The sequence below is a fragment of the Moraxella sp. CTOTU48717 genome (assembly GCF_032057165.1).
Taxonomy (GTDB): Bacteria; Pseudomonadota; Gammaproteobacteria; order Pseudomonadales; family Moraxellaceae; genus Faucicola; species Faucicola tetraodonis.
This window is the reverse complement of record NZ_DAMBBC010000005.1, coordinates 57,672-113,272: the sequence shown is the minus strand read 5'-3', so window position 1 is coordinate 113,272 and position 55,601 is coordinate 57,672. Positions and strand designations below refer to the sequence as shown.

Here is a 55,601-nt window from a genome sequence, read left to right as displayed (position 1 = left end):
AAAACTCGCGCAGTTCATCGGCTAATTGCTGCAATTGCGCGGTACTGAATTTTTTTAGGTCGTGAGGACTGTCCACCCCATCGAGCAGCGGCGTATGCGGCTTTAGCATAGGGATGGTATCAAAGGTTTTTAATGGGTATTTTTGGTTAGCTATTTTAGTTTTTGACATATCTTGGCTGACACTTTTCATTGCTTACAGGCACTCGATGAGCCCTGTTGACACAGGTGAAAAAAATAAATAGTTAAAACGCACAATGACTATCGACACCTTATTGTTGGCACAAAATTGGCACAAAATACGGGCACAAAATTGACAGACTGCCAAAGCGTTGGGCGCTTGAAAATCTAGGTGGCTAAGCTAGTATTACCAGCTTTGAATTGCCAATGTGGCGCATGAATGTGGCATAATAGCATTTTTTTGTTGATTAAACATCAAACCTCGCTATTTTAGATTGTATCTTATAGCTGCTATAAAGTTTAGCTTAGCGCCTTGAATTTTTGATAAATTTTGACAAAAAAGTTGCCTCAGATAGCATGCCAAACTAGCTTGCGGCTTATTGATAAGATGCGTAATGACGCTATCCTTCTTGATATTTTAATCAATGCCTTCATGTAAAGGGCACTTTTATTTTTGGGTTTACCGACTTGGTTCAGTTGTTTGGATCAGCGGTCATTTTTTTGGAGTAGTGGGTGTCGTATCAATTTATCACGCAAGCAACCTTACCAACAGCGCATGGGCTATTTGATATTCATGTGTTTGAAGATACGGACGACACGGCACGCGATGCGCTTGGCAATCGTAAACATGAACACGTCATGCTGACGGTTGGTTTGCCCACGGCTGATAAATCCAAAATCCCATTGGTACGCATTCATAGCGAATGTTTGACAGGGGATGCGTTTAGTTCGCTTAAATGCGACTGCGGTCCCCAGCTCAACGCTACCATGCAGATGATTCAAGCTTATGCTAAAGATGGCGGCTGTGGGGCGATTTTATATTTGCGCCAAGAAGGGCGCGGGATTGGGCTGACCAACAAAATCCGTGCTTACGCATTGCAAGACCAAGGTCATGATACGCTTGATGCCAATTTGCTGCTCGGTTTGCCTGCCGATGCTCGCACCTATGAGATGTGCAAGCCGATGCTTGAGCATGTCGGTGTGGATAAGGTAAAGCTGATAACCAACAACCCCAACAAAATTGACTATCTCAATGAGATTGGTATTGAGGTGGTAGCGCGCGTACCGCTGTTGGTGGGTGTCAACCCCCACAATGAAGCCTACCTCAACACCAAAAAAGAGCGTATGGGGCATTTAATTGGCTAAAATGATTTTTAGCCAACTTAATTCATCAAAAAATATTATGTTAATTTCTGATTGCCGAATGTACAAGTTTTAGCCCAATGAATCCTAAAAATACGCCTGCAAATTTATCAAAATAAAAAGCAACTTTACTAAAAACCTTTCTGATTTTTTGTTGAGATAAAAACAATATAATTAAACTATCCCATGCAAAGACAATAAAAGTCATCCATACCCCGAGCAGGGCTGTAGTTTTGGTATTGACATTGGGTGTTAGGATTACTGAGAATAAACTTAAATAAAAGATAATATTTTTAGGATTTGATAAGCCTGATACCACACCTAAAATAAACTCTTGCCAAAACGTGGGCGTTTTTTTGTTATCCATCCCTGATTGTTTTTGGGCAATAAATTGATAGTCACTTGGTTTTGCTTGTAATGCATGATAGGCAACATAAATTAAAAACAAGCCTCCAAAGAGTTTTAGTCCTATCATCAAAAACACAGAATGGGCAATTAAGGTGCCAACACCCAACATACATAGTCCTATATAAAAACCATTTGCGAAAGCAATGCCTAAGGCAACTCCCAAAGCTTTACGACGGGTATTGCGTATCGCACTTCTCACAACTAGCAGAAAATCAGGTCCTGGACTAATTAATGCCAAAAGATGGGCAACTATCACAGTCATAATCATCGAAAAACTTAACATATCTATCATTCCTAATTTATTCTTTCATTTACTCATTGTTATGAGCGGTTTTTATATTTCTATGTAGTTAAAATAAATTAACCCCAAGCGCGCCTAGCATCATTTTTGCACCCACAATCAGCAGCAGACCACCAAACATGCGCTTTAAGGTGTTGGCAGGCAATTGGTGCGCCAATTTTGCCCCCACTTTGGCAAATACATAACTCATCACTGAAATACACAAAAACGCAGTGATATGCACAAAGCCAATCGCCTCAGCGGGTAAACCCTGTACATCTTTGCCAAAAAACATAAACCCGAGCGCACCTGCAATGGCAATCGGTAAGCCACAGGCTGCTGACGTACCCACCGCTTGTTGCATGGTCAAACCAAAACGGCTCAAAAACGGCACGGTAAAACTGCCACCGCCAATACCAAAAATCGCCGATGCTGCGCCAATCAAGCCCCCAACCCCTGTTTGCACAGCAGCGGATGGCAAGTGAGTAGTTGCGATAACTTCCGATTTTTTAGCCAAAAGCATTTTTAGCCCCATAAACAGCGCCATGCCAGCAATCAAAAACGCCAAGACCTTACCATGCAATAAATCTGCGATATAAGCACCAACAAAACTACCAACCACCAAGCCAATTGACATATTGCGCCATACATCCCAGCGCACGCCACCGCGCTTATTGTGCGATTGTATGGAGCTTATGGATGTCACCACAATCGTGGCAAGCGATGTCCCTACCGCCAAATGGGTAATAACATCGCTTGGATAGCCATACGCTTTAAAAATCGCCATCAGCACAGGTACGATAATCAATCCGCCACCGACACCAAACAGACCCGCACAAGTGCCAGCAAACGCCCCCGCCAGCAAAAACCACAGATACATCATTTTTTGCATTTCCTTTGATTAAAAATAGCGTTAGTATAGCAAAATTTATTTTATCGGCATTTATTATTATTTTTGTGATTGTGAAGTTTGAACTTATGGATAAAGATAAACTGATTGGCGTGGTAAAATTATTATCAAATCCATTTATAGTGTAGTCTTCGAGTTATTATATTTAGCTATTAGATTTTAATATAGGATGATACAAGAAAATGAAAACCGCTAATCTATTTCAAGGCGAAAAAAAATTACGAAACTTAAATGCTTGTGTAGGGGAAAATGGTTGGACTGGTATGACAACTTATATGGATGGGTATCAATCAGCCACGCTTATAATGTTGGAATCAATTTTGTCAAGTTATGATGACTCATCAGCAAACGATCTGCCAACAAATGCTTCATATTGGGATTTAGATACAAGTATTTACCCAATAGTCTTTTCAGCTCGACACTTTATAGAACTGTTTCTTAAACATAAAATTCATTTAATAAACCACCTAAAAGTTAAGAAAGATATTGATGACAAACTTACCAAAACACATGATATAGGTAAGTTATGGATCATTTTTAAAGAAATAGTTATTGAAACAAATGAGCTAAGAATTACTGAGTTTATATCATTATTAGATCCATTTATTCAAGATTTTAGCAAAATTGATTCTACAGGTGAAACTTTTAGGTATCCTTACAGCACAAGAAATGATAAACATTTGAAAGATATCTCTGTTATTGGAATAAATAATTTTTATGAGAAATTTAATGAACTTTCTGAAATAACAAATTCATTTAATTCTTTGATAGTGTCTTTAAAGCATGAGTATAGAGTTAAGACTTTTACCAAAAATATGAGTAGAGTGCAAATCCAAAATTTAGCTCAAAAGCTTCCTATTTTTGAAAAGTGGACTGATGAGTCTTTCACTCAAATCAAGTCAGATTTAAAAGAGGAATTTAATATAGGGTCAAAAGAGTTAACTAAAGTAATAGAAATTATAAAATCTCATATAGAGTTTAAAAGATATATTTACCCAAACACTTATGACTTGCAAATTTCAGAAACTAAATTAATTCAATTATTGAAAAACTATTACTCTAGACATGCCTTGTACGGCTTTACTGATGAAGAAATAGCTTCCGTAAGGGCAATAATTGAAATTTCCATACCTATGATGAATGGAAATTATTATTCAGAAGATTACTCTTTTCTCTATGAGGACTTTTTAAAAGGTTATCAATTAAATTCATTTGAAAAAGAAACAGATGTAGATTTTATATTTGTTAATTTACATAGATTAAAACAAGGTCTAATAAAAATTAACTATCAAGGATTGTTATACCAAACCCAAAAAATATAATAAGGTGCGTTTTACGCACCATTTTTGGCGAGATATAGCCAGCGGTGCATCGTATGCGTCCTACACAAGCAAGACTTTAACTATTGGGTTTGGTATTAGATAGCAATGGAATTTTTTAATCTGGAAAAAAAATGAACAATCCTATTCAAAACCAACAATCTAATGTCGATATAGACAATACCTACGACTCCATCAAAAACCACTTCACACAAATTGGTAACACTCATCTATCTACAACCCACTCAACCAACAGCCAGCTGATTGAGTGGATGATGCTAAGCTATCAAGCGCAGTCGCCCACCGACCACAACCGCCCGCATTTTAGCCGGGCGCATTTATTGACCGCAGATAGTCAATCAAGCGGACGTGGTCAACATGGCAGAACATGGCAATCACCGCTAGGCAATGTTTATTTATCGCTATATGTGCCGACACAAGCCTATGCATTACCACAAAATCTTTGCTTATCTTATCGACTAGATGGTCGCTTGTCACTGTGCGTGGGTTATCAGCTCTGTCAAATCCCTATCATAGAACACATCAATCAAACAAGACTGGCAAAGCATTTGCCAACCATTGGTGTCAAATGGGTGAACGATGTGGGTTTTTATCAACCACAAGCCAACCTACCTGACCAATTTCAAAAACTCTCGGGTATTTTGATAGAGCCAGTCAATGTCGCAGGTCACATGCTAGGCATCGTTATCGGTGTGGGCATCAATATTGCCCATGCCCCTGTGCTGACCGAGCAAACCCAAGAAGGCTTAAACTACCAAGCGGTAAGCCTGCAAGATTTGACAGCGCAGCGCTTACAACCCAGTGAGTTTTATCAGCCCGTTCGCGATGCCATAACTAATGCGATTGGGCAATTTAATCAGCTGCAAGCGGCTGAAGCGAGCGAGCAATTTATCCATGATTTTGCCCAAAGAGACGTATTAAAAAACAAGCATTTGCAAATTCATAACGCCTTATCTGAGCAATCAATAACAGGCATTGCAGCAGGTATTGATGCGCAAGGTTGTCTAACCATTGAGCAAGCAGATGGCAGCATACAAACGATTTGGACAGGCACCATTCAAGTTTTGGATTCAGCCGTTTCATCATTGCAGGCAAATAAACACACATAAAGCATCCCACTCAAAGGCTATTATTTATGACAAAACTTTGGCTAGATTTGGGTAATACCCGCTTAAAATATTGGCTAACAGACGATAGCGGTCAAGTGCTCGATCATGCCGCTGAGCAGCATTTGCAAGCGCCTGCCGAATTACTCAAAGGGTTGACCTTTCGGCTTGAACGACTCAATCCTGATTTTATCGGGGTGTCATCTGTACTTGGACAAGCCGTCAATAATCACGTTGCTGAAAGCCTAGAGCGATTGCAAAAACCGTTTGAATTTGCCCAAGTCGATGCCAAGCACGCGCTGATGTCGAGCGATTATAACCCTGCCCAACTTGGCGTTGACCGCTGGCTACAAATGCTCGGTATCATCGAGCCTAGCAAAAAACAATGCGTGATTGGCTGCGGCACTGCCGTTACCATTGATTTGGTCGATCAGGGTCATCACTTGGGGGGCTATATTTTCCCCAGTATCTATTTGCAGCGCGAGTCGCTATTCTCAGGAACGCGCCAGATTAGCATTATTGATGGCACTTTTGATAGTATAGATTCAGGCACCAATACCCAAGGCGCGGTGCATCACGGTATTATGTTATCCATTGTTGGGGCAATCAATGAAACCATTCATCGCTACCCACAATTTGAAATCACCATGACAGGCGGTGATGCCCATACTTTTAAGCCGCACCTATCAGCCAGTGTAGAAATTCGGCAAGACTTGGTATTGGCGGGACTACAGCGTTTTTTTGCCGCTAAAAAATAACATTAAAAATCAAAACTAAAAACCAGAAATAAAATTAACCGTTAAGAAAAAAAAGGAAATTACCGATGAAAAAAATCATTCAAACCACAAGTATCGCCTTACTCACTACGAGCCTATTGACCGCCTGTATGACTGCGCCTACGTTGCCCGCCAAACCAACGCCTTCAACAGTCAACCAGCCAGCTAATGCCACTCGCACGGTCACGCTTGCACTGGGTCAAAACATCTTTGTTAAAGAACACCAGCTAAATCTGACTTTTGATAAAGTGCTCAATGATAGCCGCTGTGCCACAGGCGTACAGTGTATTTGGGCAGGCAATGCTACGGTAGCGGTCACGGCTATGACTACCACCGCTCGCCCACAAACCCTCAACCTATCGATTGGGGATTTGCGCGGTGACTTGCGCCAAACACAGCGTTTTGCCAATATGGATATTACTCTGACTGCGCTATCATCCAAGCCTGTGTCCAGTCAATCTGCTGCCACGTCAATGAGCAATGTGCCTACTATCACCTTGACGATTCAGCAAATTCCTTGATTGTTATATCCCTAAAAAAGTAATAAAAAAAAGGGGTTAATTACCCCTTCTTTTATACCCAATCAGTGATTTAAACCGTTGCCACCATCGGGGCTTCACGTTCAACTTTTAATTTCAAAATGCGCGATGTTGAAGTTTCTAGAATGGTAAACTTATAGGCACCGATATCAATGGTTTGATTGACTTTTGGGGCATCGGTCAGCTGCGAAATCAAATACCCGCCAATGGTGAACTGATCGGCATCGAGTAGAAAATCTGGATCGTCAAGCTCCAAACGTAGTTGGTGCAAACTTGCTGTGCCATTCACAATCCAATAATCGTCATAGGGGATAATTTCTAAGGTTTCATCCTCATCAGGGAATTCACCTGCAATCGCCTCTAGCACATCAAGCGGTGTCACTAATCCTGCGACTTGACCGTATTCATCAATCACCATTGCCAAATTACCTTTGGCTTTTTTGAGCATATTGAGCAGTTTTAGATTGTCAATGCTCTCTGACACAAACACAGGCTGCTGCTTGTTAAGCAATGGTTTAATGGCGGTTTCAATATCTGCGACATTGTTATCGAGCAAATCCAAAAAGTCTTTGGCGCGTACTACCCCAAGCACTTTATCAATGGTATCTCGGCACACAGGGAACAAACTATGCGGCGTATCAAGCAATTGCGCGCGCATTTCTTCGCGGCTACCGTTGATATTGACCCAAGAGATATCATTGCGCGGCGTCATGATGGTATGTACATCGCGCTCATTGAGCGCTAATACGCCACTAATCATATAACGCTCTTCTTGCGCAAAAGGCATACTATCAAAATCAAAATGCTCTGAATTATTCTCTGGGGTAACCACTTCTTCGGTTTTACCACCCATTAAGCGTAAAATCGCATCCGCGGTACGGTCACGAATCGGAATTTGATTTTCATATTTGGTTTTATTGCGTTTGGCTACTTGGTTAAACGCTTCAATCAAAATTGAGAACGCAATCGCTGCGTACAAGTAACCTTTTGGCATATGAAAGCCTAGTCCTTCGACAATCAAGCTAAAGCCAATCATCAGTAGGAAACTTAAGCATAAAATCACCACGGTTGGGTGACGACCAACAAACTCCGTGAGCGCTTTAGATGCAGCCACCATCAATGCCATGGCAATAATCACTGCCGCCATCATGATTTCAAGGTGTTTTGCCATGCCTACAGCAGTAATCACCGCATCAAACGAGAACACCGCATCTAAAATCACAATCTGTGCGACAACCGCGATAAACCCTGCTTGCACTTTGCTTTGGTTGGTATGCTCAGGTTTTCCTTCTAGCCGCTCATGCAACTCCGTCGTTGCTTTAAACAGCAAGAACACCCCGCCCACCAATAAAATAATGTCGCGAACCGATAAATCAAAACTTCCCAATGTGAGCACGGGATCGGTTAAGGTAATGAGCCATGACATAATCGACAATAAGAACAGCCGCATGACCAATGCCAAGCCAAGCCCTAGATTTCGGGCTTTAGCGCGCTGATGCGGTGGAAGTTTATTGGCTAAGATGGCAATAAAGACAAGATTATCAATACCTAAAACAATCTCAAGAATGACAAGCGTCGCAAGGCTTAGCCATGCTGACGGGTCAGATAGTAGTTCTAACATAGTGGGTCAGTTATTCTCTTGTAATGAGGGGCAAAAAATCAACAAACAGCAAAAACGAAAAATCAGCCGTTACCTTAGCAAATCATAGCAAAAAATCAATGATAATTTGTGTCTGCTTTTGTAGATGGCACGCCAATTGTGCCAATACACCACTGGACCTTTAACCTTACCTACATTCTGCAGCAACTGACCTTACCAAAAAATATACTGATCAGTCATTTCATTTGATTCACAAATTCTTGATTTAGGTTAAATTAATCCATAGGACAGCGAAACTTCATTATGACTTTACAAGGATAAGTATATGTCACATTATCGCTTTATGCGCCGCGCCGCCAAAGGATTGCTTTTTTCTTCCATCGCATTTTCTGCGTCTTCTTATGCCTCAAGCTATTACAACTGTGCCAATGCCACTGGGTGCGTCGCAGTCACCACCCTCAACGCCACCTCAGATTTTGCAAAAACCAAATACCCTATCGTACTTGCTCACGGGCTTGGTGGCTGGAGCAAAATGTTTGGTTTGGTCGATTATTTTAATGGCATCCCTCAAGATCTCACCAAAAATGGCGCAAGTGTGTATGTGACCAAGACATCAAGTGTCAATGACACCGAAGTACGCGGTGAACAGCTACTCCAACAAGTCAAAACCATCATTGCCATCACCGGCAGCCCGAAGGTTAACTTAATCGGCCATAGCCACGGTGGGATTGATATTCGCTATGTGGCGGGGGTTGCGCCATCGCTAGTCTCCTCTGTGACAGCGATTTCTAGTCCTGAGCAAGGCTCAAAAATGGCGGACTGGACAGTCAAAATGGTGACTGAAGGCAGTGCGGCTGATGGCTTACCGGCGGGCGAATTTAATACCGCTTCTCTCATGGCAATCAAGTTTTTTGAATTGGTGGGCGGTGTGATGGACATCGGATCTGGCGTACCACTCAATCAATTGCAGCAGCAAGATGGCTGGGCAGCCGTTAATTCACTCACCACCAATTATGCGGCCAGATTTAACCAAAAATTCCCTGCAGCCATGCCGACCAGTTATTGTGGATACCCAAAAAACACGGTGGTCAATAATGTACGTTACTACTCACTTAGTGGCGCCCAAACTATGACCATGCTTGTCGATCCGTCTGATACGGTGTTGGGGTTGACGGGTTTATCATTCAATGGCGAAGCCAATGATGGTCTTGTCTCACCCTGTTCAAGTCGTCTCGGTGAAGTGATTCGTGATAACTATAAAATGAATCATATGGATTCAGTGAATCAGGTATTTGGCATTGTCAGTTTGCTAGACACCAATCCATTGACTGTCTATCGCAACCAAGTCAATCGCTTAAAAGGTCAATCGTTGTAAGCTTATGCCTATGGTTCCTTCAAACAACCCTGACACAAACCAACGATCGATAACCTGGCTAATAATCGTATTAGCCAGTGGTATCATCGCATTATTGATAGCCTGCATACTGTGGTTAAAACCTAAGGACGCTGTCAAAACAGCCAATACTTTGCCGCATGATGCTGCCAGTACGATGCCATCTGGTGTATTGCCATCCAATCAAACCGTAACACTCGCCAATGCATCCTCCGTCAGCGCGAACGCTAACCCCTTGCCCATATCACTGGCCACATCGCTGCCCAAATCACTACAAGGCACCCAAGTCGATGGCGAAATTATCATCGATGAAAACAAGCAATTGGTGGTGACCGCCGGTTTGCGCCGACTGTTTGATTATTTTTTGTCCGCACAAGGGGAAGAGCCGTTAAGCCAGATTGAACAACGGGTGATTGCCTATATTCGTGAACATACGCCTGAGCCTGCCGCAAGCCAGGCGGTTCAGATTTTTCAAAATTATCTGAGCTATTTGACTGCTGTCAGCCAGCTAGATAAGCCTAAAGCACAGCAAAACCCCAACGTTAGCGCATTAGATTTATCTGCGATTAAAAACCAATTACGCGCAGTACAACAGCTGCAAGCCCGTTATTTTGACGCCAAAACCCGTGAAGCTTTTTTTGGGGATGAACAAGCCCTCAATGACTACAACATGACGGTCGTCGAAGCCAACCAAAACGCACAACTGAGCAATGATCAGCGCCAAGCCATCATTGATAAGGCGCAAACTGCCTATATCGCCAGTGTTAAAGACCCAAATCTACAGACAAAGCTAACCGAGCAGCGCAATATTGACAAGTTATTAGCGAAAACACAGCAAATGCAGCAACAAGGGGCAACGCAAAGCCAAATCAATGCCATGCGTAGTCAATACGTCTCCCCTGAAGCGGTCAAACGGCTTGAGCAGCTTGACCAATCTGAAGCGCAATTTGCGCAGCGTGTGGCAACTTATCAGACACAGTCTAACCAAATATTGAGCAAATTGGGTAATGTGCCGCAAGCACAGCAACAAATTGTGGCGTTACAGCAGACGATGTTTACGCCTGAAGAACGGCTACGCCTAGATGTGTTGACAAAGCAGCGTTAACTTCCCGGTTAAAATGAGTTAAATGCCCCATTGAATTGCCATAAGCTGTTGAATTGCCACAGGCTCATAGCCTATTTCACACGGTAACGGGCTGAACGCGCGTGAGCATCCAAATTTTCTTCCACCGCCAATATATCGGCAGTTTTTGCCAACGTTTGGCTACCTTGCTCGCTACAATAAATAATCGAAGATTTCTTTTGAAAATCATACACGCCGAGCGGTGAACTAAAGCGTGCGGTACCTGACGTTGGCAAAACGTGATTAGGGCCAGCGCAATAATCGCCAATCGCTTCAGGGGTATAGCGACCCATAAAGATAGCGCCCGCATGGCGGACATCTTTGACCATTGCCTCTGGGTCATCTACCGATAACTCCAAATGCTCGGGCGCAATGCGGTTAATCACCTCAATACCCTCTGCTCGGTCTTTCACCAAAATCAGCGCGCCACGGTTGGCAATCGCTGCTTTAGCGATGTCAGCTTTTGGCAAATCTGCTAAGGCTTTTTCGATTTCCTGCGCAACTTTTTTGAGTAATGGCTCAGATGGGGTGACAAAAATCGCTTGCGCAACGGTGTCATGCTCAGCTTGCGATAATAAATCCATGGCTAACCAGTCGGCTTTATCATTTGCAACACCTTCGGCATATACCAGTACTTCCGAGGGACCTGCAATCATATCAATGCCCACTTGCCCAAACACGGCGCGTTTGGCGGCTGCCACGTATTTGTTGCCAGGTCCTGTGATTTTATCGACTTGCGGGATGGTGTTAGTACCATAAGCCAACGCTGCCACCGCTTGCGCGCCCCCAATGGTAAAGACTTTATCCACACCCGCCAAATAAGCGGCCGCCAATACCAAAGGATTTAGTTCACCATGAGGAGCAGGCACCACCATGATAATTTGCCCGACCCCTGCGACTTTGGCGGGTAACGCATTCATCAAGACGCTGGATGGATAACTTGCCAGCCCACCTGGCACATAGATACCCACTTTATCGAGTGGCGTAACTTGTTGTCCAAGCGTATTACCTAGCGAATCTTGATACGTCCAGCTTTCTTGCCGTTGGCGTTCGTGAAAGGATGTGACGCGCTGTGCCGCCAGTTCAAGCGCTTGCTTGATTGTAGGGTTTAATCCATCAAATGCTTGTTTGAGCTTTTCTTGTGAAATCTCTAGCTGGGCAAAAGTTTTGGCAGGATGGTTGTCAAATTGTTGGGTCAACTTTAACACCACCTCATCCCCACCCTGACGCACTTGCGCGATAATATCATCGACCGTAGCCAGTAGCGCTGGATCATTTACCGTTTCAAAAGCAAGCAGCTCTGTCAATTCCTGCTCAAAACTGGCTTGTTGGCTATTTAACAATCGCATGGTATTCCCCTAAGAATAAAAAATGACTAACCCATAGCATAACAAATTTCTTCATGGATGAAAGCGGCTTTTTAGCCTGCACAGCTTCGTCAACCCATCAAAATCGGCACATCAAAGCCAGCGCATGAAAATTGGCCAAACTGAGCCAATCCGTCACCACTTTCAGTTTTCGCCCATTTAAAAAAAGACGTCTTAATAACGTCTTTTTTATTCTTCAATGTTTTAATTTTCCATGTTTGCATCTTTAATGACAACTTTAATAATGCTGTAGATTGTCGAGTGCATACACAAAGGTTTGGATTTTTGCACCGTTGTCAAGCGTGGCGGTTACTTCAATGCGCTGATAGGCTTCACCTTCAAACTCATCTAGCCGCGCCCAATGATTGACCAAATCATCTGACGAAAACACCCATCCCGCTACCATGTCGCCTTGTTCATCGGGGATGACTGCAGGAAATCCGAGCGCTGAGCCCCAGCCGCCATTTGGCATCAAATGCCCACGAATAGTCGCAGGTTGCCAAATGCCGTTGTTGATGGGTGTCATAATACTGTGGTTATCGCGATTGGGCGCTAGCGTGCCATAGACAAAAAGATGCTGCATCATGGTGATTTTTGAACCGTTACTGGGTGTTATCAGCGACGCTTTGCTTAAAGCTTTCGATAATGGGCTCAAGCAGGGCAAATTTGCGTTTATAACTGACCTGATTGACAATCAAACGCGAAGAGACTTGGCAAATCTCTTGTCGCGGCTCTAGACCATTGGCTTTTAAGGTATTACCGGTATCGACCACATCCACAATCAAATCACCCAAGCCCACCAAGGGCGCAAGTTCCATGGAACCATATAGTTTAATCACATCGACTTGTTCACCGCGACTGGCAAAAAACGCGCGCGTCACATTGACATATTTGGTGGCAATTCGAAGACGACGACTGGGTAATTGTAGCCCCACTTTACCTGCCGTCATCAAACGGCATTTGGCAATTTGTAGGTCGAGCAATTCATATAAATTGCTTGAGCCATGCTCCATCAGTACATCTTTACCCGCCACACCAAAATCTGCCGCCCCATGCTCCACATAGGTGGGCACGTCACTGGCGCGTAAAATCAAAATCCGCACATCAGCATGCGTGGTCGGGAAAATCAGTTTACGTGATTCTTCTGGGTCTTCAAGTAGTTCGATACTTGCCTTTTTTAGCAGGGGCAAGGTATCTTTTAAGATTCGCCCTTTGGATAACGCTAAGGTAAGACCGTTATAATTGGCATCATTTGCTTGTGTCATTGTCTTATACCTGTTATTCGCCTTTTACCCGCTCAATGGTAACGCCCAAGCCGCGCAGTTTATCTTCCACATACTCATAACCACGGTCAATGTGGTAAATGCGCTCGATACAGGTCTCGCCTTGGGCTGCCACCGCTGCCATTACCAGTGACATAGAGGCGCGTAAATCGGTTGCAATGACAGGCGCGGCATTGAGCTTATCGACGCCTTGAACAACGGCAGTATGGCCATCGACTTTGATATTTGCCCCCATACGTTGCAGCTCAGGCACATGCATGTAACGATTTTCAAAAATATTTTCAATAATGGTACTGGTGCCTTCTGCAATACAGCAAACTGTCATGAGCTGCGCTTGCATATCGGTTGGAAACGCCGGGTGTGGTAATGTGCGGATATCAACCGCTTTTGGACGACCTGCCATTTTGACATTAATCCAGTCGCTGCCAACAGTGACTTGGGCGCCCATTTCTTCAAATTTTTTAAGCACCGATTGCATCAAGCTTGCTTCGGTTTTTTTGGCAGTCACTTCGCCGCCTGTCATCATGGCAAGCGCAAGATATGAGCCGGTTTCGATACGGTCTGGTACGACTGAGTACTCACAGCCATTTAATTTGTCAACGCCTTCAATGGTCATATAAGCGGTGCCAATGCCTTCAATTTTTGCGCCCATTTTGACAAGCATATTAGCCAGATCAACCACTTCTGGTTCACGCGCACAGTTTTCTAAGTGCGTGGTTCCTTCTGCCAATGCCGCTGCCATGATGGTGTTTTCAGTACCGCCAACCGTGACCACATCAAAGGTAAAATGACAACCTTTTAGCCGACCGCTAGCGGGTGCTTTGGCTTTGACATAGCCATTTTCAACGGTAATGGTCGCTCCCATCGCTTCCAAGGCTTTTAGATGTTGGTCGACAGGGCGTGAGCCAATTGCGCAGCCACCGGGCAGCGACACTTCAGCCTGCCCAAAGCGCGCAAGCAGCGGTCCCAATACCAAAATCGATGCACGCATGGTTTTGACTAGCTCATACGGGGCATAGTAGCTATTGATGGTACTGGTATCGCAGGTCACCGTATCGCCGTTCTTTTCAATGGTAATACCCGTGCCCGCAATCAATTTGACCAAGGTATTGACGTCTTTGAGTGTCGGTACATTGTGCAGGGTGACTGGGGTTTCTGCCAAAATCATTGCCGCAAGCAAGGGTAATGCCGCATTTTTTGCACCAGAGATGACCACTTCCCCTTTAACTTGAGTGCCACCCGTGATTAAAAATTTATCCATGTGTTTCTCCTAAAAATGGCTTATTGCGCAGCTTGTTTGGCTTGCATATCATGCCACTGGGCATAGGTCAACGCTTGGATATTGAGTGCATGAATTTCACCTGACGCAAATTTATCAGACACCAACCCCAATACGGCTTGTTGACGCGCGACAGCACGTTTACCCTCAAAGCTGTCATCCACCACGCGCACATCAAATTTGTTGCCTTGATTGGCGGCTTCGATTTTGCCACTCGGAAAATGGGGTTGTAGTAAAGTAATTAAATCCTGTGCGTTCATGGGAAATACCTAATAAAAGAGGGGTAAAATTATACTATTTTGCTGCGTAGCATAGCATAATTTTTGCTAAGTTTATACGTTATACAAAATGCTTAATTTACGCTAAAAGCGTCCTTAATCCACGTAGGCGTTGGCATGACAGCCTGTCCTGCACCTTGAGCGCCTTCATAACTTACCACATCAAAGCGAATGTCAAAGCTATCAAATTGCGGATGCGCTTGTAAAAAAGCTGCGGTGGTTTTAATGATTTTACGTTGTTTGGCGGGGGTGATACTGTCTAAACTTGTGCCAAATTGGCTGACTTTTCGTTGACGCACTTCGACAATGACTAGGCAAGGAGTTTTTTGTGTCGGCTCGAGCATCACCAAATCAAGCTCGCCCAAGTTTTTGTAGTGCCAGTTTTTGGCAAAAAACGTTAAACCTTGCGCTTCAAGATAGTGCTTAGCGAGGATTTCATAATAGTCGCCTTGGCGTTGTTTTGGGGCAGTGAGTTTCATTTTGAAGGATGATTGACTATGTTAAAATGAAATTTATTATACTTTGAGAATTAAACAATGCAAAATCCAAAATGCCAAGTTTATCCTAACCTTCCCTTTGAAAATCTCATTCCCGCCATTGATGCGATTCATTATGACGGCCGTACATTGCGAGTAACATTGCTATTTAAACCACAAGATTATGAGTTAGTATATTTAGACTTTGAATATGTCATGGGTTTTAGAATGCTTAGAGAAGGAGATTTACTAGACTTTCCAAATGATGAATACCCTAAAAATTGGTTATTATCTGTTTCAGAAAATGGCTGGTATGAACAGGAAAAATTACGAAAAGGCTTTACTTCACAATATGTCTTTGACATGAAGGGTAACCGCCCAAATGAATTCTTTATTCTGGGTGAAAGTGATTGTATTAGTGTTTTAACGAGTCTCACAGATGTTCCAAAAATAACTTTCATTGAACGATAATTTTATAAAGAAAACGAGAAAAATATGACTTCAAATCAAGGCACACTCTATATCGTCGCCACCCCGATTGGTAATTTATCCGATATCACCGCCCACGCCATCGACTGCCTAAAAACCGTGGCTATCATCGCCTGCGAGGACACCCGCACCTCTGGAAAACTACTCAATCACTTTAACATACCCACCAAAACTTGGGCTTATCACGACCACAATGCCGAAGTACAGACCCCTAAATTGATTGAAGTTTTACAGTCAGGTCAAAGTATCGCGCTTATCAGTGATGCCGGCACCCCACTCATTAGCGACCCTGGTTTTCGACTGGTGCGCGCCTGTCACCAAGCAGGTATCAAAGTCTCACCGGTTGTCGGCGCCAGTGCTGCCATAGCTGCCCTATCGGTCGCAGGATTACCTTCAGACAAGTTTTATTTTTATGGCTTTTTGCCTGCCAAAACTGCAGGACGACAAAGCGAATTGACTAAAATCAAGGATTTAACCGCCACGCTGATTTTTTATGAAGCGCCCCATCGTATTGTTGAATGTATCGATGACATGATTACGGTGCTTGGCGACAATCGACAAGTGACGTTTTGCCGTGAGATAACTAAAACGTTTGAAACCATTTATCCATCAACGCTCGGCGAACTAAAGCAGTTTGTTGCAAGCGATGCCAATCAGCAAAAAGGGGAAATGGTACTGGTGGTCGCTGGGGCAAGTGAATTACAGAATCATGATAATCAACACGATGAATTGCTAAAACGACTGTTGCAAGATTTGTCGGTGAAAAAAGCCGCACAGCTTGCCAGCGATATCACAGGGGCTAAGAAAAATGCCTTGTATGAACGAGCGTTGATGTTAAAAGACGATAATGATTAACTACTAAAAGCTTTGAATAAGGCGTTAACACCTAACAGTAATAAAATCACCAACGTCATATTTTTGAACATTTTTTGTGAGATTTTATGACGAAAATAAAACCCGATATACAAACACAGCAACGACAACAGCGTCGCCACGCCAATCACGCCCAATTCTGTCGTTGGTAGGCTCACAAACCCTTGCCACAGCACGATGAGCTGAGCGATTTTGCCGACCACATAGCACAGATTACTGGCTTTAATCAGCTCGGTTTTGGGGTCTAGGCTGTCTTCGGTAGCCGATAGCAAGTACATCACCAGTAGCGGCGACATGGCATTGGTCGCACCGCCGAGCACGCCTGCCACCAGCCCACTGAAGATTAAACTTGGTTGATTATTGGGCAGTCGAATATTTTTGCCCGTTTGACTTGCCAAAAACTGGGTCAGCACATATCCGACAATCAATAGCCCAAGCGCGATCAGCAAATAATGCCGTGCGATGAGAAACACCAACTTTGTGCCGATCAGACTGCCCACAAAACTAGTAAACACCAATAGCCAATATTTTTTGAGGTAGTAGCCAATATTGCCACCCTCCAAAAACACCACCAAGTTAATCACCAAACACGGCACGACCGTCAGCAGCAGCACATGCGACATCGGATAAAAACTTGCCAATGCTGTGGTCGCAATCAGCGTCACGCCAATCCCTGTCAGCCCATGAAACATACTGACGATGGCAAATATCGCGGGGATCATGAGCATCGAAAGCATAACGCTTTGCTGAACGGAAAAAATCGCCATCAGCGACTATCTTACCAAGGTAAACTTACCCGCTAATTGCTTACCGATTAAGCTGACCAGCTGATTGGCAATGATATCCTTGCTGGCTTTTTCGAGACTGACTGCGGCATCTTTGCCCTTAAAAAACACCGTCATGGCATTGTCATCACTGCCAAAACCGATATCGGTGCGGGATACATCATTACAGGCAATCATATCTAAGTTTTTGGCGTCAAGCTTGCCACGGGCGTATTTTTCGATATCTTGGGTTTCTGCCGCAAATCCTACCACAAAAACCTCAGGGAATTCTTTGGCAATGGTCGCCAAAATATCAGGGTTTTTCACCAAATCCAGTGCCATCTGATCTTGCGTTTTTTTAATCTTTTGCGGCACGACATCACGCGTGCGATAATCGGCAACCGCAGCCGTGGCAATAAAAATATCGGTCGCTTTGCTGACAGGTTCGACCTCAATATCATTGCCAAATTCATCATGGTCATGATGGTAGTGATGATCATGGTCATGATGATGGTGGTCATGGTCGTGATCGTCATGGCATTCACATATATCGTCACTAGCGCATTGGCGAGCGGTCATTAGCATTTCTTCAGCCGATAACACATCGATACGATTGACCAGTAGTGGCGTTGGTATGGGCACTTTACCCCCAACGATCAAGGTTACCCTCGCGCCTGCATTACGGCACGCTTTTGCCAGCGCAAATCCCATTTTGCCCGTGGAATGATTGGATAGATAGCGCACAGGGTCTATGGCTTCAATCGTTGGACCTGCGGTGATTGTCACATTTTTACCCGCCAATACTTGTGGTGTGATTTGTCTAGCGATGAAATATTGCACGTATTCAAGCAACTGCTCTGGCTCTGGCAATCTTCCCTCACCGATATCACCACAGGCTTGTTCACCGCTGGCTGGTTGGATGATTTCATAATCATAATCGGTTAACGTCTGCAAATTAAGTTTGACCGATGGATGTTGCCACATTTGCTGATTCATAGCAGGTGCCACCAAAATCGGTGCCGTGGTGGCAAGGCAAACGGTAGTGAGTAAATCATCCGCTATTCCCATGGCCAGTTTAGCAATCGTATTTGCGGTAGCAGGTGCGATAATCAGTAAATCCGCCCATTTTGCCAGTTCAATATGCCCCATTCCTAGCTCAGCACTCTCATCCAACAAGTCGATATGCACTTGGTTGCCCGTCAAGGCCTGCAGCGTTAACGGTGTAATAAAGGCTTGCGCGCTTGCCGTCATAATAACACGGACATCATAGCCATTTTTAATCAATAGTCGGGCAAACGAGGCAGATTTGTAGGCAGCAATACCGCCTGTGATACCAAGAAGGATGTTTTTCATAAGATAATAGCACTAAAAAATTTCGCCTATAGTAACAATTTTCTGCCATTTTAGGTATGATTAATCATCATTTATTAGGAAATGCCTATGGCAATCAAAGACTGGCACCAAGACGAGCGCCCCAGAGAAAAGCTACTGCAAAAGGGCGCTGAGAGTCTATCAGATAGTGAGATTTTGGCAATATTCTTACGCACAGGCACCAAAGACCAATCCGCTATCGAACTGGCTCGTGGCTTGATTGAAAAATTTGGCAGTCTGGCTCAGTTACTATCTGCGCCTAGTGAAGCAGTTATGGCGTGTCACGGTATCGGCATGGCAAAATACGCGCAGATTTTGGCAAGCCTTGAGATGGGCAAACGCTATCTTGCCAGTCAAGTCAAACAAGCCCCTACCCTTAACGCCAGCCAATTGGTCAAAGACTATCTGACTACGCAGCTGCGACCGCTCAATCGCGAGGTGTTTGCGGTGCTGTTTTTGACCAATCAACTCACCTTAATCCAGTATGAGGTGTTGTTCACAGGCGGTATTTCATCGTGCTCGGTATGTGTGCGGGAAGTGTTGCGCTGTGCGTTAAAATACGGGGCAAGTCAGCTTATTATCGCCCATAATCACCCAAGCACCTCTGCCACAGCGTCACAAGCAGATCTAGAAATTACCCGCAGTTTGGCAAAAGCGTGTCAGCTTGTCGATATGACTTTGATTGACCATATTATCGTGGGTCAAGATGGCACGCTTTCTTTACAAGAAACAGGCAAGATGCCTTAGCGTTTGACGCGGTTTTTAACCATTATTACCACCCAAATCATCATCAATAAACCAATGATTAACGCCATCATCGCAAAAATCGGTGAAAAAATCGACAATGCCGATAGCCCTATCGCTGTCCCGGTCTCTGCCACTGAAACAGCGGGATTTGCCAAACCGCCCGTCGTCGCAGTCGAAGCCACACGCGTTGTGGCAGCTGTACCTTTTATCGTAGCCGCAGCGCCGCCGCCAGCAATAATCGCTAGCGCCCAAGTCATCGCAGGACTCATATCGGTCAATGTCGAAGCCATAACCAATGTCCCTGCAATCCCTGCGAGCGGTACAGCAGCCGTATCTAACATATGATCAACCAACGGGATTAAATAACTGATCGACTCTGCAATACTGGCTACGCCTAAAATAATCAAAGCAGGGGTGGATGCCACCCATTGCCAGCTATCATTAAGGGGAATGATATGAAAATATGCCGCACAACTGAGGGCAAACAGCGGTACAAACACACGAAACCCACTACTTGCCGCCAAGCCAATCCCAAGAAAAATACTTAAAATCATTTCAGTTGTCATATGTTCTATAGTCTAAGTATGAATAATGTTACCACTATCATAAATAAAAATTATTAAGAAAAAAACACATATTTAATTAGCATCGCGAAACACATCACCACAATCACAGGTCGAATAAACTTAGTGCCCCCTTTAACGGCCATCCTTGCACCCAATGAAGCACCAATAAATTGCCCCACCATCATAGCAACTCCCACTGACCAAAGCACTTTTCCACCCAACACAAAGAACATCAATGATGCGGCATTGCTGGTAAAGTTGAGTAATTTGGCATTGGCAGTCGCGGTAATCATATCCAAGCCCCGCATGGTGATACCGCCTAGCGCAAAAAACATCCCTGTACCAGGGCCCAAATAGCCATCATAAAAACCAATTAAGGGTGACATCCCATATTGCCATTTATTTTTGCTGATTCGTGGTGCAGATTTGACCTCACCAATATTGGGTGCAAACAGATAATAAATACCAATAAGCGCGATTAAAAAAGGAATGCCTTTGGCTAATAGCACTGGCGGAGAAAGTTGCACAGCCATAGCGCCTAGCACGGCTCCGACAAAACAGGCGATAATCGAACGCCAAATTTGCTTGGGGTGAATCTTGCCTTTGCGTATCATGGTAATAGAAGCAGAAAGCGAACCTGCAGTCGCTTGCAGCTTATTAGTGCCCAAGGTATAAAGCGTAGGAACATTTGCCATTAACAGGGCAGGAATAGTTAGTAAACCGCCACCCCCTGCCATGGCATCTAAAAATCCTGCAATCCCCGCGACCAACGTTAACATCACTAGTACATCAAAACTCAGCTGCATCATATTTCCAAAGGTTAATTGAGGAGTTATCACTATAAACAAAAAAACCCCATAAGCGCGAACCTATGGGGTTTTTTTAATCAGGATGATTAGTCACGGTCTACTAATTCAACGTATGCCATCGGTGCAGCATCGCCATCGCGATAACCACATTTGATGATACGTAAATAACCACCTGGACGCGCTTTGTAGCGTGGGCCTAGTGTCGTGAATAATTTACCTACAGTCGCTTTATTACGTAAGCGGTTAAACGCTAGACGACGGTTAGCAACTGAATCTTCTTTTGCCAAAGTAATTAGCGGCTCTGCCACACGGCGAAGCTCTTTAGCTTTAGGAAGAGTAGTTTTGATGAGTTCATGTTCAAATAGTGAGTTGGTCATATTTTGGAACATGGCCTTACGATGGCTGCTGGTACGACCCAACTTAACTCCACTGTTACGATGTCGCATGGTCAAACTTCCTTTAAATTTTAACGGCTACGGTAAGAGAAGCGGTCATCAACACGTAAATCAGCAGGTGGCCAATTTTCAAGGCGCATACCGAGTTCTAAGTCTTTAGAAGCAAGGACGTCTTTGATTTCAGTTAATGATTTCTTACCGAGATTTGGGGTTTTTAACAACTCAGTTTCGGTGCGTTGTACCAAATCGCCAATGTAATAGATATTTTCCGCCTTCAAGCAATTTGCTGAGCGAACCGTTAATTCTAAGTCATCCACTGGGCGCAGTAGCACAGGGTCAACTTCTTCTTTTTCCTTAACAGGTTCTGGGGTAGCTTCCGCTTCAAGGTCAACAAATACGGCAATTTGCTGCTGCAAAATCGTTGCTGCTTTGCGAATCGCTTCTTCTGGATCGATGGTACCATTGGTTTCAAGTTCAATAACCAAACGGTCTAAGTCAGTGCGCTGTTCAACACGGGCATTTTCAACTTGGTATGCCACGCGTAAGATTGGGCTATAGCTAGCGTCCAATTTTAAACGACCAATAACTTTATTATCACCAGAATCTTTACGTACATTGGCAGGCTCATAACCACGACCTACTGCTACACGCAAACGCATTTTTAAATGACCACGATCACTTAATGTACCTAAAACTAAATCAGGATTGATAATCTCTACATTGTGAGGTAACTCAATATCTGATGCTAGTACAGTGCCAGGACCTTGTTTGTCAAGGGTCAAGAATACTTCATTTTGATCATGCAATTGGATCGCTAAACCTTTTAAATTTAATAATAGATCTAGCACATCTTCTTGCAACCCTTCAAGGGTTGAATACTCATGATCAACGCCTTCGATTTCAGCTTCGATTACAGCTGCACCAGGCAATGAAGATAATAGAATACGACGTAGGGCATTACCTAATGTATGCCCAAAACCTCGTTCCAACGGTTCGAGCGTGACTTTGGCGTGTGTTTCATTGACCGTGTCCACATGAATGGCATTCGGTGTAAGAAACTCAGTAGCATTTAGCATCATTTGTCACCTCGACTTTATAGTAAAATTAATTATTTAGAGTACAACTCAACGATTAAGCTTTCGTTGATTTCGCTTGGTAAATCAGCACGCTCTGGCGCTTGTTTAAAAGTACCTTGCAATTTGCTGTGATCAACTTCCAACCATACAGGTGTGCCACGTTGACCCGCCAATTCAATTGCGTTTTTGATACGTAATTGTTCTTTGGCTTTTTCGTGTACGGCAATCACATCACCATCTTGTAATTGGATTGAAGGAATGTTCACACGAACAAACTCATCACGACCCGCTTTTTTTACTAGAATAGCACGATGGCTAACTAATTGGCGAGCTTCTGCGCGAGTTGCACCAAAACCCATACGATAAACAACGTTATCGAGGCGACGTTCTAACATTTGAAGCAAGTTTTCGCCAGTTGCGCCTTTCATACGCGCAGCTTCTTTATAGTAGTTTGAGAATTGACGCTCTAACACACCATAAATGCGTTTTACTTTTTGTTTTTCACGAAGCTGTGCAGAATACTCTGACGTTTTGCTACGTGGATTACCATGTTGACCAGGGGCACGGTCAGCTTTTTTGGTTTTTTCTTCGTACGCTTTTACGCCTGATTTTAATTGTAAATCAGTACCTTCACGACGAGAAAGTTTTAATTTTGGACCTAGATAACGGGCCATGAAAGTCTCCTTATACGCGACGTTTTTTCGGTGGACGAGTTCCGTTATGAGGAATCGGGGTTATATCGCTAATGCTGTTTATTTTATAACCCAATGCACCTAAGGCTCTTACCGCAGACTCACGACCAGGTCCTGGACCTTTAACCAAGACATCAACATTCTTGACACCATATTCTTGTGCTGCTTTACCAGCAACTTCAGCCGCAACCTGTGCAGCAAATGGTGTAGATTTACGTGAACCACGGAAGCCTTGTCCACCAGCGGTGGCCCAAGCCAAAGCATTACCTTGACGATCGGTAATCGTTACAATGGTGTTATTAAAAGACGCATGGATGTGCGCTACGCCCTCAGCTACCGAGCGGCGAGTCACTTTTTTGCGACTACGAGTGTCTTTTGCCATCTTTTAGCTTCCTAAGTTAATTATTTTCTGATTGCTTTACGTGGACCCTTACGAGTACGCGCATTTGTTTTTGTGCGTTGACCATTTACTGGTAAACCGCGACGATGACGCAAGCCACGATAGCAACCTAAGTCTACTAAACGTTTAATATTCATCGAGATTTCACGACGCAAGTCACCTTCAGTCGCATATTCTGCAACTTGGGTACGGACAGCATCAAGCTGAGTATCATTTAGTTCACTGATTTTAGTAGTTGGTGCAATGTTTACCGCTTCTAAAATTTTAGCAGCAGTGGTACGACCAATACCAAAAATATAAGTGAGTGAAATGATAGCGTGCTTGTTGTCCGGAATGTTTACACCGGCAATACGAGCCATTGACATTTCTCCAATTATAAGGAAAAGATGAGTTAATCATCTACTGATGTAGCATTTTGAAACACTTGGTTATCTACAAATGTGTCAAAATAACGACAAGTAGCGGATAATACAGTATCCGCTACCTGATTTCAAGTCCAATCTAACAATTTAGATTAACCTTGACGTTGTTTATGACGCGGTTCTGCACTACAAATAACGCGAACAACGCCTTTGCGGCGTACAATTTTGCAGCTACCGCAGATTCTTTTTACAGATGCTTGAACTTTCATTTTCAGCTCCTAGTAGTAGTTATGAATGCTTGACTTCCATGGTTTGCATCAGCGAATAATCATGGTATTGGTGAGTCATTAAGTGCGCTTTAACTTGGGCAATAAAGTCCATAATCACGACCACACTAATCAGTACTGAGGTACCGCCTAAATGAAACGGAATACCAAACGCAGATTGCAATATCATCGGCATCAAACAAATAATTGTCATATAAATCGCACCAATAAAGGTTAAGCGATTTAATACATGATCTAAATAACGTTGAGTTTGTAAACCTGGACGAATACCTGGAATATACGCCCCACTTCGTTTCAAATTCTCTGATACTTCTTTTGGACTAAATACCAACGCGGTATAAAAATAACAAAAGAAAATAATCAAGGCTGCAAAAATTACCAAATACAGCGGCTGACCCGGTGATAACACTAATGCCATATTCTGCAAGAAACTTTGAAAAATATTGGGATTGGGGGATTGACCCACCCACTGTCCCAAACTCGCTGGGAATAACAACAGTGAACTGGCAAAAATCGCTGGAATGACCCCTGCCATATTAATTTTTAATGGCAAATGCGATTGCTGCTGTGCATATATTTTTCGTTCTTGCGATTGCTTTTGGGCATAGTTGACTGGTATACGGCGCTGGGCACGCTCAATAAAAACAATCCCTGCCACCACCGCTAACGCCAATAAACTAAATATCAACAAGGCAATCATATTCATTTGACCTTGCTGGACAGAGTTAATCGACTGCGTGACCACTTGTGGAAAAGTCGCTACGATACCCGCTAAAATTAGCATTGAAATACCGTTACCAATACCACGTTCAGTAATCTGTTCACCTAACCACATCAAAAACATCGACCCTGCAACCAACGAGGTTACTGCAGGAATATAAAAACCAAGGCCACTGGTTAATGTGAGATTCTGACTAATCAAGCCTGTACACATACCAATTGATTGAACCAAAGCTAAGGCAAGGGTTAATTGGCGTGTATACTTATTAATTTGGCGTTGACCGGCTTGGCCTTCTTTTTTTAATGCATCCAGTGATGGTATAACCGCCGTCATCATCTGGACAATGATTGAAGCAGAAATATAAGGCATAATCCCGAGTGCCATGACTGACATCCGCTCTAATGCCCCACCAGAAAACATATTAAACAAACCTAAAATAGTATTTTCATTGGTTTGAAAAAATTTCGATAAGCTTTCTGGATCCATACCAGGAATAGGTACGTGTGAACCGAAACGATAGACGACTAAAGCACCCAACAAAAATAGTAAACGATTAAATAATTCATCGTACTTACGAATAAATGCTAGAGGATTCATCGATGTTGAATGCTTAGTCATGTAGGATTACTCCTCAACAGTACCACCAGCTGCTTCAATAGCCGCTTTAGCACCTTTAGTCACTTTAACACCTTTAAAAGTATATGCTTTGGTTACGTCACCTGAAAGGATGATACGAACACGTTGCATATCGTGGCGAATAATATTCGCTGCTTTTAAAGACTCAACGCTTACCACGTCACCATCAACTTGATTTAATTCTGATAAACGCACTTCTGCCGTTACCATTGCAAGTTTACTGGTGAAACCAAATTTTGGCAAACGACGGTATAAAGGCATCTGACCGCCTTCAAAACCTGAGCGAATACCAGAACCTGTACGTGAGGTTTGACCTTTGACACCACGACCACCGGTTTTACCGATACCAGAACCGATACCACGACCACGGCGAAGTTTATTTTTTCTTGAACCTTCAGCTGGGCTCAATTCATTTAAACGTAGACCCATTATACTTCCTCCACTTTAACTAAGTAGTTAACGCGGTTTACCATACCACGGGTCGAAGGGGTATCTTCAACTTCGACAGTATGTCCAATACGACGTAACCCTAAACCTTTCAAACAAGCTTTATGGCTTGCTAGGCGATGGGCACTCGATTTTACTTGAGTAACTTTCATTTTTTTCATGTTAGCTCACCTTAGCTTAGCCCAAGATTTCTTCAACTGATTTGCCGCGTTTTGCCGCAACTTTTTCAGGAGAAGACATTTCTTTTAACCCGTTGAAAGTTGCACGTACAACGTTAGCGGCATTGGTTGAACCATAGCATTTTGCTAATACGTTTTCTACGCCTGCAACTTCTAATACTGCACGCATTGCACCACCCGCGATAACACCGGTACCTTCAGAGGCTGGTTGCATATACACGCGGCTTGCACCGTGGCTAGCAGTAATAGGATGTTGAAGGGTTGTACCTGCTAAATCAACGGTAATCATATTACGTTTGGCAGCTTCTAGTGCTTTTTGAATCGCTGCAGGCACTTCACGCGCTTTACCACGACCAAAACCAACACGACCATTACCATCACCTACCACTGTGAGTGCGGTGAAAGAAAAGATACGACCACCTTTTACAACTTTAGATACACGGCCAACTGTGACTAAGCGCTCTACTAAACCGTCTGTTTGTTCAACTTTTGCCATGATTAGAACTCCAATCCATTTTCACGAGCGGCTTCAGCTAATGCTTTAACACGACCATGATATTTAAAACCGCTACGATCAAACGCAACTTTAGTAATACCGGCAGCTTTAGCGCGTTCTGCAATTAATTTACCAACGGCAGTTGCAGCTTCGATGTTGCTAGTTTGACCAGCACGTAAAGTAGTATCTAACGTTGAAGCTTGGGCTAATACTTCACCACCCGTTGGTGAGATAACTTGTGCATAGATGTGGGTGTTAGTACGATTAACAGATAGACGATTTACGCCTAAACCACGGATATGTGCACGGGTTTTTTTCGCTCTGCGAAGGCGAGCAGCTTTTTTATCAAACATGTCATTTCACCTTATTTTTTCTTAGCTTCTTTACGAGCGACATACTCATCGCTATAACGAACGCCTTTACCTTTGTAAGGCTCAGGTGGGCGATAGCCACGAATGTTTGCTGCTGCTTGACCTAGCTTTTGTTTGTCGCTAGATTTTAACACGATTTCAGTCGCAGTTGGAGTTTCAGCAGTAACACCTTCAGGTAGTACATATTCGATTGGGTGTGAGTAACCTAAGTTTAGGTTAACTTTATTGCCAGCAACAGCGGCTTTATAACCAACACCAATCAATTGTAGACGACGTTCGAAGCCTTCAGTAACACCTTTAACCATGTTGCTTAATAATGCACGAACTGTACCAGTGTGCATCCAACCGTCTTTGGTGTCAGATTTTGGTGAAAGAATAATTTGATTATCTTCCTGTTTTAGCTCGACCAAATCATGCAGGCGTAAAGTTAGCGTACCTTTGCTACCTTTAACTTCAACCTGCTGACCGTTCAAAGTAACACTTGTACCATTTGGTAGTGCTACAGGGGCTTTAGCCACACGAGACATACGGGTAATTCCTATAAAAGTGATAAAAAAACGAACAGGCACAACAAACTATGCCTGTCCCTCTTAATGTTGATTAAGCTACGAACGCAATAACTTCGCCGCCTAATCCAGCTGCACGAGCTTCACGGTCGCTCATGATGCCTTTACTGGTAGAGATGATTGCTACACCTAGACCTTTTTGGACACTTGGTAGTGCATCTTTACCACGGTATTGACGTAAACCTGGACGACTATAACGTTTAATCGTTTCAATAACTGGTTTACCTTCAAAATATTTTAACTCGATAGTTAATTCAGTTTTACCTGTACCAACTTCTTGAGTTTCTGCGGTTGCAACATAACCTTCTTTCACTAGCAAATCAGCAATTGATTTACGTAGTTTTGAGTTTGGCATAGTCACAGACGCTTTTTGAGCCATTTGTGCATTACGGATACGAGTCAACATATCAGCAACGGTATCTTGCATACTCATATTGTTTCCCCTTACCAGCTTGCTTTATGAACGCCAGGTACATCACCTTGCATTACTTTTTCACGAATCATGTTACGTGAAAGACCAAATTTACGGAAATACCCATGTGGACGACCTGTCAATGCACAACGGTTACGTAAACGTACTGGTGAAGCGTCACGTGGCAGTGCTTGTAATGCCAGCATGGCGTCCATACGTTCTTCATCAGTTGCGTTAATGTCGCTGATAATTGCCTTAAGCTTTGCACGCTTCTCAGCATATTTAGCAACAGTCGCTTCGCGTTTAAATTCGCGATTAATCATACTTTTCTTTGCCATATTGCCTTATCCTTGCTGTTAGCCCTTGAATGGGAAGCCGAATGCTTTAAGCAATGCACGACCTTGATCATCAGTTTTTGCGGTAGTCGTAATGGTAATATCTAAACCACGAATACGGTCGATTTTGTCAAAGTCAACTTCAGGGAAAACGATTTGCTCTTTGATACCTAGTGAATAGTTACCACGGCCATCAAATGCTTTATCTGTAAAACCGCGGAAGTCACGGATACGTGGAATAGCGATTGAGATTAAACGATCTAAAAATTCGTACATCTGTTCGCCACGTAACGTTACTTTACAGCCGATTGGCCATTCTTCACGGATTTTAAAGCCTGCAACTGATTTGCGAGCTTTGGTTACTACAGGTTTTTGACCGGCAATTGCCGTCATATCCGCTAATGCGCCTTCAAGAACTTTTTTGTCTTGCGCCGCATCACCCACACCCATGTTTAGGGTGATTTTGGTGATTTTAGGGATTTCCATAACGTTGGCTAAACCAAGCTCTTGCTGAATTTTTTGCTTAAGCTGTTCGTTATATTGTGTTTTAAGTCTTGCCATTACTGATACCCTTAGATAGTTATGCAGTCGCCACAACTTCACCAGATGAACGATAAACGCGTTGTTTTTTGCCTTCGTCATTCAATTGGTAAGAAATACGATCTGCCTTTTGGGTTGCTGCATTATAAATTGCAACATTTGAAATGTGTAAAAATGCTTCTTTCTCGATAATACCACCTTCAACGCCAGTCTGTTGGTTTGGCTTTTGGTGTTTTTTAACGATGTTGATGCCTTCAACTTTTACACGGTCTTCTTTTACTGCTAGTACTGTACCTTGCTTGCCTTTATCTTTGCCAGCAATTACAATCACTTGGTCGCCTTTACGTAATTTTGCCATGTTTTCCTCACAATACTTCTGGGGCTAATGAAACAATTTTCATAAATTGTTCGCCACGTAGTTCGCGGGTTACTGGTCCAAAAATACGTGTTGCAATTGGTGCTTTATTGTTGTTCAACAACACAGCTGCATTATCATCAAAACGTAGTACTGAACCGTCAGGACGGCGTACACCAAACTTCGTGCGTACGACTACCGCGTTCATTACATCACCTTTCTTGACACGACCGCGTGGAATTGCTTCTTTCACAGTCACTTTAATGATGTCGCCTACTGATGCATAACGACGATGTGAGCCACCTAGCACTTTAATGCACATAACTCGTTTTGCACCACTGTTGTCTGCAACTTCCAGCATTGTTTCAGTCTGAATCATCGCGTTACTCCATAAATTGGCAAAACAAGTCTTTGCCACAATAAGCCATTTTTAAGGTGGCGTATTGTAGCAGTTACTGACTTGCTTTGCAATTATAACTATCTATTTAAGTTAAATTAAATATTAACTGCTTTTTCTACAACGTCTACCAACACCCAAGATTTGGTTTTTGATAGTGGACGTGTTGATTTGATACGAACAGTATCACCAACGCCACACTCATTGTTTTCATCATGAGCATGTAGTTTGGTAGAACGGCGAATCATTTTGCCATATTTGGCATGACGAATACGACGCTCAACAAGTACAGTAATGGTTTTATCCATTTTGTCACTGACAACTTTACCAGTGACTGTACTTTGTTCAGTAGCGTTAGCTTGGTTGGTATTTTGCTCACTCATGATTAAGCCCCTTGGTTTTCGGTGTTCTGTTTTTCAGAGATAAGAGTCTTGATTTGAGCAATCGTACGACGATTTGCTTTAATCTCATGGGTGTTGCCTAACTGACCAGTGGCTTTTGCCATACGAAGACGAAATGTTTCTAATTGCTTTTCGTCTAGTAATTGGGTCAGCTCTTCGACTGATTTGTCTTTAAGTTCACTGATCTTCATTACATTATCGTCCGTTTAACAATGGTGGTTTTGAAAGGCAACTTGGCAGCTGCAAGCGTGAACGCTTCAGTTGCTAGCTCGTCAGAAACCCCTTCGATTTCATAAAGCATTTTGCCTGGTTTGATTTCGCATACCCAGTATTCTACTGGACCTTTACCTTTACCCATACGAACTTCTAGTGGTTTTTCGGTAATTGGTTTGTCTGGGAATACACGAATCCAAATTTTACCACCGCGCTTGATACGACGTGAAATTGTACGACGAGCAGCTTCGATTTGACGTGCAGTCATGCGACCACGTTCTACTGATTTAAGTCCGATTGTACCAAAAGATACGCTACTACCACGGTGAGCTAACCCCGTATTACGTCCTTTTTGTACTTTACGAAACTTGGTACGTTTTGGTTGTAACATATCGATTAACCTCTGTCTTTAGCTGGGCGCTCACTACGTGGGCGGTCGCTACGATCATTACGAGCACGACGTTTTTGAGGTGCACGTGCTTGTTTTTCTTCTTTGACTGGATTATATACACGGTTCATGCCATCAAGCACTTCTCCACGGAAAATCCAAACTTTTACACCGATAGTACCGTAAGTGGTTTCTGCGCGTACATTTGAGTAGTCAATGTCAGCACGTAATGTATGCAATGGTACACGACCTTCACGATACCACTCTGAGCGAGCAATCTCAGCGCCGCCAAGACGACCTGATAGCTCAACTTTGATACCTTGTGCGCCAGCTTTCATACTGTTTTGAACAGCACGTTTCATAGCACGGCGGAACATGACACGACGTTCAAGTTGTGAAGCAATACCATCAGCTACTAGACGTGCGTCTAAGTCTGGTTGGGTGATTTCTTCAATGCTAACTTGTGCTGGCACACCCATTAATTTGGTAAGTTCTTTTTGTAGGCTTTCAATATCTTCGCCTTTTTTACCAATGATGATACCAGGACGTGCAGTGGCGATAGTGATTTTAGCTGCGCCCGTAGGACGTTCGATGCTAATACCGCTGATCATCGCTGCTTTAAGCTTTTTCTCTAAATATTTACGAACTTGTAAGTCGTTGATTAAGTATTCAGAGTATTTTTTTGGATCTGCATACCAGTTAGCGTTTGATTTACGGATTACGCCAAGACGGATGCCGATTGGATGAACTTTCTGTCCCATATTATGCTCCTACCTTAACTGTGATGTGGCAAGTACGTTTGCTAATACGGTCAGCACGACCTTTGGCACGTGGTAAAACACGTTTTAACGTAATACCTTCATCCACATAAATGGTAGAAACACGCAATGTATCGATGTCTAAACCATTGTTATGCTCAGCGTTAGCAATCGCAGATTCTAAGCATTTTTTAACCAATTTAGCGGCTTTTTTGTTGCTAAAGGTTAAGATATCTAATGCACGCTCGATTGATTTGCCGCGAACTTCGTCAGCAACTAAGCGTACTTTTTGTGCCGAAATGGCGGCACCGCGTAATTTTGCAGTTACTTCCATGATGAGCACCTTATTTCTTAGATTTCTTGTCAACGCCGTGACCACGATATGTACGGGTTGGGGCGAATTCACCAAGTTTATGACCAACCATTTGCTCGTTTACGATAACAGGTACGTGTGTACGACCGTTATGAACAGAAATAGTTAAGCCGACCATTTGTGGCAAAATCATTGAGCGACGTGACCAAGTTTTGATTGGTTTGCGTGAGTTAGTTTCTAACGCATTCTCAACTTTGGCAAACAAGTGCGCATCGATGAATGGACCTTTTTTCAATGAACGAGGCATGAAATTATTCCTTATTTCTTATTGACGCGACGACGGCGGATAATCATGTGGTCAGTACGTTTGTTAGAACGTGTTTTAAGGCCTTTAGCCTTTTGACCCCATGGGCTGGTTGGGTGTTTACCGAAGTTACGACCTTCACCACCACCGTGTGGATGGTCAACTGGGTTCATTGCAGTACCACGAACGGTAGGACGAACGCCACGCCAGCGGTTGGCACCTGCTTTACCCAATGATTTAAGGTTATTTTCAGTGTTTGATACTTCACCGATAACCGCACGACAATTTACGTGGATACGACGAGTTTCGCCTGAACGTAAACGAACGATTGCATAGATACCATCACGACCCAATAATTGAACCGCAGCACCTGCTGAACGAGCGATCTGTGCACCTTTACCGATTTTAAGTTCGATATTGTGAATCACTGTACCCACTGGAATGCTACGTAGTGGCAAGCAGTTACCTGGGCGAATTGGTGCAGTTTCACCAGAAATAACGGTATCGCCTTGTTGCAATTTTTTTGGTGCGATGATGTAACGACGCTCACCGTCTGCATATTTAAGTAATGCAATGTGTGCAGTACGGTTTGGATCGTACTCAATACGCTCTACAACAGCAGGGATGTTGTCTTTGTTACGTTTGAAGTCAACAACACGGTAATGCTGTTTATGACCACCACCGATATGACGGGTAGTGATGCGACCGTTGTTGTTACGACCACCAGTTTTGCCTTTTGACTCTACTAATGCTGCATAAGGACGACCTTTATGAAGGTGTGGATGCACCACTTTCTCGACAAATCGGCGACCTGGTGATGTCGGTTTGGCTTTTACGATAGGCATTGTGTAATCCTTATTCGTTGTCAGCAGCAGGTTGTTCTGCTACGTCGGCTACTTGAACATCTTGACCAGCTTTTAAGGTCACATAGGCTTTTTTGAAGTCTTGACGACGACCTACCGTGCGACCAAATCGCTTTGTCTTACCTTTAACATTCAAAGTGTTAACTTTAACTACTTCAACACCTTCAAACATTAATTCTACGGCTTTTTTAATCTCTTTTTTTGTCGCGTTGGTGTCAACTTTGAACACTTGCACACCTAAAGTATCGCCCAAGATTTGAGATTTTTCTGAAAATACAGGTGCTTTTAGTACCTGATATAGTCTTGCGTTATTCATGCTAACACTCCCTCAATTTCTTTGGCGGCTGCGACAGACATGATGACTTTGTCAAACGCAATTAGGCTAACTGGATCAACTTCAGTGCTACCTAGTACGCTGACGTATGGAATATTGCGAGCAGCTAAGTAAAGATTTTCGTCAACTTCATTGGTAACGATTAATGCTTTAGGGGCATTTAAGTCTTTAAGTTTAGCGATAAGCTCTTTAGTTTTTGGTGCTGAGATGCTGATGTCATCAACCAATACTAAACGGTCTTGACGAATCAATTCAGCAAGAATGCATTGCATGGCACCACGGTACATTTTACGGTTCACTTTTTGTGACCAATCTTGTGGTTTGGCTGCAAATGCGCGACCACCACCGACCCAAATTGGGCTACGGATGGAACCTGCACGTGCACGGCCAGTACCTTTTTGACGCCATGGTTTTTTACCACCGCCAGATACTTCACCACGCGTTTTTTGAGCACGGCTACCTTGACGACCACCCGCTAAATAAGCGGTAACTACTTGGTGTACAAGTGCTTCGTTGAATTCACGACCAAATGCTACGTCTGATAGCTCAACCGCCGAACCTGTTACTGTATTTAGATTCACGTTAATCCCCTTGATTAAGCTTTAACTGATGGACGTACGATAACGTCGCCACCGTTGGCACCAGGAATTGCACCCTTGATAACTAGGATACCTTTTTCAGCATCAACTGAAATCACTTCTAAGCCTTGTACGGTCACACGTTTGTTACCCATTTGACCTGGCATTTTTTTGCCTTTAAATACACGACCCGGTGTTTGGTTTTGACCTGTAGAACCCACAACGCGGTGAGATACTGAGTTACCATGTGTCCAATCTTGTGAACGGAAGTTGTGGCGTTTGATACCACCTTGGAAACCTTTACCTTTGCTGGTACCAATTACGTCAACGATTTGACCTACTTGGAACAAGTCAGCAGCGATTTCACTACCTGCTTCGCGGCCTTCAAGTTCGCTGTCTTCGACGCGAAATTCCCAAGTGCCACGACCTGCAGCAACGCCAGCTTTTGCAAAGTGACCTTTTTGAGCTGCATTAACACGAGAATCACGACGTTCGCCAGTTGTTACTTGGATAGCTTGATAGCCGTCTGTGTCTTGTGTTTTGATTTGAGAGATACGGTTGGCAGTAACTTCAACAACAGTTACAGGAATTGAAACACCTGCTTCTGTGAAGATACGAGTCATGCCGCATTTTTTTCCGACTAAACCGATCGCCATGTTGTTAACCTCTTAATTTTTACTGTTATTCAATATAGGTGTTACCCTAAGGGGTTAGCCTAATGCGATTTGTACATCAACACCCGCCGCCAAATCTAACTTCATCAGTGCATCGACTGTTTTGTCAGTAGGCTGAACGATATCTACCATACGTTTGAATGTGCGGATTTCGTATTGGTCACGGGCATCTTTGTTCACGTGTGGTGAGGTTAAGATGTTAAAGCGTTCAATGCGAGTTGGTAGCGGTACTGGACCACGAACTTGTGCACCTGTGCGTTTTGCGGTATCAACAATCTCTTGAGCTGATTGGTCAATCAGACGATGGTCAAAAGATTTAAGTCTGATACGGATTTTCTGGTTAGCCATGCCAGTAAGCTCCTAATATAAAGTTTGATATGGGTTAATTTGCGTTGGGTGTTAAGCTGTTATTGAGTAAACACCTAACTTGTATTTTTTACCTGTTTTTGACAGGCACTTTTTGAAAATAAAAAAATTTCAGTCCCACTCAAACTATTAACTTGCAATACATAGATAGCATGATTAATAGTCGGTGAAACTGTATTCTTTAATTTCGTGTCGCAATCAATGGAGCGACTGTATTAAAGGGCTTATTCTTTTATGAATTGACGAATCATCTTCGTCGCCCTGCAATAAGTTAAGTGGGCTGTATTATACCGATTTTTTGGGTAAAAGCAATAGGCTAATCTAGCAAAATATCATATTGTTCTTGATTAAAACGGTTATCACTCTCCAAGTTAATCGGACGACCCAGCAAATATTCCATCTCTGCCACCGTATCCGCTTCAATGGTTTCAAGCAAATCAATCACCCCGCTATTTGCGACCACAGTAAATTTCTTGGGGGCATTATAGGTTCTGGCGCAGCGCATCAATTCGCGAAAAATCTCCAGACACACGGTTTCGGCGCTTTTGACAAAGCCTTTACCGCCACAGGTTGGACACGGCTCACAAAGCTGTTGTTGTAGGCTCTCACGCGTGCGTTTGCGAGTCATCTCTATCAGCCCAAGCGCTGAGACTTCGCTGATGTTGGTTTTGGCATAGTCACGTTTGAGCTGTTCTTGCAGGCTTGCTAGCACTTCATCGCGGTGTTGTTGCTCTTGCATATCGATAAAGTCAAGAATGATAATCCCACCCAAATTACGCAGTCGCAGCTGACGGGCGATGGCATGGGTGGCCTCTAAATTGGTTTTATACACCGTATCTTCAAGAGAACGCCCTCCGACAAATGAGCCTGTATTGACATCAATGGTGGTCATGGCTTCGGTTTGGTCGATGATAAGATAACCGCCTGATTTGAGATTAACACGGCGATTGAGCGCGTCTTTTAAATCATCTTCAACGCGGTGAACATCAAATAACGCCTGCTCGCCTTCATACAATTGAATACGTGGATAAATCAGTGGGACAAATTCTTTGGCAAAATGACGAATAGCATCAAACACTCGGGCGTTATCGACCGTCACCCTTTCAGTCTGCTCACCAATCAAATCTCGAATCGCGCGCAAAGGTAGCGATAAATCTTGATAAATCAGCTCAAAACGGCGATGGGTCGGCGTTTGTTCACGGCGGGCTTGTACCATCCGCCAAAGCTGCAGTAGATAATAAATATCTTCTTCAAGTTTGGATTGTGGGATATTTTCGGCAGCGGTACGGGCAATCAATCCGCCTTGTAGTTTGACTTGGTGCATCAGCTCGCCAAGCTGTGTTTTTAACCGCTCTCGCTCATCGCCATCAATCCGCTGTGAGATGCCGATATGTTCACCATACGGCAAGTACACCAAATAACGCGAAGGCAATGACACATCCGTCGTCAGTCGTGCGCCTTTACTGCCTAATTGGTCTTTAATCACTTGCACCAAGATACGCTGTCCTTCATACAAGCGGTTCTCTATCAACTCGCTAGGCGGTGGCTGATAGGTGGTTGTGGTCATCGCAAGCGTAGTGGTGTCAGGGTCTAAGGTGTTGTCAATTGCGGGGTTTTGCGGTTTGGGCGGTTCAATGGCTGAGAGCTTAGGACGCAGGGTCTGCATATCATTGACGTGCAAAAACGCGGTACGCGATTGCCCAATATCGATAAACGCCGCCTGCATGCCTGGCAGTACGCGCACCACTGTGCCAAGGTAGATATTGCCCACTGAGCCAAGTTTGCTATGGCGTTCGATAAAGATTTCGTTCAGTATCCCATCTTCGAGCACCGCGACTCGGCTCTCAGATGGACTGATGTTGATGAGTAGTTCTTCGGTCATTGTAAACAGCTTTTTAAAATTTTTAATTGCCGTTATTCTACTCGAAGTTAGTTATCTGCACAAAGCTAAACTAAATTAGCTGTTGTTTTAGTTCATTGATTGTGGTCACAAGCTTAGTTGGATGTTCTTTTGCCAAAACATCGGCTTTTTCACAGCCATAACTTACAGCAATGCTATCCATCTGTATTGCATTTGCCATACGGATGTCATGAATACTATCACCGACCAATATCGCATCTTCCACCGTTTTACCCGTTTCGCTCAAAATTGCTTGCAGCATGAGCGGATTGGGCTTACCTGCGGTTTCGTCAGCGGTTTTGGTGAGCGTAAAAAACGCTTGAATGCCAGAATTGGGTAGCACGCGCTGCAGCCCTTTTCGTTTTTTCCCTGTGGCAATCGCTAGTGTTTTGCCTTGTGCGTGTAAATCTTGAATCAATTCTTTAATACCATCAAACAGTTTGTCGTTGTCGCAATGCTTGACATAATATTCTGAGTAAGTCGCTAAAAGTTCATCATATTTATCGCTGTCATTGGGAAATAGCATGGGAAACGCATCGACTAACGCAATGCCGATAATAGATTTTGTCGCTTCATCAGTGACGGTTAAACCGTGCTTTTCAGCAGCATAGCGCATGGCATCGACGATTAAGCCCACCGAATCCATCAACGTGCCATCCCAATCGAAAATGATTAGCGATTTGTCTTTGAAATTATTTGTTGTCATTTTCTATCTTCAATTTCATTAAAATAGGGAGATAATAATTTGTCTTGCTGACATTCAAACTTACCTTTTTTTAAACTATACACTTGAAATTGATTGTCGAATCCTGCTTTATCTTCATCGTCAAAATAATGAAGCAACCCATATGAGCCAACAGCATTTTTAGCAAGCCACTGATAAATTTCTAAAACGTCAAAAAATTCTTGCGATTTATGATTATGAAACCCAAAAATCATAAATTGATAGTTGCCATTTAGAATACCCGTTTTAATCTGTGGATTTTCTAAATTTTTAAAGGTCATATCTATTTTAGAAAGAAATTCTTGCCAAATTTTACCCATCATCTCTTCAGATTCGTTGGCTTCATTAAAACCTTCTCGGACACACACCCAACCATAATATTCAATCATTTTCATTACCAATTAAACTTTGCATATCCTCTGGCAATTCGGCTGTAATTGTTTCATATTCTGGAATTTCGAGTTGATAGGCATGCAGACACAAACGGCGCACGCTTTTATCGCCTTTAGCTACATTCGGATTGTATTTATCATCACCCAATAATGGATGCCCGATACTCGCCAAATGAACCCGAATTTGGTGGGTACGCCCTGTCAGCGGTTTGGCTTCAATTAAGCTGACTTTTTGACCATTTAACTCAAATTTTTGCAACACGTTAATTTGGGTTTGGCTTGGCTTGCTATCTTCGGATTTTACATCTACTTTGACACGGCGTTCACCGCTTTTGCCTTCTTGTGTGGCAGGCAACGTGTATTTTAGTAGCGGTTTATCAATGGTTTGTGTTTCGCTACTTATCCAACCTACCACCAAACACAGATAGGTTTTTTGCAAGGTTTTTTCTCGCAAATGCTCTTGTAAAGTTTTAAGGGTTGAGCGTTTTTTGGCAATCATCAGTAAGCCAGAGGTATCTTTGTCAATGCGGTGTACCAGCTCAAGGTATTTTTTACCCGTTACTTCTCGCATGGCTTCAATCACGCCAAAACTCTCGCCACTGCCGCCATGCACCGCCATACCCGATGGTTTATTGAGCACGATTAAACCCTCATCTTCATATACAATGCGCTCAAGCAAGCTCTGGGCAAAGTCAGGGCTTATCACGGGTTTTTCACGCGTGGCAAGCTTGATGGGTGCAATGCGCACCACGTCATTACGCTGCAGTTTATCGTGGGGTTTACAGCGTTTGCCATTGACACGGATTTCGTCGGAACGAATCATGTTATAGACGTGTGAGCGCGGCAGTCCTTTAAGACGACCCAACAAAAAATTATCAACACGTTGGTCATGCTGCTGGCGCGTGACGGTCAAGTAATTGACTTTAGCAAAATCTAAAATATCGTCATCTGCAGACTGGGGTTGTTTGCTCGGCGGTTGTTTGCTAGGCGTGCGTTTTGGGGTTTGATGAGCCGATTGTTGCGATGGGGTGTCGCGTTTTTTGTTAGGATGGGCAGGACGTTTGGGAGACTGCGAGTGCTCTGTCATATTTTAATAGCCGTTTACATAAAAATTTGCTATAGTTTAGCAGTTTAGTGCCTATGCCGCTATGAATTCGCGCCATCAATTCGACTTAAACCCTGTTAAGCTTCATCACAATGGAGTGTATGCGGGATAATTAAACTGTCGCTTTTGCTGTCGCCCATACAGCCGAAATTTATTCATGGCGGTATGACTTACGATAGGGCGCACTAGACTGCCAATATTTATAGATTTTAAGACTGATTTTAATCAATATCAGCACACGACATACGAGTAACGAAGATAATTGTCATTTGAAAACATGTTCAAATAGTTTGTAAAGATTAGTGATGTATAGAGATAACAGATAAATGGTGGGTTTTGTGCCTTACAAACACAAAACTGCTGGTAACGATTAGCGTATTATGCGCCTAGGTAAATGAACTCAGTAGTTGCGATTTTGAGATAAACGTTTACGGTTTTGGACGATTTACCATTTTAAATTGCCCACGCCTTTGTAAAACCTAACTTATCAGGCTTGCCATTTAAAGCGAAAACTAACGCTAACACTTTTTGACCAATAGGGAAACAGGGTTCATTCATTTGTCCTAAAACACACATTGTTTTGGGCTATAACCCCAATCCAGCATGACGGCTATATTTACATAACAGGCTTACAACCTCGCTATGGCAATAATCCAACTTCATCATGCAATTTTTGGTGAACAACAAACCTTGTTATCAAGCGTTGTCAAGCCACTTGCGCTTGGTATCAGCGAGTATAGTCAAGACTGTTTGACGTTGTTTCGCCTAATATTTGATAGTAATGTTTGATAGCAACATTTATCTACGCTCGTATGTTTTGTGTGTTTAGGAGAAAACACATGAAACGCATCCTCATCAATGCTACCCACGCCGAAGAAATCCGTGTTGCCCTGTGCAATGGCAATCATTTGTATGATTTCGATTTAGAAAATCGTACCCGCGAGCAAAAAAAAGCCAATATTTATAAAGGTCATGTGACCCGTGTCGAGCCATCGCTTGAAGCCGTATTTGTGGAATACGGTTCACAACGTCAAGGTTTTTTACCGATTCGTGAAATCGCCCCAGAATATCTAGCAGGCGACCCTCGCTCTACCACTAACATCAAACAACTGATTAAAGAAGGCGATGAGCTCATCGTTCAGGTGGAAAAAGAAGAACGCGGTAATAAAGGCGCGGCTTTATCTACTCTGATTTCATTGGCGGGTCGTTATTTGGTATTGATGCCCAACAATGCGCGTGGCGGCGGTATCTCTCGCCAAATCTCTGGCAAGCTGCGCGATGAGATGAAGCAAGCGTTAAGTGAGCTAAGACTACCCAAAGGCATGAGCGTTATCATCCGTACCGCAGGGATTGGTAAAACCACGGATGAATTACAACAAGACCTTGACCATTTATTAAACATCTGGAAAGGCATCCAACAACAAAGCCAAAAATTTCCCTCACCTCGCCTGTTGCACCAAGAAGCGGGCGTAGTCACCCGTGCAGTACGCGACTACCTGCGTGATGATATCACGGAGATTTGGGTCGACAATGAATACGCCTATAATGAAGCGGCGAATTTTATTGAAGCGGTGATGCCGCAGCAAGCGAACAAACTGCGCAAATATACTGACTATGAGCCCATGTTTGCCCGTTTTGGAATTGAAAAACAAATCGAAACCGCCTACCAACGTGAAGTACGTTTGCCAAGCGGCGGTTCAATTGTAATTGACCAAACTGAAGCCCTGGTATCGATCGATATCAACTCATCAAAAGCCACCAAAGGCGCGGATGTCTCAGAAACGGCGTTTAATACCAATTTGGAAGCAGCAGATGAAATCGCCCGTCAATTACGCCTGCGTGATATGGGTGGTTTGATTGTTATTGACTTTATTGACATGGCAACCGATGACCACCAAAAACAAGTGGAAAATCGTCTCAAAGAAGCCACCAAAAATGACCGCGCACGTATCCAATTCGCTGAAATTTCACGTTTTGGACTACTGGAAATGAGTCGTCAACGCTTGCGTCCGTCACTTGAAGAAGCCACAGGTTACCTCTGCCCCCGTTGTCACGGTACCGGTATGATTCGTGACTTGCGTTCACTTGCTTTGTCAATCATGCGTCAAATCGAACAACGGGCGCTACAAGAGCGTCATGGCGAAATACAAGCCGAAGTGCCAACCGACATCGCGGCATTTTTACTCAACGAAAAACGTGAAACGCTCGTCTGTCTTGAGCAAGAAAGTGGTACGCGCATTACCATCTTGCCGCATGCGCATCTTGAATCCCCCGAGTTTAATATCACTTATAACAGTGATGGGTTCGCGCCATCGAGCTATGAGCGTGTCGCCGAAAGCCAACAACAAGAATATAAAGACCGTGGCTACGATACGAGCAACTGGCACACCGATGACAATGAAGTCAGCCGTGTAGCGCCGACAGGTAATCATAATGCCTGGAGTAATGCTAGCAACGCCGCCAATACCACGCCTAACCCTGCAACGCCATCCAACAAATCTCAGCAAACTGCCAACAATACGACTGCCCCCAAAGCTGCCGCGCCACAACCCGTGCAGCCGGCTGCCACTGTCCCTGCAACTTCTGCAGTCGCTTGGCTATCGAACTTGTTTGCCCCTACCCAGCAAGCCCAAGTCACCCCACACTTTAGTGGTCAAGATGCTGCTTCGGCGATTGAAAGTCTTGTCAATACCGGCGCGCAAAGCTTGGGGGTGCAAGGTCAAATCAATTACGCGGCATTGACGGCAAGCATCCCTGCGGTGACAGCTAACACCAATGAAACTAGCGCCAATCCTTATCAAGAAGCGTCTCAACAACCTTCGGCCACGGCTGAATCAAGCGATAAAGATGCTGAGCGCCGTAAACGTGGTAACCGCAAACCAAAGGCTAAAAAACCAAACCGTTATCAATCTGAAACGAGTGAGACGGAAGTTTCATCACAGGACACTGACAGTAATAAAGACAAGTCAAACGATGCGTCAAAAACTGCTAAAACTAGTGAGCTGCCAAAACGCGAGCCGAATAGTCGCCGTGACAGCCGCGGGGTCAAAGAACGTCGTCCAACACTAGCGAATGAAGATAGTAACGCGGCTGTAGTCAATGATGTGACAGCGACTGATACCGCTGTTGCCCCTGTCGATGGTAGAAAAAACAACCAATCCAGAGCAGAAAAACCGAAAGGCACCAAACAACGTGACCCCAACAGTGTGCAAGTTCAAGTATTTAAAACTGAACAACAACAACCTATAGCTGCGGTTGAAACAACGCATCTCTCGCTAGATGCCAGCAAAGGGGAAATTGCAAAACCTGAGGCGCAGCCAATAGCATCAGCTTCGATGCCCGAACAGGCAATTGAGACGCCAGTTAACCCTAGCAACGTTACAGTGTCCAATGACGAGGTAGCCGAGCTTGCTAAAGCATCGACACCATCTGCGCCATCAGCTGAACCAACCACAGCACAGCTGGCAGTGACACCGAGCCAAGGCCGTGCCAAAAATGACCCACGCGAAGTCTATAAGGCTTATCAAGCGCAATTTAGCCCAGTTGCCTCTGTAGTGAGCACTTCGGTGACAAAAATTTCAGGTACGGTGAGTCAGTTTATTAACCAGTACTTAGATAATGCCGCTGAAAAAATGGCAACCGACAGCGTGGTTAGCTGCTTTATCCAAGCCATCGATGCTTTTAATCATCAAGCTGCTACTACCACTACCCCCGCAAAAGATAATGTCGTAGTGGCTGAACAACAGCGTTTTGGGCAGTACTTTAGAAATTATGGCTATGCCAGTCTATCCGCGCAAAATTTGGATGATTATCATACGGCCATTTTGCCAGCCAATCAGTTCCAACGCCAAGCAGGCAAAACTGACGCTGCACTACCAGCGGTAACTAAACGCGCCATCAATGACCCACGCGGTTCTTTGGTTAATACTGCTGTCACTCAAGCGCCGACTGACTCAAACCCGTCAGTTGCTGAGCCTAACTCCGAAACTGGCAGCGTTACAGGTCAAGTAGAAGCAGCCTCAACTCAATCAGCGTCGCCTAACCAAAACCATCTGTCCTATCAAGCAGGTACCGTAGGCGCATGGATTGTGGCGCGTTTGGGCGAGCAAGGTCATGCTTTGATTGAGCAAGGTAAATTGGTCGAAGCTTACTTGCAAGCACACAATGCGCCAGTCGCTAACCGACCAACCGAGCCAGTCTCTGCGACAACAATAGCGGATGATGCTATAGTGAATCAGGACGTTGACTCAGTGCCAACAGCTGATGAACCAGCAGTAGCCTTTAATACTGACAGCGAAGGTGTTGAAGCAAAGGACGTAGAAGATAGCGCAGAAGCAGCTGCGCAAAAACGTAAAACCACACCGGTAAGTTATAAGAACATGATTGAAAGTGTGGCAGAACAAATGAAACCGGCAACCGTTGGTATGCTGACCTTGGCAACCCCAAAAGCACCAAAAACCCGTACGCGGAAAGCTAAGGCGAGCGAAAAACCAGCAGCCAAACCCAAAACGCGTACCAGTAAAAAGGTGGAAAATGCCGTGGTTGTCACTAAAAAATCAACGACCACCGCCCAAACTGAATTGGCGCCCTCTCACGATGAATCGGAAGCGCCGCAGCACAATCAGTAAGTCAATCGTGTTTGCGTGCACGTATAGCAATAAAAAAGCAGTTCAACATGAACTGCTTTTTTATTTTAGCTACAAATTTTAGATACAATGAATTGGCGGGCTTGTTTAATGGGCAGGCTTGTTACGAATTTTTGAGATGACTGTCATGATCGCAACTACCACTAAACCTGCTATCAAACCAACCAGTGCATTTAATAGGTTGGTGGTTAAGCCTGAAAACGCCCCTGACAAGTCACCTAAATGTTCAATTCCATGATGTAACGCGCCAACGCCATGTGCCAAAATACCACCACCCACCAAGAACATCGCCAAAGTACCGGCGATTGATAGCACTTTCATCAAAATAGGCGCAAAGGCTAATAACGCCTTACCTATACTTTGTGCCGCTGATGACGACTTTTGCTGCAAGTGCAACCCCAAATCATCTATCTTGACAATCATGGCAACAAAGCCATACACACCCACTGTCATGATGAGTGAAATTACTACCAGTGTTACTGCCTTATCCAGTAAAGGCACCGTTGCCGCAATGGTACCGAGGGAAATCACAATGATTTCAGCCGATAAAATAAAGTCCGTCCGCACTGCCCCTTTGATTTTCTCTTTTTCATGCGCCACCAAATCTATGCTTTCATTGGCATTGGCTGCTACCCGTTCGGCTTGCTCGGGGTCATTGCTGCCAGCGTGGGGCCAAAATTTGTGCACCACTTTTTCTGCCCCTTCATAACACAGATATAAACCACCAATCATCAATAACCCGGTCACTAAGGCTTGCGAAATCGCACTAATAATCAAAGCCAGTGGCACCAAAATCGCTTTATTGACTAAGGAGCCTTTGGCGACACTCCACACCACAGGTAACTCGCGATCGGCTTTTACCCCTGACACTTGATTGGCGTTAAGTGCCAAATCATCGCCCAACACGCCCGCCGTTTTTTTGGCAGCGACTTTTGTCATCACCGATACATCATCTAGGATGACGCTAATATCGTCGAGTAAGGTTAACAAACTAGCAATTGCCATGATAAATTCCTAAAAAATAGTAAAAGATGAAAAAATAATAATAGTTATAACTAGCTGACGATTTATTAGTTTACAAATTTGTCATTCAAACACAATGTTTAAATTGTATTGCAACTTATCAAAAGTTATTTGCTTAAACGCTGAATTTTTTTAAAAAACCTAGTTAAGCAAACTTTGTTAAACAACCTTTTAATCCATTAATAGAACTTGGCTTTGAGCCGGTTGCTTTTAGCGCACCAAAAGATTGAAACAAGCGGAAAGATTGAGACGAGCAGAAAGATTGGAACGGGCAAAAATGTGAGCCCCGACCTAGTAGACCTGATAGATTATTAACAATAAGTTGACAGGGGTAGCGCTCATACGCCATAACAATATGGTAAAATAAAAACCTATATTAACGTTCTGTGGGTTTTCTCATGCTCATTCGTTTTGCAACTTATCGTTCTAAAACCTCATTAGCTACCCGTTTAATTACCAGTGTCATCACCGTGGCTGGCATTGTTGGTTTGGCAGGTTGTGATAATGCCCAATCGCGCACACCCGTCAATTCTGAAAGTCAGAAACACGAAGCGAGTAGCAGCTCAGCCACCGTGACAAAAAATGAATCACAGCTACAGCAAATGCTGGCGGCAAATTTAGCCGAATCAGGTATCACCGCCAAAATCACCTCGGTGACAGCGACCAGTATGCCAAATATCTATTGGGTTAAAGCCGAAGGTTTACCGGCGTTTTTCACCGATGCGACAGGTCAATATGTAGTACAAGGCGATATCATCAAAGTCGGTGGTGCCAAACCTGAGCATATCTCAGCGAACTTGCAAGCGCAAGATGCGAAAGCCAGCCTTGCCACTATTGATAAAAAAGACATGATTATCTTCCCCGCTAAGGGGCAGACGAAAGCAGCAATCTATGTGTTTACCGATGCAGATTGTGGTTATTGCCGTAAATTCCACAGTGAAATTGATGAGGTAAATGCACTGGGGATCGAAGTGCGTTATCTACCTTGGCCACGTAGTGAACAGACCATGCCAATCATGGAAAAAATCTGGTGTAGCAGTGACCGCAAAAAAGCCTTAACCGATGCCAAATTGGGCATGCCTATCAATGCACCGACTTGCAGTAACCCAGTACGTAAAATTTATGAGTTAGGCGCAAATTTGGGTATCAATGGCACCCCAGCGGTGTTTGACACAGAAGGTCATCAACTTGGCGGTTATCTGCCACCTGCTGAATTGGCACAGGCGCTCAACCTCAAATAAGTTAACCCCGGATGGGATACAAACCAGCTAGTCATCATTAGCTGGTTTTTTTATTTTAATTTTTTTGGGCAATTGGATTTTATACCTTACCAATCACAAGTTAGCATGGTATATTTAGCTAGCCAATTTTTAAACTTTTATTTTTATATTTTTGACATTTGAGAATTTTTTTTATGAATAATCGACCTATTCAATTAGCGATTTTAGGGCTTGGTACTGTGGGTACTGGGGTGGTTGAACTACTACAAAACAACCTTGATGAAATGACGCGTCGCACAGGACGTGAGATTAAAATTACCCACGTAGGCACGCGTCGCAACCGTACCGATATCCCAACAGACATCAAACAATCTGCCGATTTGCTTGATATCGTTCAGCAAGATGATGTGGATATTGTGGTGGAATTGATGGGCGGTACCACCACGGCTAAAGAGGTGATTTTAGCGGCAATCGACCATGGCAAACATATTGTGACTGCCAACAAAGCCTTACTGGCAGAACATGGCAATGAGATTTTTGCCAAGGCAGATGCCAAGGGCGTCAAAGTGTCGTATGAAGCCGCGGTTGCCGGCGGTATTCCGATTATCAAAATCTTACGTGAAGGCTTAGCTGCCAACAAAATCGATTGGCTTGCAGGTATCATCAATGGTACAGGCAACTTTATCATGACTGAAATGCGCGATAAAAAGCGGGACTTTGCAGATGTCCTCGCTGAAGCCCAAGCGCTGGGTTATGCCGAAGCCGATCCGACATTTGATGTCGAAGGGATTGATGCTGCGCATAAATTGACGCTGCTTGCGTCAATTGCATTTGGTATTCCATTGCAATTTGACAAAGTTTACTGTGAAGGCATTACCAAAATCACCAAGCAAGATGTGCGTTATGCCAACGAGCTTGGCTACCGTATCAAGCATTTAGGGTTTGCCAAACGTCGTATTTTAGACAGTGGCGAAGAAGGTATTGAATTACGTGTACATCCGACTTTGATTCCAAAACAGGTGTTACTTGCCAATGTGAATGGGGTAAAAAATGCCATCATGGTTGACGCAGAGCCTGTTGGACAAACCTTGTATTACGGTTCGGGTGCCGGCGCAGGGGCAACTGCATCAGCCGTGATGGCAGATGTGGTGGACATGGTACGCGCCCTTGCAGAGACCAATGATTCAACTGCCAATTTGGTGCCACATTTGGCGTTCCAGCCTGAGACACTCAATAACACACGTATTTTATCGAGCGATGAAATGATCACAGGCTACTATCTGCGCCTACAAGTCAAAGATGATTTGGGTGTACTAGCAGAAGTTACCCGCATTTTAAGTGAGTCTAAAATTAGTATTGATGCAATTTTGCAACAGCCAGCGCATGATGATACTAGCACTGATTTGCCAGTCATTATTATGGTTGACCCCGTTGTTGAGCGCAATATGAATGAAGCGATTGCTAAAATCGAAGCGTTAGATACCGTGACAGATAAGGTGGTGCGCATTCGGTTGGATGAGTTAATGCAGTAAAATTTAGGTAGACTTAATTGGTATATTTTACAGTGTTTTCAGTAGTTTAATTTACATTTTAACTATGATAATATGAAATGTATCGCATTAGCAAAACTTAAAACATCTATTGTGATTGGCATGGTTGCCGTTTACAACCCTGTTTATAGACCCTAGTGATTTAGGTCGTAGTTTGCTTGTGACAACAGAAACCCTAACTCAAAGGAAATTTAATATGGAAAATTCAGTCGTAATCGTAGATGGCGTTCGCACCCCAATGGGTGGATTCCAAGGTGATTTGAACGAAGTATCAATGCCAGAGCTTGGTGCAACCGTCATTAAAGAAGCCGTTAACCGTGCTGGCGTAAAACCAGAAGAGATTGACGAAGTTATCATGGGTTGTATCTTAACCGCAGGTGCAGGTCAAAGCCCAGCGCGTCAAGCGATGCGTAAAGCAGGTATCCCAGATGCCACAGGCGCAGTCAATGTCAACAAACTTTGTGGTTCTGGTATGAAAGCCATTATGCTAGGTGCCAACTCAATTCGTAGTGGTGAGTTTGATATCGTGGTAGCAGGTGGTATGGAATCAATGACCAACGCCCCTTATGTGCTACCAAAGGCACGTGGTGGTTATCGCATGGGAGATGGCGAGATCAAAGACACCATGTTCTTAGATGGTCTTAAAGATGCTGATACCGGCAAGTTAATGGGTGCATTTGCGCAAGAAATGGCAGATAAACGGGGTATCACACGTGAGGCGATGGATGCATTTGCTATCGAATCGCTAAAACGCGCCAACACCGCCATCAATGAAGGTCACTTCAAAAACGAAATCGTTCCGGTTACTGTCAAAACTCGTAAAGGCGATGTAGTCATTGACACGGACGAACAACCCGGTAAAGCCAATGTAGACAAAATCCCAACCTTAAAACCCGCGTTCTCAAAAGATGGTACAGTCACTGCCGCTAACTCAAGCTCAATCTCTGATGGGGCAGCCGCCGTTGTATTGATGTCAGAAGACAAAGCCAAAGAAAAAGGCTTAAAACCACTTGCACGTATCGTTGCCCAAGCCACTCACTCACAACACCCAAGCGAATTTACTATCGCACCTATCGAGTGTGTGAAAAAAGTTTTAGCAAAAGCTGGCTGGAGCAAAGAAGACGTTGATCTTTGGGAAATCAATGAAGCATTCGCCATGGTAACCATGCTTGCTATGCAAGAAAATGACCTTGATCATGCTAAGGTTAATATCGAAGGCGGTGCTTGTGCATTGGGTCATCCCGTGGGGGCATCGGGTGCGCGTATCGTAGTCACACTCATCAACTCACTCAAACGCACAGGTGGTAAAAAAGGCATTGCTAGCCTATGTATCGGTGGCGGTGAAGCGGTTGCCTTAGCCATTGAATTAATCTAATTGTCTTATGCAAAAAAAATCCCTAAGCTAGATTAGGGATTTTTTTTGCTCAACAATCGACCTATAACCATCAATCTATCAAGCAATCATTTGATTTTTAGGTTGATATAACTTATGATTGCCAAAGCTAAGAGATTCCCGATCACTGTTAAGTAAAAAGCCCTACGAAATTCTGGCTTGGTTGATTTATGGCGCAATAACCAATGGGCAAACGCCGCCCCTACCCAACCCCCAGCAAAAGCTAATTTATGGAGTGACGCTTCTTGCACGCGCCAATCACCATTTTGCGCAGCTTTTTTATCATGCGCGTACAGCAGATAGGTCGCTAAACTCATTGCAAAATACCAACCTATAATCCATAAGGGTAAGTGCTTAACCAGCACAACAGCGGTCAGTAACACAAAAAACAGCACCCCAATAGCCACCCACGTAAGTAATGTTTGATTTTTAAGATCGTTTTGAGCTTGACGAACTTGCCGGGCATTTTGTTGGGCAACTTTTTGTCTGACAAACGTCTGTTGCTGCACGTTGACAGCGCAGGGTTTGCCATCTCTGCCTTGCCCTATTTCAAAAACTACCGCTTCATTAAGCACAGGACGTTGGTTCGCTCGGTATTCGCTGATATGAAAAAAGATGGCAGAGTCTTGTAAATTATTATCCGTTCGCTCAATAAACCCAAAGCCTTTGTCATCTTGCCAGCGGGTTATTTTGCCCTGATATTTTGTCATTAAAAATCACCTAGTACTATGTTTTTATAACGCATTTTTTATAACGCATTACTGGGGTTTGCGATGGTGGTTTGCCCTATGTGCTCTACCCAACTTTTTTTATATGTTTTTACTTTATTGCTAAAAGCCAAATTTTTTTACGCTTCCTTGCAAAAGTTACTTAAGACAACTGCCAATTACACCCTCTAAACAAAAATTTATCAAATCCTACTACTTAATGGGAGCTTTTTTCAGTAACCTTGTGTGCAAGTCGAGCGATAAAGATTATGAAGTTTTTCGTGACTCTTATCATCGGCGAATTCAACAATCCATCAGTGATAAATATTTAATTTGTTGAATTTTAAAAAATTTATTATAACAATTTTTCAGTTAACTATAAAAAATTATCTTATATTTGTTAAATTTTAATTTAACGATTTTAATAAAAATAGACAATAAGATATATAAAGGAGATTTTCTCATGGCAAGTTTAATGCGTTTACGCGATATCCAAGACACCCACGTTGACCTTTTAGGTAACGATTATTTTGATCCAACGGGTAAAACCGCTTATGGCGCCAACGGCGACAAAGTAGGTAGTATTCAAGGTGCGTTAGTTGATGATACTACAGGTCGTATCCGTTATTTTATCGTTGATGTGGGCGGTTGGTTTAGTTCAAAAGAAGTGTTGGTACCAGCCGGGTTAGCGCGTATTCAAGACGACAATGTCTATTTTGATTCGCTCAGCCGAGATACTGTTGAAACAATGGATAGCTACGATCCTGACTATAATTACAGTATCGAAGAACAAACGGTTCGTGACCGTCATGTATTTGACCGTGCTGCCACACCTGTTAAACTTACTGATAACGACTACCAATCACCCAATACATTGCAGTTGCTTGAAGAACGCCTTTCAGTCAATAAAGATAAAATTGTAGCGGGTCTACTAAAAGTTGGTAAACACGTTGTGTCTGAGCCACGCACTGTGAATGTTGAGCTAACTGAAGAGCAAGCGCATATCCAGCGTACACCAGTTAATAAACCTACTGATCGCAGCATTGGTGATAATGACAATGCTACTATTGAGGTCGAACTGGAAGCAGAACGTGCAAATGTCAACAAACAAACTTACGTGACTGAAGAAGTGAACGTAGATAAAGTTGCCCAAACTCGTACTGAGACATTTAATGAAACCGTTCGCCGTGAAGAGTTAGATGTACAAAAAGATGGCGTCGAGCGTGTAACGGGTGTTGATACCATCGATGGTAATGTATCACCTGCAATCGATCCAAATGCGCCCCGTAAACTTTGATAATTAATATCATTAGAATTAATTACTATAAAGATTAACTTCTGCCAACGGTGTTGCCATTGGCTTGAAAAAGGCAGATGATTTCATCTGTCTTTTTTGTGATTGTTATATATTATTACAGATTTTGGAACAATAACTTTGCAATGGAAAACACTCAATGAAAAACCCGATGATGAATACTACTGAACCAAACACCCATGATACCCATACTCATGATAACATTGTCAAAACCGTTGATCTTCGTGAAGATACCACCAACACTTTAGAGCTATTAGCTGAACGCCCCCGAGTGCAAATTGAGCGATTTGTCAAAGACAATATTAAATTATCAAAAAAAATCATCAGCCAAACGGTTAACGTTCCTGTGACACTCAATCAAGAAGTGTTAGTGATTGAACATGTATTTTCCCAGGCTAACGCGCCTCATGATAATTTAGTTAGCGTGGTTACTAATAATGTCAATGTGCCACAGTTGATGGTGAATGGGCAAGCGATTACTTTAGGCGATACCCCGATTGAGGTTCCTCTACTTCAACAAATAGCTAAAGTAAATATTGAAACCATTGTGGCGGAAAAAGTGCAGTTAATGACCCAAAATGTCAGTCATGAAACGCAAATTCCTGTGACACTGCGCCATGAAGAATTGGTCACTGAAAAAGTTGAATACGATGAGCCAACAGTATTAGCAACAACGCATATCTCACCTGAAGAGGTTAACTTGGCTTCAAAGTAATTCCATTCTACTTTGTTTGGGTGACCTCGATTTGGCTTTTATTGGCGTGTCTTTTGTTGGCGTATGTTGATATGTAATTTGGGTGTGGCATTCATCAACATAATAGTGGTGTTGTAACATCACATCCAGCATTTTTAATCGGTTAGGTTTAATCGATTAGGCTCGATGATGGGCTGGTAATATCGGTTTATGGGTAATCTCTGGCAGTAAATCTAAAAACCCTTGAATATAAGCCACCTCTTTACTTGTGGTACGGGTCGCCGCATAAAGCTGGCAAAACACACCTTCCCCCAATGCCCTTGATATTACCCAGCCTTTTTTTTCGTATTCATTGACCACCCAATTCGGTAATGAGGCAACCCCTCGTTCGCTCGCAACTAGCTGAATTAACATGGCGGTCAATTCTGTGGTTCTTAGTTTCTTGGGCGCAAGTCCTGCAGGCGCAAAAAAATGCGCGATGATATCGAGCCGCTTGGCTTCCACAGGATAGACGATAAGCGTTTCATCAATCAAATCTTCTGGCAAAATCGGCGATTTTTTATCGACTAATGGGTGCGTCGGTGACAACACCAACCGACTTTCATATTGGAATAACGGCAGATAGCTGATTCCCTCCAAGGGTAAGCGACTGGCTGTGATAAGCACATCAATTTCTTCATCGAGTAGCATTTGGTGGGGCTCAGGTTCAAAGCCTGAGCTAAAGTCCAGCTCAACGTCTTGCCATTCCCTGCGATAACGATTAAGAATAGGCATCAACCAATCAAAACAGCTATGACATTCCGAGGCCAAACGTAATTGTCCCGTTTGACCACGACCCAGTCTTTTAAGGTTGGCGGTGGTACGATTAAATTGCGGTAGCACACTGTCGGCAAGCTTGAGTACTTCTTTGCCCGCCGGGGTAAAGCTTAGTGGTCTTGAGCGGCGATTGACGAGGCTAACACCATAATAATTTTCGATTTCTTTGAGCTGATGGGAGACTGCTGATGCCGTGACATACAAGTCCTCAGCCGCGGCAGCAAGCGAGCCTTGCTCACGTAGTGCGGTCAATAATTGAAGGTGGCGGATTTCAAGCATAAAATAATTTTACCATTTGCCAAGCCCAAAAGAAAAAAGTTCACGATTTGGTGAAACCATGAACTACTTTAACAAGAAACGTGAAAAAAGTTAATCAGTTTCAATGTCAAAGCGGCAGTATTACCCAGTCACCTTGACTAACTATCGCTGATAATTTGGTTTTCTTCATCTTTGATATAACGGGTAACGAGTAATTGGTCAATTTTATGATGATCAATATCGACTACTTCAAATTTATAACCTTGATATTCAACAAAATCCGCAGGACGAGGAATTTTGCGCAGTTTATACATCATAAAACCCGCTAAAGTTTCATAATTATCCCAATCAGGAAAATCTTCGATACCGAGCGCATGTTTGACATTTTCAATCGGTGTGGTACCTTCAATCAGCCATGAGAATTCATCACGCTGGATAATCTGCTGCTCATCTTCAATCGGTGCGACCCAATCCCCCATCACTGTCATCATGATATCAGAGAGCGTAATGACACCGACAATGAGCGCATACTCGTTCATTACCACAGCAAATTTTTCTTTACTAGAGCGAAAACGGTCTAGCAGCTCGGATAAGGTTAATGTATCGGGGATAATTAATACATTACGAATCGTAGTTTCATTGAGCAAAATTTGCGACTGGTTACTAAGAAGTTTTACCAAAATATCTTTGGTATCGACATACCCAATCACTTCATCAATATGGTCTTTACATACCAAAAATTTTGAATACGGGTAATTGGCGATTTTTTGGCGGATACTTTGCTCAGACTCGCCAAGGGTGAAATACACCACATCCTCACGGGTGGTCATGCTAGAGGGCACGTTACGTTCTTCAAGCTCAAAAACGTTCTCGATAAAGTGATGTTCTTGCTTGAGCAACACCCCCGCTTGTGCACCTGCATCCACCACAGCCGAAACGTCATCAAAGGTGATATTTTCTTCTCTCACCATGTTGACTTTAAAAATTCTAAAAATCAGATTTGCCAGCCCATTGATAATCCAAGCCAGCGGCTTAAATACTTTGATTGACAACAGTACAGGCTCAATCACCGCTAACGCCACCCGTTCTGGGTTAATCATGCCAATGCGTTTAGGAATTAAATCGGCAAACAAAATAAACAACAAAGTGACCAGCAAAAATGACATCACAAAACCGATATTATCGAGCATTTTGCCTTGATAAAAGGGGGAAATAAGGTCAATAAAGTAGGGACGAAGCGCAGACTCACCGACAATACCGCCCAAAATTGCCACGGCATTTAGCCCAATCTGTGAGGTGGCAAAAAATTCGGCAGAATTTTCTTGTAAATGTAAAATTTTATTGGCGCGATTGTCACCCGATTCTGCCAACAACTTTAGCTTGATGCGCCTAGCACCTGCCAAGGCAATTTCGGAAATGGAGAAAAAACTGGAAATCAATACTAATATACAAATAACTAGTAGATTTTGGAATAAACTCACAATACACCCATATTTATCTATTTTTATCTAGACAACATAACAGATTTGGCAAAAAATTTCTTAGACTTTATGGTAAAGCAATACTAGCAAACAAACATTGATAAAGAAACGGTAATAAAGAAATATGATAAAGAAAAAGGGATAAGAAAACATTGGTAAAAAAATGGGTAAAAAACTACACACGTAAAAAAACCCTTGATTGAAATCAAGGGTTTTTTTAATAACAAAATAATTATACACGTTCAATAATGGTGGCAATACCTTGACCCAGACCAATACACATGGTGGCAAGACCAATTTGGGTGTCTTGTTGTTCCATCACATTTAATAGCGTGGTGGTGATACGTGCACCAGAACAGCCTAGTGGGTGACCTAATGCAATAGCACCACCATTTAGGTTAACGATGTCTAGTTTGTCTTGTAGGTTTAAGCCTTTAAGAACCGATAAGCCTTGTGCGGCAAATGCTTCGTTAAGTTCGATGGTTTGCATATCGTCAATGCTCATACCAGCGCGTTTTAAGGCTTTTTGGGTAGCAGGTACTGGACCATAACCCATGATAGCCGCGTCACAGCCTGCAACTGCCATACCGCGAATACGGGCGCGCGGTGTTAAACCCAAGTCTTTGGCTTTTTGTGCAGACATGATAAGCATTGCAGATGCACCGTCAGACAAGGCAGATGACGTGGCAGCTGTCACGGTACCACCTTTAGGGTCAAATACGGGACGTAATGCCGCAAATGATTGTAGGTTGGCATCGGGACGAATCACTTCATCGATAGTGCAAAGTTGTAGGTTACCGTTTTCGTCATGACCTTCAATGCCGATGATTTCGTTCTTGAAACGACCTTGCTGTGTCGCTTCCCAGGCACGGCGATGTGATTCTACACCAAACGCATCTTGTTCTTGACGGCTGATGTTATTCATACGGCCAAGCATTTCAGCGGTTAAACCCATCATGTTAGAGGCTTTTGCATAGTATTTTGAAGCCTCTGGATTGATGTCAATACCGTGCATCATGCCCACGTGACCCATATGCTCAACACCACCGATAATGAACACATCACCTTGACCAGTCATGATTTGTGCCGCTGCGGTGTGAAGCGCTTGCATTGATGAACCACATAGACGGTTGACCGTTTGACCTGCCGTAGTACGTGGTAATTCAGCCAATAAACCGATGTTACGACCAATGTTCATACCTTGCTCTAGGGTTTGGTTGACACAGCCCCAGATGACATCTTCTACAAGTTTGGTATCAAACGGGTTACGCGCTACCAAGGCTTTAACAAGCTCCGCAGACATGCTATCAGCGCGTACATTGCGGAACATACCATTTTTTGATTTGCCCATTGCGGTACGAACGCCATCGACAATCACGACATCTTTTGGACTTAATGTAGTCATTCTATTCTCCTTAAAA

General features: G+C 43.5%; 68 protein-coding genes (1 of these 68 only partly in view). 17 read left to right on the top strand and 51 right to left on the bottom strand.

Annotated elements, in window-relative coordinates; genetic code table 11:
- A protein-coding gene (locus tag RT084_RS04845) for a 1-deoxy-D-xylulose-5-phosphate synthase (RefSeq protein WP_313097805.1) crosses the window boundary here: on the bottom strand, positions 1–169 show its beginning. It extends 1,973 nt beyond the left edge of the window; only the first 169 of its 2,142 coding nucleotides appear in the window; the start codon lies at positions 167–169; the stop codon falls past the left edge of the window.
- 521 nt (positions 170–690) lie between these two features.
- Here RT084_RS04845 and ribA point away from each other — a divergent pair.
- A complete protein-coding gene (ribA, locus tag RT084_RS04840; protein ID WP_313097802.1) occupies positions 691–1,323 on the top strand; it encodes a GTP cyclohydrolase II in 633 nt (210 codons plus the stop codon).
- 40 nt (positions 1,324–1,363) lie between these two features.
- Here ribA and RT084_RS04835 read toward each other — a convergent pair whose 3' ends face one another.
- Entirely contained in the window at positions 1,364–2,011 is a 648-nt protein-coding gene (locus RT084_RS04835; protein WP_313097800.1) for a LysE family translocator, read from the bottom strand.
- Positions 2,012–2,078: 67 nt separating this feature from the next.
- The gene (locus RT084_RS04830; protein ID WP_313097798.1) at positions 2,079–2,891 is read right to left on the bottom strand and encodes a sulfite exporter TauE/SafE family protein; all 813 of its coding nucleotides are present in this window, start codon (positions 2,889–2,891) and stop codon (positions 2,079–2,081) included.
- A gap of 209 nt (positions 2,892–3,100) precedes the next feature.
- Between RT084_RS04830 and RT084_RS04825 the strand changes: the two genes are divergently transcribed.
- The 4 genes from RT084_RS04825 (at position 3,101) to RT084_RS04810 (ending at position 6,661) form a co-directional block, all read left to right on the top strand.
- Positions 3,101–4,240 carry a hypothetical protein gene (locus tag RT084_RS04825; RefSeq protein ID WP_313097796.1) on the top strand — a complete coding sequence of 380 codons (1,140 nt, stop codon included), beginning with the start codon at positions 3,101–3,103 and terminating at the stop codon, positions 4,238–4,240.
- Between the two features lie 131 nt (positions 4,241–4,371).
- The gene (locus RT084_RS04820; RefSeq protein ID WP_313097795.1) at positions 4,372–5,367 is read left to right on the top strand and encodes a biotin--[acetyl-CoA-carboxylase] ligase; all 996 of its coding nucleotides are present in this window, start codon (positions 4,372–4,374) and stop codon (positions 5,365–5,367) included.
- Between the two features lie 26 nt (positions 5,368–5,393).
- Complete coding sequence (locus tag RT084_RS04815; RefSeq protein ID WP_313097793.1) at positions 5,394–6,122, top strand: pantothenate kinase; 729 nt, start codon at positions 5,394–5,396, stop codon at positions 6,120–6,122.
- Between the two features lie 65 nt (positions 6,123–6,187).
- On the top strand, positions 6,188–6,661 hold the full coding sequence (locus RT084_RS04810; protein WP_062331817.1) for a hypothetical protein: 474 nt from the start codon (positions 6,188–6,190) through the stop codon (positions 6,659–6,661).
- 70 nt (positions 6,662–6,731) lie between these two features.
- On the opposite strand, the gene RT084_RS04805 is transcribed toward RT084_RS04810, so the two are convergent.
- Positions 6,732–8,300 (bottom strand): TerC family protein, encoded by a 1,569-nt coding sequence (locus RT084_RS04805; protein WP_312115606.1) that lies wholly within the window; start codon positions 8,298–8,300, stop codon positions 6,732–6,734.
- Positions 8,301–8,604: 304 nt separating this feature from the next.
- On the opposite strand from RT084_RS04805, the gene RT084_RS04800 reads away from it, so the two are divergent.
- A complete protein-coding gene (locus RT084_RS04800; RefSeq protein WP_313097790.1) occupies positions 8,605–9,654 on the top strand; it encodes an esterase/lipase family protein in 1,050 nt (349 codons plus the stop codon).
- A 10-nt stretch (positions 9,655–9,664) separates the two neighbouring features.
- Positions 9,665–10,777: a lipase secretion chaperone gene (locus tag RT084_RS04795; protein ID WP_313097788.1), complete on the top strand. Its 1,113-nt coding sequence runs from the start codon at positions 9,665–9,667 to the stop codon at positions 10,775–10,777.
- Between the two features lie 71 nt (positions 10,778–10,848).
- Here RT084_RS04795 and hisD read toward each other — a convergent pair whose 3' ends face one another.
- The 6 genes from hisD to RT084_RS04765 form a co-directional block, all read right to left on the bottom strand.
- The gene (gene hisD / locus RT084_RS04790; RefSeq protein ID WP_313097785.1) at positions 10,849–12,144 is read right to left on the bottom strand and encodes a histidinol dehydrogenase; all 1,296 of its coding nucleotides are present in this window, start codon (positions 12,142–12,144) and stop codon (positions 10,849–10,851) included.
- Between the two features lie 256 nt (positions 12,145–12,400).
- Positions 12,401–12,748: a gamma-glutamylcyclotransferase family protein gene (locus tag RT084_RS04785; protein ID WP_101963872.1), complete on the bottom strand. Its 348-nt coding sequence runs from the start codon at positions 12,746–12,748 to the stop codon at positions 12,401–12,403.
- A 16-nt stretch (positions 12,749–12,764) separates the two neighbouring features.
- Complete coding sequence (hisG, locus tag RT084_RS04780) at positions 12,765–13,427, bottom strand: ATP phosphoribosyltransferase (protein WP_101963873.1); 663 nt, start codon at positions 13,425–13,427, stop codon at positions 12,765–12,767.
- Between the two features lie 13 nt (positions 13,428–13,440).
- Positions 13,441–14,706, bottom strand: coding sequence for a UDP-N-acetylglucosamine 1-carboxyvinyltransferase (gene murA, locus RT084_RS04775; protein WP_138018559.1), 1,266 nt, complete (start codon positions 14,704–14,706; stop codon positions 13,441–13,443).
- Positions 14,707–14,726: 20 nt separating this feature from the next.
- Positions 14,727–14,984: a BolA/IbaG family iron-sulfur metabolism protein gene (locus tag RT084_RS04770; protein ID WP_007115578.1), complete on the bottom strand. Its 258-nt coding sequence runs from the start codon at positions 14,982–14,984 to the stop codon at positions 14,727–14,729.
- A gap of 92 nt (positions 14,985–15,076) precedes the next feature.
- Positions 15,077–15,481: a YraN family protein gene (locus tag RT084_RS04765; protein WP_313097780.1), complete on the bottom strand. Its 405-nt coding sequence runs from the start codon at positions 15,479–15,481 to the stop codon at positions 15,077–15,079.
- 57 nt (positions 15,482–15,538) lie between these two features.
- Here RT084_RS04765 and RT084_RS04760 point away from each other — a divergent pair, with 57 nt between their 5' ends.
- The gene (locus RT084_RS04760; RefSeq protein ID WP_007115576.1) at positions 15,539–15,949 is read left to right on the top strand and encodes a hypothetical protein; all 411 of its coding nucleotides are present in this window, start codon (positions 15,539–15,541) and stop codon (positions 15,947–15,949) included.
- 24 nt (positions 15,950–15,973) lie between these two features.
- Positions 15,974–16,822 carry a 16S rRNA (cytidine(1402)-2'-O)-methyltransferase gene (rsmI, locus tag RT084_RS04755; RefSeq protein ID WP_312385099.1) on the top strand — a complete coding sequence of 283 codons (849 nt, stop codon included), beginning with the start codon at positions 15,974–15,976 and terminating at the stop codon, positions 16,820–16,822.
- On the opposite strand, the gene RT084_RS04750 is transcribed toward rsmI, so the two are convergent.
- Positions 16,819–17,568, bottom strand: a complete 750-nt coding sequence (locus RT084_RS04750; RefSeq protein ID WP_312385101.1) for a sulfite exporter TauE/SafE family protein — start codon at positions 17,566–17,568, stop codon at positions 16,819–16,821. The two genes, rsmI and RT084_RS04750, sit on opposite strands and share 4 nt — an antisense overlap.
- 45 nt (positions 17,569–17,613) lie before the next feature.
- Positions 17,614–18,957, bottom strand: a complete 1,344-nt coding sequence (gene coaBC, locus RT084_RS04745; RefSeq protein WP_219331646.1) for a bifunctional phosphopantothenoylcysteine decarboxylase/phosphopantothenate--cysteine ligase CoaBC — start codon at positions 18,955–18,957, stop codon at positions 17,614–17,616.
- A gap of 87 nt (positions 18,958–19,044) precedes the next feature.
- On the opposite strand from coaBC, the gene radC reads away from it, so the two are divergent.
- Positions 19,045–19,722: a RadC family protein gene (radC, locus tag RT084_RS04740; protein WP_065253360.1), complete on the top strand. Its 678-nt coding sequence runs from the start codon at positions 19,045–19,047 to the stop codon at positions 19,720–19,722.
- Here the strand turns inward: radC and RT084_RS04735 are convergent.
- From RT084_RS04735 to RT084_RS04570, 34 genes are all read right to left on the bottom strand, one after another.
- Positions 19,719–20,288, bottom strand: a complete 570-nt coding sequence (locus tag RT084_RS04735) for a DUF4126 domain-containing protein (protein WP_313097774.1) — start codon at positions 20,286–20,288, stop codon at positions 19,719–19,721. The two genes, radC and RT084_RS04735, sit on opposite strands and share 4 nt — an antisense overlap.
- A gap of 53 nt (positions 20,289–20,341) precedes the next feature.
- Positions 20,342–21,094: a TSUP family transporter gene (locus RT084_RS04730; RefSeq protein ID WP_050324675.1), complete on the bottom strand. Its 753-nt coding sequence runs from the start codon at positions 21,092–21,094 to the stop codon at positions 20,342–20,344.
- A gap of 89 nt (positions 21,095–21,183) precedes the next feature.
- Entirely contained in the window at positions 21,184–21,543 is a 360-nt protein-coding gene (gene rplQ, locus RT084_RS04725) for a 50S ribosomal protein L17 (RefSeq protein WP_036593417.1), read from the bottom strand.
- A 20-nt stretch (positions 21,544–21,563) separates the two neighbouring features.
- Positions 21,564–22,571 (bottom strand): DNA-directed RNA polymerase subunit alpha, encoded by a 1,008-nt coding sequence (locus tag RT084_RS04720; RefSeq protein WP_007115569.1) that lies wholly within the window; start codon positions 22,569–22,571, stop codon positions 21,564–21,566.
- Between the two features lie 29 nt (positions 22,572–22,600).
- On the bottom strand, positions 22,601–23,242 hold the full coding sequence (gene rpsD, locus RT084_RS04715; RefSeq protein ID WP_099808446.1) for a 30S ribosomal protein S4: 642 nt from the start codon (positions 23,240–23,242) through the stop codon (positions 22,601–22,603).
- A gap of 10 nt (positions 23,243–23,252) precedes the next feature.
- The gene (rpsK, locus tag RT084_RS04710; RefSeq protein ID WP_007115567.1) at positions 23,253–23,642 is read right to left on the bottom strand and encodes a 30S ribosomal protein S11; all 390 of its coding nucleotides are present in this window, start codon (positions 23,640–23,642) and stop codon (positions 23,253–23,255) included.
- Positions 23,643–23,662: 20 nt separating this feature from the next.
- Positions 23,663–24,019: a 30S ribosomal protein S13 gene (gene rpsM / locus RT084_RS04705; RefSeq protein WP_007115566.1), complete on the bottom strand. Its 357-nt coding sequence runs from the start codon at positions 24,017–24,019 to the stop codon at positions 23,663–23,665.
- Positions 24,020–24,174: 155 nt separating this feature from the next.
- Complete coding sequence (gene rpmJ / locus RT084_RS04700; protein WP_040403280.1) at positions 24,175–24,291, bottom strand: 50S ribosomal protein L36; 117 nt, start codon at positions 24,289–24,291, stop codon at positions 24,175–24,177.
- 19 nt (positions 24,292–24,310) lie between these two features.
- Positions 24,311–25,648 carry a preprotein translocase subunit SecY gene (secY, locus tag RT084_RS04695; protein WP_007115565.1) on the bottom strand — a complete coding sequence of 446 codons (1,338 nt, stop codon included), beginning with the start codon at positions 25,646–25,648 and terminating at the stop codon, positions 24,311–24,313.
- Between the two features lie 6 nt (positions 25,649–25,654).
- The gene (gene rplO / locus RT084_RS04690) at positions 25,655–26,095 is read right to left on the bottom strand and encodes a 50S ribosomal protein L15 (RefSeq protein ID WP_007115564.1); all 441 of its coding nucleotides are present in this window, start codon (positions 26,093–26,095) and stop codon (positions 25,655–25,657) included.
- A complete protein-coding gene (gene rpmD / locus RT084_RS04685; protein ID WP_007115563.1) occupies positions 26,095–26,274 on the bottom strand; it encodes a 50S ribosomal protein L30 in 180 nt (59 codons plus the stop codon). Before rpmD ends, rplO begins: the two co-directional genes overlap by 1 nt.
- A 16-nt stretch (positions 26,275–26,290) precedes the next feature.
- The gene (rpsE, locus tag RT084_RS04680) at positions 26,291–26,788 is read right to left on the bottom strand and encodes a 30S ribosomal protein S5 (RefSeq protein WP_007115562.1); all 498 of its coding nucleotides are present in this window, start codon (positions 26,786–26,788) and stop codon (positions 26,291–26,293) included.
- Between the two features lie 2 nt (positions 26,789–26,790).
- The gene (rplR, locus tag RT084_RS04675; RefSeq protein ID WP_007115561.1) at positions 26,791–27,141 is read right to left on the bottom strand and encodes a 50S ribosomal protein L18; all 351 of its coding nucleotides are present in this window, start codon (positions 27,139–27,141) and stop codon (positions 26,791–26,793) included.
- 11 nt (positions 27,142–27,152) lie between these two features.
- Complete coding sequence (rplF, locus tag RT084_RS04670; protein WP_007115560.1) at positions 27,153–27,686, bottom strand: 50S ribosomal protein L6; 534 nt, start codon at positions 27,684–27,686, stop codon at positions 27,153–27,155.
- Positions 27,687–27,759: 73 nt separating this feature from the next.
- Positions 27,760–28,158 carry a 30S ribosomal protein S8 gene (rpsH, locus tag RT084_RS04665; RefSeq protein WP_065253364.1) on the bottom strand — a complete coding sequence of 133 codons (399 nt, stop codon included), beginning with the start codon at positions 28,156–28,158 and terminating at the stop codon, positions 27,760–27,762.
- Between the two features lie 11 nt (positions 28,159–28,169).
- Positions 28,170–28,475: a 30S ribosomal protein S14 gene (gene rpsN, locus RT084_RS04660; RefSeq protein ID WP_007115558.1), complete on the bottom strand. Its 306-nt coding sequence runs from the start codon at positions 28,473–28,475 to the stop codon at positions 28,170–28,172.
- A gap of 18 nt (positions 28,476–28,493) precedes the next feature.
- Positions 28,494–29,033, bottom strand: coding sequence for a 50S ribosomal protein L5 (gene rplE, locus RT084_RS04655; protein WP_007115557.1), 540 nt, complete (start codon positions 29,031–29,033; stop codon positions 28,494–28,496).
- Between the two features lie 19 nt (positions 29,034–29,052).
- On the bottom strand, positions 29,053–29,370 hold the full coding sequence (gene rplX, locus RT084_RS04650) for a 50S ribosomal protein L24 (protein WP_036593426.1): 318 nt from the start codon (positions 29,368–29,370) through the stop codon (positions 29,053–29,055).
- A 7-nt stretch (positions 29,371–29,377) separates the two neighbouring features.
- Positions 29,378–29,746: a 50S ribosomal protein L14 gene (rplN, locus tag RT084_RS04645; RefSeq protein WP_007115555.1), complete on the bottom strand. Its 369-nt coding sequence runs from the start codon at positions 29,744–29,746 to the stop codon at positions 29,378–29,380.
- Positions 29,747–29,862: 116 nt separating this feature from the next.
- Positions 29,863–30,147 carry a 30S ribosomal protein S17 gene (rpsQ, locus tag RT084_RS04640; protein ID WP_007115554.1) on the bottom strand — a complete coding sequence of 95 codons (285 nt, stop codon included), beginning with the start codon at positions 30,145–30,147 and terminating at the stop codon, positions 29,863–29,865.
- Positions 30,148–30,149: 2 nt separating this feature from the next.
- On the bottom strand, positions 30,150–30,356 hold the full coding sequence (gene rpmC, locus RT084_RS04635; protein WP_007115553.1) for a 50S ribosomal protein L29: 207 nt from the start codon (positions 30,354–30,356) through the stop codon (positions 30,150–30,152).
- On the bottom strand, positions 30,356–30,769 hold the full coding sequence (gene rplP, locus RT084_RS04630) for a 50S ribosomal protein L16 (protein ID WP_007115552.1): 414 nt from the start codon (positions 30,767–30,769) through the stop codon (positions 30,356–30,358). The genes rpmC and rplP overlap by 1 nt, the downstream gene beginning before the upstream one ends.
- A gap of 5 nt (positions 30,770–30,774) precedes the next feature.
- Positions 30,775–31,527 (bottom strand): 30S ribosomal protein S3, encoded by a 753-nt coding sequence (gene rpsC, locus RT084_RS04625; protein WP_007115551.1) that lies wholly within the window; start codon positions 31,525–31,527, stop codon positions 30,775–30,777.
- A gap of 1 nt (position 31,528) precedes the next feature.
- On the bottom strand, positions 31,529–31,858 hold the full coding sequence (gene rplV, locus RT084_RS04620) for a 50S ribosomal protein L22 (RefSeq protein ID WP_007115550.1): 330 nt from the start codon (positions 31,856–31,858) through the stop codon (positions 31,529–31,531).
- Between the two features lie 10 nt (positions 31,859–31,868).
- Positions 31,869–32,144 (bottom strand): 30S ribosomal protein S19, encoded by a 276-nt coding sequence (gene rpsS, locus RT084_RS04615; protein WP_007115549.1) that lies wholly within the window; start codon positions 32,142–32,144, stop codon positions 31,869–31,871.
- Positions 32,145–32,155: 11 nt separating this feature from the next.
- Positions 32,156–32,986: a 50S ribosomal protein L2 gene (gene rplB / locus RT084_RS04610; protein ID WP_007115548.1), complete on the bottom strand. Its 831-nt coding sequence runs from the start codon at positions 32,984–32,986 to the stop codon at positions 32,156–32,158.
- Positions 32,987–32,996: 10 nt separating this feature from the next.
- Positions 32,997–33,320 carry a 50S ribosomal protein L23 gene (gene rplW, locus RT084_RS04605; protein ID WP_007115547.1) on the bottom strand — a complete coding sequence of 108 codons (324 nt, stop codon included), beginning with the start codon at positions 33,318–33,320 and terminating at the stop codon, positions 32,997–32,999.
- Positions 33,317–33,919 carry a 50S ribosomal protein L4 gene (rplD, locus tag RT084_RS04600; RefSeq protein ID WP_007115546.1) on the bottom strand — a complete coding sequence of 201 codons (603 nt, stop codon included), beginning with the start codon at positions 33,917–33,919 and terminating at the stop codon, positions 33,317–33,319. The genes rplW and rplD overlap by 4 nt, the downstream gene beginning before the upstream one ends.
- A 14-nt stretch (positions 33,920–33,933) precedes the next feature.
- Complete coding sequence (gene rplC, locus RT084_RS04595; protein WP_007115545.1) at positions 33,934–34,572, bottom strand: 50S ribosomal protein L3; 639 nt, start codon at positions 34,570–34,572, stop codon at positions 33,934–33,936.
- A gap of 54 nt (positions 34,573–34,626) precedes the next feature.
- Positions 34,627–34,938: a 30S ribosomal protein S10 gene (rpsJ, locus tag RT084_RS04590; RefSeq protein WP_007115544.1), complete on the bottom strand. Its 312-nt coding sequence runs from the start codon at positions 34,936–34,938 to the stop codon at positions 34,627–34,629.
- Between the two features lie 334 nt (positions 34,939–35,272).
- On the bottom strand, positions 35,273–36,838 hold the full coding sequence (locus RT084_RS04585; protein WP_203172251.1) for an Rne/Rng family ribonuclease: 1,566 nt from the start codon (positions 36,836–36,838) through the stop codon (positions 35,273–35,275).
- A 70-nt stretch (positions 36,839–36,908) separates the two neighbouring features.
- Complete coding sequence (locus tag RT084_RS04580) at positions 36,909–37,562, bottom strand: HAD family hydrolase (RefSeq protein ID WP_313097764.1); 654 nt, start codon at positions 37,560–37,562, stop codon at positions 36,909–36,911.
- On the bottom strand, positions 37,559–37,969 hold the full coding sequence (locus RT084_RS04575) for an Imm7 family immunity protein (protein WP_157797666.1): 411 nt from the start codon (positions 37,967–37,969) through the stop codon (positions 37,559–37,561). The genes RT084_RS04580 and RT084_RS04575 overlap by 4 nt, the downstream gene beginning before the upstream one ends.
- The gene (locus tag RT084_RS04570; protein ID WP_313097761.1) at positions 37,962–39,059 is read right to left on the bottom strand and encodes an RluA family pseudouridine synthase; all 1,098 of its coding nucleotides are present in this window, start codon (positions 39,057–39,059) and stop codon (positions 37,962–37,964) included. The genes RT084_RS04575 and RT084_RS04570 overlap by 8 nt, the downstream gene beginning before the upstream one ends.
- A gap of 660 nt (positions 39,060–39,719) precedes the next feature.
- On the opposite strand from RT084_RS04570, the gene RT084_RS04565 reads away from it, so the two are divergent.
- Positions 39,720–39,866, top strand: a complete 147-nt coding sequence (locus tag RT084_RS04565) for a hypothetical protein (RefSeq protein WP_219331656.1) — start codon at positions 39,720–39,722, stop codon at positions 39,864–39,866.
- Between the two features lie 50 nt (positions 39,867–39,916).
- Entirely contained in the window at positions 39,917–43,705 is a 3,789-nt protein-coding gene (locus RT084_RS04560; RefSeq protein WP_313097758.1) for an Rne/Rng family ribonuclease, read from the top strand.
- A gap of 105 nt (positions 43,706–43,810) precedes the next feature.
- Here the strand turns inward: RT084_RS04560 and RT084_RS04555 are convergent, their stop codons facing one another.
- Positions 43,811–44,728 (bottom strand): DUF808 domain-containing protein, encoded by a 918-nt coding sequence (locus RT084_RS04555; RefSeq protein ID WP_313097755.1) that lies wholly within the window; start codon positions 44,726–44,728, stop codon positions 43,811–43,813.
- A gap of 416 nt (positions 44,729–45,144) precedes the next feature.
- Here RT084_RS04555 and RT084_RS04550 point away from each other — a divergent pair, with 416 nt between their 5' ends.
- The 3 genes from RT084_RS04550 (at position 45,145) to RT084_RS04540 (ending at position 48,891) form a co-directional block, all read left to right on the top strand.
- On the top strand, positions 45,145–45,987 hold the full coding sequence (locus RT084_RS04550) for a DsbC family protein (RefSeq protein ID WP_313097753.1): 843 nt from the start codon (positions 45,145–45,147) through the stop codon (positions 45,985–45,987).
- Positions 45,988–46,160: 173 nt separating this feature from the next.
- Entirely contained in the window at positions 46,161–47,498 is a 1,338-nt protein-coding gene (locus tag RT084_RS04545; RefSeq protein WP_313097751.1) for a homoserine dehydrogenase, read from the top strand.
- 214 nt (positions 47,499–47,712) lie between these two features.
- The gene (locus tag RT084_RS04540; RefSeq protein ID WP_050324664.1) at positions 47,713–48,891 is read left to right on the top strand and encodes a thiolase family protein; all 1,179 of its coding nucleotides are present in this window, start codon (positions 47,713–47,715) and stop codon (positions 48,889–48,891) included.
- 86 nt (positions 48,892–48,977) lie between these two features.
- Here the strand turns inward: RT084_RS04540 and RT084_RS04535 are convergent, their stop codons facing one another.
- Positions 48,978–49,619, bottom strand: a complete 642-nt coding sequence (locus tag RT084_RS04535) for a DUF1294 domain-containing protein (protein WP_313097748.1) — start codon at positions 49,617–49,619, stop codon at positions 48,978–48,980.
- A gap of 460 nt (positions 49,620–50,079) precedes the next feature.
- Here RT084_RS04535 and RT084_RS04530 point away from each other — a divergent pair, with 460 nt between their 5' ends.
- Together RT084_RS04530 and RT084_RS04525 are read left to right on the top strand one after the other, a co-directional pair.
- The gene (locus RT084_RS04530; RefSeq protein ID WP_313097746.1) at positions 50,080–50,913 is read left to right on the top strand and encodes a PRC and DUF2382 domain-containing protein; all 834 of its coding nucleotides are present in this window, start codon (positions 50,080–50,082) and stop codon (positions 50,911–50,913) included.
- A 157-nt stretch (positions 50,914–51,070) separates the two neighbouring features.
- Entirely contained in the window at positions 51,071–51,646 is a 576-nt protein-coding gene (locus RT084_RS04525) for a DUF2382 domain-containing protein (RefSeq protein ID WP_227716809.1), read from the top strand.
- 156 nt (positions 51,647–51,802) lie between these two features.
- On the opposite strand, the gene RT084_RS04520 is transcribed toward RT084_RS04525, so the two are convergent.
- The 3 genes from RT084_RS04520 to fadA all read right to left on the bottom strand — a co-directional run bounded on the left by RT084_RS04520 (position 51,803) and on the right by fadA (position 55,585).
- On the bottom strand, positions 51,803–52,720 hold the full coding sequence (locus RT084_RS04520) for a LysR family transcriptional regulator (protein ID WP_099808455.1): 918 nt from the start codon (positions 52,718–52,720) through the stop codon (positions 51,803–51,805).
- Positions 52,721–52,857: 137 nt separating this feature from the next.
- Positions 52,858–54,180, bottom strand: coding sequence for a polyamine export protein PaeA (paeA, locus tag RT084_RS04515; protein WP_313097742.1), 1,323 nt, complete (start codon positions 54,178–54,180; stop codon positions 52,858–52,860).
- A 232-nt stretch (positions 54,181–54,412) separates the two neighbouring features.
- Positions 54,413–55,585: an acetyl-CoA C-acyltransferase FadA gene (fadA, locus tag RT084_RS04510; protein ID WP_100270450.1), complete on the bottom strand. Its 1,173-nt coding sequence runs from the start codon at positions 55,583–55,585 to the stop codon at positions 54,413–54,415.
- Positions 55,586–55,601: the final 16 nt, after the last annotated feature.

What these genes read in the sequence shown, in the direction of transcription:
- rplP (WP_007115552.1), bottom strand. Translation starts at nt 30,769, where the DNA reads ATGTTACAACCAAAACGTACCAAGTTTCGTAAAGTACAAAAAGGACGT.
- rpsQ (WP_007115554.1), bottom strand. Translation starts at nt 30,147, where the DNA reads ATGAGTGAGCAAAATACCAACCAAGCTAACGCTACTGAACAAAGTACA.
- rpsS (WP_007115549.1), bottom strand. Translation starts at nt 32,144, where the DNA reads ATGCCTCGTTCATTGAAAAAAGGTCCATTCATCGATGCGCACTTGTTT.
- rplF (WP_007115560.1), bottom strand. Translation starts at nt 27,686, where the DNA reads ATGTCTCGTGTGGCTAAAGCCCCTGTAGCACTACCAAATGGTACAAGT.
- hisD (WP_313097785.1), bottom strand. Translation starts at nt 12,144, where the DNA reads ATGCGATTGTTAAATAGCCAACAAGCCAGTTTTGAGCAGGAATTGACA.
- rpsM (WP_007115566.1), bottom strand. Translation starts at nt 24,019, where the DNA reads ATGGCTCGTATTGCCGGTGTAAACATTCCGGACAACAAGCACGCTATC.
- rplE (WP_007115557.1), bottom strand. Translation starts at nt 29,033, where the DNA reads ATGGCAAGACTTAAAACACAATATAACGAACAGCTTAAGCAAAAAATT.
- rpsH (WP_065253364.1), bottom strand. Translation starts at nt 28,158, where the DNA reads ATGAGTATGCAAGATACCGTTGCTGATATGTTGACTCGTATCCGTAAT.
- rplB (WP_007115548.1), bottom strand. Translation starts at nt 32,986, where the DNA reads ATGCCTATCGTAAAAGCCAAACCGACATCACCAGGTCGCCGATTTGTC.
- rplX (WP_036593426.1), bottom strand. Translation starts at nt 29,370, where the DNA reads ATGGCAAAATTACGTAAAGGCGACCAAGTGATTGTAATTGCTGGCAAA.
- murA (WP_138018559.1), bottom strand. Translation starts at nt 14,706, where the DNA reads ATGGATAAATTTTTAATCACGGGTGGCACTCAAGTTAAAGGGGAAGTG.
- rplW (WP_007115547.1), bottom strand. Translation starts at nt 33,320, where the DNA reads ATGAATAACGCAAGACTATATCAGGTACTAAAAGCACCTGTATTTTCA.
- RT084_RS04530 (WP_313097746.1), top strand. Translation starts at nt 50,080, where the DNA reads ATGGCAAGTTTAATGCGTTTACGCGATATCCAAGACACCCACGTTGAC.
- RT084_RS04555 (WP_313097755.1), bottom strand. Translation starts at nt 44,728, where the DNA reads ATGGCAATTGCTAGTTTGTTAACCTTACTCGACGATATTAGCGTCATC.
- hisG (WP_101963873.1), bottom strand. Translation starts at nt 13,427, where the DNA reads ATGACACAAGCAAATGATGCCAATTATAACGGTCTTACCTTAGCGTTA.
- RT084_RS04560 (WP_313097758.1), top strand. Translation starts at nt 39,917, where the DNA reads ATGAAACGCATCCTCATCAATGCTACCCACGCCGAAGAAATCCGTGTT.
- RT084_RS04730 (WP_050324675.1), bottom strand. Translation starts at nt 21,094, where the DNA reads ATGCAGCTGAGTTTTGATGTACTAGTGATGTTAACGTTGGTCGCGGGG.
- RT084_RS04525 (WP_227716809.1), top strand. Translation starts at nt 51,071, where the DNA reads ATGAAAAACCCGATGATGAATACTACTGAACCAAACACCCATGATACC.
- RT084_RS04820 (WP_313097795.1), top strand. Translation starts at nt 4,372, where the DNA reads ATGAACAATCCTATTCAAAACCAACAATCTAATGTCGATATAGACAAT.
- RT084_RS04770 (WP_007115578.1), bottom strand. Translation starts at nt 14,984, where the DNA reads ATGAACGCACAGGATTTAATTACTTTACTACAACCCCATTTTCCGAGT.
- RT084_RS04785 (WP_101963872.1), bottom strand. Translation starts at nt 12,748, where the DNA reads ATGATGCAGCATCTTTTTGTCTATGGCACGCTAGCGCCCAATCGCGAT.
- RT084_RS04570 (WP_313097761.1), bottom strand. Translation starts at nt 39,059, where the DNA reads ATGACAGAGCACTCGCAGTCTCCCAAACGTCCTGCCCATCCTAACAAA.
- RT084_RS04810 (WP_062331817.1), top strand. Translation starts at nt 6,188, where the DNA reads ATGAAAAAAATCATTCAAACCACAAGTATCGCCTTACTCACTACGAGC.
- RT084_RS04550 (WP_313097753.1), top strand. Translation starts at nt 45,145, where the DNA reads ATGCTCATTCGTTTTGCAACTTATCGTTCTAAAACCTCATTAGCTACC.
- rpmJ (WP_040403280.1), bottom strand. Translation starts at nt 24,291, where the DNA reads ATGAAAGTTCAAGCATCTGTAAAAAGAATCTGCGGTAGCTGCAAAATT.
- RT084_RS04795 (WP_313097788.1), top strand. Translation starts at nt 9,665, where the DNA reads ATGGTTCCTTCAAACAACCCTGACACAAACCAACGATCGATAACCTGG.
- RT084_RS04565 (WP_219331656.1), top strand. Translation starts at nt 39,720, where the DNA reads ATGGCAATAATCCAACTTCATCATGCAATTTTTGGTGAACAACAAACC.
- rpmC (WP_007115553.1), bottom strand. Translation starts at nt 30,356, where the DNA reads ATGAAGATCAGTGAACTTAAAGACAAATCAGTCGAAGAGCTGACCCAA.
- RT084_RS04750 (WP_312385101.1), bottom strand. Translation starts at nt 17,568, where the DNA reads ATGCTCATGATCCCCGCGATATTTGCCATCGTCAGTATGTTTCATGGG.
- rpsN (WP_007115558.1), bottom strand. Translation starts at nt 28,475, where the DNA reads ATGGCAAAGAAAAGTATGATTAATCGCGAATTTAAACGCGAAGCGACT.
- secY (WP_007115565.1), bottom strand. Translation starts at nt 25,648, where the DNA reads ATGACTAAGCATTCAACATCGATGAATCCTCTAGCATTTATTCGTAAG.
- RT084_RS04760 (WP_007115576.1), top strand. Translation starts at nt 15,539, where the DNA reads ATGCAAAATCCAAAATGCCAAGTTTATCCTAACCTTCCCTTTGAAAAT.
- rplC (WP_007115545.1), bottom strand. Translation starts at nt 34,572, where the DNA reads ATGGCGATCGGTTTAGTCGGAAAAAAATGCGGCATGACTCGTATCTTC.
- RT084_RS04800 (WP_313097790.1), top strand. Translation starts at nt 8,605, where the DNA reads ATGTCACATTATCGCTTTATGCGCCGCGCCGCCAAAGGATTGCTTTTT.
- rplR (WP_007115561.1), bottom strand. Translation starts at nt 27,141, where the DNA reads ATGTTTGATAAAAAAGCTGCTCGCCTTCGCAGAGCGAAAAAAACCCGT.
- RT084_RS04765 (WP_313097780.1), bottom strand. Translation starts at nt 15,481, where the DNA reads ATGAAACTCACTGCCCCAAAACAACGCCAAGGCGACTATTATGAAATC.
- fadA (WP_100270450.1), bottom strand. Translation starts at nt 55,585, where the DNA reads ATGACTACATTAAGTCCAAAAGATGTCGTGATTGTCGATGGCGTTCGT.
- rsmI (WP_312385099.1), top strand. Translation starts at nt 15,974, where the DNA reads ATGACTTCAAATCAAGGCACACTCTATATCGTCGCCACCCCGATTGGT.
- RT084_RS04575 (WP_157797666.1), bottom strand. Translation starts at nt 37,969, where the DNA reads ATGATTGAATATTATGGTTGGGTGTGTGTCCGAGAAGGTTTTAATGAA.
- RT084_RS04720 (WP_007115569.1), bottom strand. Translation starts at nt 22,571, where the DNA reads ATGATGCTAAATGCTACTGAGTTTCTTACACCGAATGCCATTCATGTG.
- rpsC (WP_007115551.1), bottom strand. Translation starts at nt 31,527, where the DNA reads ATGGGACAGAAAGTTCATCCAATCGGCATCCGTCTTGGCGTAATCCGT.
- rpsK (WP_007115567.1), bottom strand. Translation starts at nt 23,642, where the DNA reads ATGGCAAAAGACACTCGTAGTCGCAAAAAAGTGACTCGCCGCTCGGTA.
- RT084_RS04580 (WP_313097764.1), bottom strand. Translation starts at nt 37,562, where the DNA reads ATGACAACAAATAATTTCAAAGACAAATCGCTAATCATTTTCGATTGG.
- RT084_RS04825 (WP_313097796.1), top strand. Translation starts at nt 3,101, where the DNA reads ATGAAAACCGCTAATCTATTTCAAGGCGAAAAAAAATTACGAAACTTA.
- RT084_RS04805 (WP_312115606.1), bottom strand. Translation starts at nt 8,300, where the DNA reads ATGTTAGAACTACTATCTGACCCGTCAGCATGGCTAAGCCTTGCGACG.
- RT084_RS04830 (WP_313097798.1), bottom strand. Translation starts at nt 2,891, where the DNA reads ATGATGTATCTGTGGTTTTTGCTGGCGGGGGCGTTTGCTGGCACTTGT.
- RT084_RS04735 (WP_313097774.1), bottom strand. Translation starts at nt 20,288, where the DNA reads ATGACAACTGAAATGATTTTAAGTATTTTTCTTGGGATTGGCTTGGCG.
- radC (WP_065253360.1), top strand. Translation starts at nt 19,045, where the DNA reads ATGGCAATCAAAGACTGGCACCAAGACGAGCGCCCCAGAGAAAAGCTA.
- RT084_RS04815 (WP_313097793.1), top strand. Translation starts at nt 5,394, where the DNA reads ATGACAAAACTTTGGCTAGATTTGGGTAATACCCGCTTAAAATATTGG.
- RT084_RS04545 (WP_313097751.1), top strand. Translation starts at nt 46,161, where the DNA reads ATGAATAATCGACCTATTCAATTAGCGATTTTAGGGCTTGGTACTGTG.
- RT084_RS04520 (WP_099808455.1), bottom strand. Translation starts at nt 52,720, where the DNA reads ATGCTTGAAATCCGCCACCTTCAATTATTGACCGCACTACGTGAGCAA.
- rpsE (WP_007115562.1), bottom strand. Translation starts at nt 26,788, where the DNA reads ATGGCAAAAGTTGAACAAACAGACGGTTTAGTAGAGCGCTTAGTCACA.
- rplO (WP_007115564.1), bottom strand. Translation starts at nt 26,095, where the DNA reads ATGGGTCTACGTTTAAATGAATTGAGCCCAGCTGAAGGTTCAAGAAAA.
- RT084_RS04835 (WP_313097800.1), bottom strand. Translation starts at nt 2,011, where the DNA reads ATGTTAAGTTTTTCGATGATTATGACTGTGATAGTTGCCCATCTTTTG.
- rpsJ (WP_007115544.1), bottom strand. Translation starts at nt 34,938, where the DNA reads ATGGCTAACCAGAAAATCCGTATCAGACTTAAATCTTTTGACCATCGT.
- rplV (WP_007115550.1), bottom strand. Translation starts at nt 31,858, where the DNA reads ATGGAAGTAACTGCAAAATTACGCGGTGCCGCCATTTCGGCACAAAAA.
- rplN (WP_007115555.1), bottom strand. Translation starts at nt 29,746, where the DNA reads ATGATTCAGACTGAAACAATGCTGGAAGTTGCAGACAACAGTGGTGCA.
- rpsD (WP_099808446.1), bottom strand. Translation starts at nt 23,242, where the DNA reads ATGGCCCGTTATCTAGGTCCAAAATTAAAACTTTCTCGTCGTGAAGGT.
- RT084_RS04535 (WP_313097748.1), bottom strand. Translation starts at nt 49,619, where the DNA reads ATGACAAAATATCAGGGCAAAATAACCCGCTGGCAAGATGACAAAGGC.
- RT084_RS04540 (WP_050324664.1), top strand. Translation starts at nt 47,713, where the DNA reads ATGGAAAATTCAGTCGTAATCGTAGATGGCGTTCGCACCCCAATGGGT.
- rpmD (WP_007115563.1), bottom strand. Translation starts at nt 26,274, where the DNA reads ATGAAAAAAATGAAAGTTACTCAAGTAAAATCGAGTGCCCATCGCCTA.
- coaBC (WP_219331646.1), bottom strand. Translation starts at nt 18,957, where the DNA reads ATGAAAAACATCCTTCTTGGTATCACAGGCGGTATTGCTGCCTACAAA.
- rplQ (WP_036593417.1), bottom strand. Translation starts at nt 21,543, where the DNA reads ATGCGACATCGTAACAGTGGAGTTAAGTTGGGTCGTACCAGCAGCCAT.
- RT084_RS04585 (WP_203172251.1), bottom strand. Translation starts at nt 36,838, where the DNA reads ATGACCGAAGAACTACTCATCAACATCAGTCCATCTGAGAGCCGAGTC.